Here is a 57,671-nt window from a genome sequence, read left to right on the forward strand (position 1 = left end):
TCTACATCGAAATTGAGACAACGAATAGTTGAGACAAGAAATACAACAAACAATGATGTAATTATTACTGAATCTAACACCGTTTGGGAAAAACATGAAATCATCGGTTCTAATCTCATTATCGAAGATGGAGCTAGCTTAACAATTAAATGTAAAGTTCATTTCTCTCCAGATGCGAAAGTAATTATTAAACAAGGAGGAAAATTAATTATTGATGGTGGAACATTAACGAATGAGTATAACTCCTACTGGCAAGGCATTGAAGTCTGGGGTACATCTACCAAAAACCAATACCCACAAGGATCGCCAACCTATCAAGGCATATTAATTGTTAGAAATGGTGGGACTATCGAAAATGCGCACGCGGGAGCTACTAATTGGAAGCCAAATGATTATGATGCAATTGGCGGTGTTATTCAAGCTACAGATGCTATCTTTAGAAATAACCGAGTGGATGTAGGTTTTGCAACTTACCAAAACTTTGCTCCCTCCAAATCTTATATAAAAGTAGGTAATCATTCCTTTTTTAGAAATACAGAGTTCTTTTCGGATAATGATTATATAGAAGGCTTTCCACAAAGAGATGCTCATGTCACTATGTGGAATGTTGATGGTATTAGTTTTATGAATTGCCATTTTGCAAATAATGTCACCACAGACAAAGACAATAGCACAGCTCCAATGAGAGGGATTTATAGTATTAACGCAGGATATAAAGTAGAAGCAGGATGTGATTACCCTTTTTTGCCAGTGGGGCAGCCTTGCCCAAGTGAGGATTTACTAAAATCCAGTTTTTCGGGATTTAATATGGCAATGGAGGCTTCCGGAGCAAGTACATCTTACACGGTTAGGGTGGAGCAATCTGAGTTTTCCGATAATTTGTGGAATATATTGATAGAGGAAATGGACAATGTGTCTATTAACCGTAATGAAATTGAAGTAGCTGATGCAGGATATACGCTTACTGGCTCAAACACAGGTGCAGGAATTGTTATCGATGCTTCTACCGGGTATATCGTGGAAGAGAATACACTTACCACTAATTTTTCTAATCCTGTGGATTTTGGAATTTTTATTAGCAACAGTGGAGAGGACGATAACCGTGTATATAAAAACAGCATAAACGGCTATGAATATGGAAATTTAGCTACAGGCGTAAACCATAATACAGGTTATAGTAAAGGACTTCAATTTCTGTGTAACAATTTTGAAGAGAACGGAAAAGCAATATATATCGGATTTACCACACAAAATGATGACGGCATACGTTACAATCAGGGAGATTTCGTTAGTCTTTACTATCCTTTGTACATTACGAGTTCAGCGGGTAACACTTTTATCAATAACACGATGGATATTGAGAATTATACAAGTGCAATTCGGTATTTTTATAAAGGAGCAAATGCAGAACCTATTAATAATTCAGGGCCAATTACAGTGGAAGAAGCTACGTTTGCACACACTTGCCTCACCAGTTTTGGAGGAAGTGTGGGTATGAAATCTTCCGGTAATGGTTTAGACAGTTTAGCAAGTGCCTTGGAGAACTACACCTTAGCATACAATAACTTGAATTATACGTTACATACGCTTATTGACGATGGTAACACAGAAGAATTAAAAGAGTATATCGAAAATTATTGGTCTTCGGATGCTTGGACATTGCGAGGAAATTTACTGGAATAATCGCCTTATCTTTCTAGGGAAGCGTTATTGGATGCAGCTTCACTCGGAGTTCTTCCCAATGGCATGCTACTGGAAATATTACTTGCCAATCCAGATGCTACAAAAGGCGAACGATTCTTACAAGAACTTGATGAATCTACACATAATACATTTCCTGCTTATATGAAAGATTATGTAAGGAATAACTATGATGCACTCACTCTACGCACCCAACTAGAAGGCCAAATAGCCTCCATTTATACTCAATTGGTAAGTACGAGAAATTTTGTAAAAAACATTCGAAACTTAGCAGAAACATACAGTTATCAGGAACGTTTGGAAACAGCTTCAATGGGAAACAATTTATCACAAAAGACAGCACTTATGGACTTCTTTATTGAAAATCTGGAATTCGAAAAGGCAGACTCTGTCTTACAAACTGTAAAAACAGATAAAAGATGGAAAGATAATACTTCATTTATCAATCAGATGGATAATTACATCACCTTTAGAGCAAGCCTTGGCAGCAGAAATCTAGCACAACTCACCGTTTCCGAAATTGATTATCTACAAATTCTAGCAGGCGAGGAAGGAAGAGTGGCAGGTTATGCTCAAAACATTCTCTGTTTCTTCTACGGCATCTGCTATGAGAAGAATCTCTTACCAAACACGTCACAACAAAAACCTACATCATTTACGTCAAACACAGCAGAATTAAACAACATCTTGTATAATGTAAAAGTTTATCCTAATCCAGCAAGTTCCTACACAAGTATATCGTGGGATATCTACGACAACTTAAAAGATGCTGGATATAGCGTAGTGGATTTAAGTGGTAGGGAGCAACTACAAGGTAAACTTTCATCCAATCAAGGTGAAGAGGTGATAGACACTAGAGGATTCAAACAGGGGGTGTATATTATTGCCATTTATAACAACGGAGAGTTGAAGGTGAGCAGAAAGTTGGTGGTTGAAAGAGAATGATGTGTTTAAAGATTAACCGCAAAGGTCACGAAGTTAACTCGAAGGTCGCTAGGCTCTGAACACTTTGTGTAAAAAATCTTAGCGTATTTTGCGGTTATATATTTAATGATTTGTAACTAAAGTCACTGTCAGTAAACATATTTATATTAATATTTGAAATATAAATAATAGAATTATGGCAGAACCACATTTTTATGAAGTGAATGTAGAATGGAAGAGAGATCGAATAGGAGAGATATCTTCCCCTGATTTAAATGATACGTTTGAAGTAGCTACTCCACCAGAATTTCCTAAAGGAGTTGCAGGTATTTGGTCTCCTGAGCACTTATATGCAGGAGCTATCAATAGTTGTTATATGACAACCTTTTTAGCAATAGCGGAGAATTCAAATTTAGAATTTACGAGTTTTTCTTGTAAAACAATCTGTAAGCTTGAAGTAGTAGAAGGGAAATTTATGATTTCAGAAGCAGTGGTTGAGCCCAAAGTTGATTTAGTTCATCCAGAAAAAGATAATGATCGAGCCATTCGTATTTTAGAGAAATCAGAGAAAGCGTGTTTGATTAGTAATTCTATTCAAACAGTTGTTACTCTGAAACACAGATTAACTCCGACAGTATAGAGATCTATTGCGTATATAAGTAGTCAAAGTCTATCTTAAAACTTTCTCAAAAGCTTTTCGAGAACTATTACGCATCATTACTTCTCCACAATAAGAATATCCCATCTTTTCAAAAAGATGAAGCATACTTAGGTTGTCGAAATTAGTATCAGCCTTAATGCTATAGATTTGTTTAGATAGAGCTAATTGCTCAATGTTATCTAATATGATTTTGGCAAATCCTTTCCCTACATATTTTTCAGCGATTGCGACACGATGAAATACAACAAAATCATCTTCTGTTAGCCATTGTCCTTGTATGTGTTGATAGGCGGGCTCCTCATTAATTAGAATGGCGGTATATCCAATAATATCGTTTTCGTAAACTAATACATATCCAAGTTCTCTCTGTATATCGTTTTCTACAGTATCTAGATTTGGGTAGCCATCTTGCCATTGATTACTCCCTTCTTCTTTTCTTCTTAAGATAGCATCTTGAAGTATTTTCCAGATAGTAGGGATATCTTGAATTGCAGCCTGTCTAAATGATGTTTCAACTAATTCCATATTAAAGCCATAGTTTTCGAATGAAGACAAAAATAGGAATAAAGATAGAGTAGAAAATAAAAAAAGGTATAATATAGAAATGTAGATTAAGACTTAAAAGAAGGGCCATTATGAGTAGTTGAAATCCTAATCCATAAAAGGAAAGAATACTCATGAACCAATTTGGGAATGGTTTTCCTTCTATAGCTTTAATGTCAATGGAATATATCATTCTATCAAAAGTCCCATAACTTAATTTATAAATAAAAAACAGCACATTTACAGTTTTTTGATTTTCATACGAAAATGATTTAGGAGGTGACTTCTCTATCAGTTGACTTGTCTCATCTCCATTTGTTTTATGTCGTTGAATCACATAATAAAAATTATATAAGGTTCCTTGTAGCTCCATGCAGAAGAATGCAATTAACATGATCCAAATGGGTGATTCAGTTTTTATGCATATAGCTAATAAGAATAGGAAATTGAGTATAAAATCAGCAATAGAATCGTAATACCTTCCGACATAAGAAGGGTTATTCCGTATTCGAGCCAAGGCTCCATCTGAAGCATCTATAATTGATTTAAGAATAAGTAATAAACCCGCTAAAATAGAGTAATCTAAAAGAAGGAAGATAATAGCAAGAGTCCCTACAATGATAAACGAACTAGTGAGGTGGATAGGGGATACAAAGGTATTTTTAAAGAGGAAAGCTATTTTTCTACCAGGAATTCGACCGTAATCTGAAAAATCTAAAAAGCAGTATTCCGAATTTAATTTTGCCATGAGAGATTAAAAGTATTTAAAATCATTTAATCAACATGTTTTTGTTCTGATATTTTAGATATATGTATAAATAGAGATAAAAAAAAGGCAGTCGTGAGACTGCCTTTAAGATGATTTTCATCAATATATTAATGATTCACAACTACTGACATAGTGTGTTTCATTCCGTTAGTTAAGCTAACGCGAACGATATACATTCCATTATCAAGTCCTGAAACATTAAGTGCAGTACTATTTGCATTATTTTTAACAGATTGAGTTAATACTGTTTGACCAACAGTGTTAATCAATTCTACACTATTTACATCATAGTTGTTAAAGTTAATGTTAAGTTCTTCACTTGCAGGAGAAGGATATGCTTTCATTGTGATATTCATTTCTTCTTTTGCAAGACTTACTTGTTCAGCAGGGATAAAAGTAACAGATATTCCTGGTACAGTCTCTGGTCCAAATCCATTTGGATTGAAAGAACCTTGACCAGCTTCTACAGGGAACATAGGTTGTAAATATAATCCAAGGTTTCCGTTGTAATCTTTATCAGGATCAGTTCCGAAATAAACTTCTGTATTAAATGTAGTAACACAGAATAAATAACGTTGATTATCATCTAAAGCAAATATCTCACTTGGATTAAAATTAGCAGTCATAGTAACTGAAGATGTATCTTCTAATACATCGAAACTTGTATTTAATAATTCATAGAATGAAGAAATTGGATTAGCAAATCCTGCATCCTCAATTGTGGTGAATTGATCATCGTAACTGTACATGGAAATCATTAATGGTTCTCCTTCCATAGATGTATTTGTAGCTGCACTTCCCTTCATTGCAGTGAAAGTAAGAGAAACAGGAGCTAACTTGCTTGCCTTTGGACTCATGAAGTTTACACATTGAGAATAATATGGAATTGGATTTCCGCTACCATCGATAGGTCTTGAACCTCCAGATGATTTAGGTGCAAATGTAGTCTCATCAATTGAAGCATATGAGAAATCAGAAGGGCTGATTACAAAATCAGAAGTGATTGTATTATCTTGTGGATCGTCATCTGTATTAGGAGTAGAAGCAGTATATTCTAAATGGTAATATCCTTCAGCCCAAGATGTAGGTGCAAAATCAGGAAGGAATATATCAACGCTATCACCAGCTTCTAGTAAATCAGAGGAAGTAACAGTTTCATTATATACTTCAGTTCCATTGAATGTAATAACAGCATTTAAAGAAATATCAGATTGGTCATTACTACCAAAGTTATATACTGTACCACCAAATTTAATAGTGTAATCAGAACCATCCTCTGCTATTGCAGAAGGAATAGAAGAGAATTGGGGACGGTAAATAGCATTAGGATTGATAGTTAAGTCATTAGGGAAAAGACCTAATTTATTACCAATAAACATGACAACGGGTCCGTTTTGCATCTCAGCTAATAGAGAAGCTCCATCTATATCAGAAATCATTACAACAGGAATTGTAACGGTAGCGCCAGAAGCACCTCCATTCATCCCTACGGGTGCCCCAGGAACATTGTTAATGATGATACATCCAATTGCTCCGGCGTTTTGTGCTTCAAGGGCTTTTTTCCCAAATTCACAATTACCTCTAAAAAGAATTGCAATATGACCAGCGATATCTCCACCATTTGCAGCAGCTGTACAACCTAAGTTTCCACCGTCTGCTTCTACAAATAAAACTAATTCATCTTGAATAGCATAAGCTGGATCATCTATATGTGAATTTCCCCAAGCCTGATTTGTAGCGCCATATTCAAAAGCGTAATTCCCAGCGATACTTGCCGGGCTGATCCCTGATACAATTATCTGGGAAAAACTCATACTAGAAGTGAGTAGTATGACTCCTAAAAAAAGTAATAATCTTTTCATATTTATATATTTTATAATAGTTTACATAGCAAATATAGAAAATATTTTAATATAATGTTATGTAGTAATAAATCCAAAATTTGAAGGAATTGATGAATCTTCCCCATTATATGTTAAAACAGGAATTCCTAAATTATTTTCTGCTAATTCCTGAACAATGTTAGAGGAAAACATTTGAAATGTTTCTTTGTAATAAGTGGCAGCTAATAAATTGGCATTTACTTCTTTACAGAAATCAACAAGTGCTTTTTCATAATCTTTATCATCTAGAAGTTTAATCTCCATTTCAAGATTGTTCTTTTGTAAGTAATCGTTTACAATAATTAGATTAACATTGATATTTTTCCGTAAAAGTTCATCTGTATAATTTCGAGCAACTAAATATAATTTAGAGTGAAATATCTTTGCAAATCTAGCTGCATGGCGTACTACTTGAGTTGTTTCTGCAGCCATATCCAATGTCATAACAATGGTATTTATTTTTGAAAAATCTGTTTTTTTCTGAATTAAAACGAATGGAACGCTACTATTAGAAACAACTGACATAGCGGGGCTTCCAAAGATCTTCTGCCAGATAGAAGTACTGTGAGTTCCCATAATGATAAGGTCAACTCCAATAGAATCAGCAATAATTCCAATATCAGTTAGGACCTTGCCTATAACGACACGAAAATCTACTTCAACTTCATTGTCTTTGACATGTTTGCTTATTAGATTTTTTAACTTCTGTTCAGCTTCTAATCTATCAGTAGGATAGGATACAATATGTAATAAAATGATAGAAGTGTGATGATCTTTTGCAATGTCTAATGCAAAAGTAAATGCATTTTCTGTGACTTCAGTAAAGTCTATAGGTACAAGTAAATTGGTTTTGTTTGACATAACTATTTTTTTAATACTATAAAGATATGCATAAATTTATAATTAGTTATAGCTAAAAAATAAATTATAATTTTAACTCGTCGTACATTTAAAATAAAATGTAGATTATGATGTTGGACCTCGATACCCTTCGGTATCTTCAGAACATGCACTCCTTGTTTTTCTCAGAGCATTCTGTCAGACAAATTATATTATTATAGAGTTAAAAAAAGGCGTTAGATTCCAGAGCAAAGCGAACGGAAGCTATTCACTAGCCATTCCCGTTGTTTGAGGTCTACTTGTAAATTATTTTCCATTTTTTTAACCCTTGTAAAGCCAAATGCATAGACAATCAATGAATTTGTTAGCCTTTTAAATACATAATAGACTAATCCTTATATCTAAACCATTCTGTAGAAGAATTTATTAGTTATATATCTTAAAATCAAAAAGGTCTCTTAATTTTCCTTTTGGGTTAAAAATCCAATTTATCTGCAGATGATACATCTTATTAAATCTGAAGATAAGATAAGAAAACATGATGAGATAAGCAATACTAGTAGCAATTCCTCCAGCATATATTCCATAACTCTGAATAGTTAATAACCCTATAGAAATCGTAACAATATTTCCAATGAAAGAAGATTTTACATTAATAAGATTTTTTTCTACTGCCGAAAAATGATGGTTAAGAATAGCAAAGGTAGCTAATAGAAGTACCCCTAAACTCATGGAGGCAAAAATAGGGCGTAAACCTTCAAATTCACTTCCTAGAAGCCAATTATAGAAGCTATCCGGCAATAAAATTATGATAAGGATTGCAGGTAAAGTTAAAAGAAAACTAAGTTTGGTAAGATGTTGGGTCAATTTAACTTGAAGTTGTATGTTTTTTAGATTAACTGATTTGCTATAATGAACTAAACTAATTCCATTGAAAATTACCCACACTCCCTCTATCAAGGAGGTAGCAACAGAGAAAACGCCCAGACTAGCTAATCCTAGAAATTTTTCTACTAGATAATAGCAAAAACGGTAATTAATCATTTGAGAAATATTGTTTAACTGCATCTGAAAACCGATTTTAAGAAATTTATAAAAAAGACCTCTCTCATTAGTGGTGTTGAATTTCTTTTTTCTTAGCACCCAAACAGCAAATATGATAGCAAATATGAAAGAAATTATATAGGCTGCATAAAGACTTTCTATAACGGCTTGGATAGTAGCATTTCCTTGATGAACAATAAACCAATATAGGAAAAATGCAGTAGTACTTGCTTTAATGATTTCTATCAAATTATATGGGTGGATTTTTTCTGTTCCAATAAATATATACTGAAATATAGAAATAGAACTCAATAAAATGGTAAGAAGTAACAAATCGTATAGATACTCTATTGGAAAAAGTCCAGAATAAGCTAGAATAAAAGGTAGGGTTAAAGATATCAGTATATTCCATAATAGAGCCGATAGAATTAATCTAAAGAATGAATAGCGCGGAATTAAATAAGATAATGAAGGTCCCGAAAAAATACTTTGGAAGATACCAACAATTGAAATGCCTAATACAACAATAGCCATTTCTCCTCTTCCATAAGCGCCTAAATATTTTGCTGAGATGAGAAGTATCAAAAGATTACTTATCGCAGTGATTCCTTTGCTAAAAATAGAGGCTATTATTTTTTTCAGCATAAATTGTTTAAATTGATCTCTTCTTATTTGAAAGAGAACGTAAATTAAAGCATTTTACTATAAATATCGCCAAATTATTGCTTTAAACTTTCTTTAGAGAATTGTTCTGTAAATTGGTAGATTTCTTCTTTTGAATAATTCTTTGTGTCAAAACACACTAAAGCATTATTAAGAATTTTATCACCTTTCGATTGAATTTGGATACCTAAATGACTATTATTTATTTTAGTTAATCTTCCGATTGACTATAAGTGCCAGACATTCTAAAAGTAAAGCTCTCTCCTATAACGACATAAAATTTATTGGGTATGAATAATAGATTTATAGCAATATAGATAAATCATCTATTCCTACAGTTCTTTCAGTTGTAAATCCTTCTCCATACTTCACATTGATATCTCGCCCAAATTGTATCATACGAGCTTCTAGTGAGTCTAAAAATCCTTTTCCTGAAATGGGAGTTTTAGGGCCACTCATTCCCTCTTGATAAAATTGAGTCTTATAAGCCAATATTGCTTGAAATTTTTGCTCTTTAAAATCAGAAACATCTACGATGAAATCAGGTTTTATATATCTATCTTGGATAAAGTGGTAAACTACTCTTGGGCGCCAATGAAGTTGTTCAGCCCCATTACATTTACTGACGATTTTAAGAAGTCCTGATAGAAAGCAGGCTCTGGATATAAAATCACTACCCCTCGCATGGTCAGGATGACGATCACTGATTGCATTTGCCAATACAATATCAGGTTGATAATAACGAATAGCTTGCACTAATTGAAGGAGACTTTCTTTGTTTTGTTCAAAAAACCCATCGGCAAGTTTCAAATTCATTCTGTCGATTATCCCCATGATTGCTGAAGCATTAGCAGCTTCTTCATAACGAGTTTCAATAGTACCTCGAGAACCTAATTCTCCTTGAGTTAAATCTACGATGGCAACACGTTTACCTTGTGCTACACTTTTGATTATCGTTGCTCCTGCACTTAGTTCTACATCATCTGGATGCGCTCCAATAGCAAGAATATCTACTTTATTCGTCATTTTCTTTTACTTTATCTTTCTTGTTGTCAACCATATATTTGGTTATGACTACCAAGGTAAATATAGTAAAAAATAGTATGGTTAGCCAACCGGATAATGGTAATTTTGCTACTCCATCTCCTTGCGCATACGAATGAAGTCCGACTAAAATAAAGTTAACTCCGAAGAAAGTGAAGAGAATAGCAGAATATCCCCATAAACTTAACACGTTAAATAGAAAACGACTACTAAGTTTTGGAATCCATCTCAAATGGATAATAGTAGCAAATACCAACATGGAAACTAAAGCCCAAGTTTCTTTTGGATCCCAGCCCCAGTATCTCCCCCAAGATTCATTTGCCCAAACTCCTCCTAAGAAAGTACCCATGGTAAGCATGAATAATCCTACAATCATTACCATTTCAGATACAGCGGTTAATTCTATAATATTCATCTGTAAACGCTTTCTGTTTTTCTTGGTGACAGCTAAATAAAGAATCATATTCACAAAACCGAGTACTGCAGAAATCCCAAGGAAACCGTAAGAAGAGGTAATTACAGCTACGTGTATCATCAACCAATAGGATTTTAAAACAGGCTCTAGAGGCGTGATTTCTGGGTCTAACATGTTTAGTTGAGTGACAAATAACATCACAGCTGCAAACAATGTAGTAGCTGCAATAACTGCTGGGTTTTTCTTCACAAAGAAGAGTCCCGCCAAAATTGTAGCCCAAGAAATAAAAATAACAGCCTCGTATCCATCAGACCATGGAGCATGGCCTGTAATATACCAGCGCATACCTAACCCTACGGCATGAAAAAGAAACGTTAAAATAACACCTGTTAAAAAGACATACGAAATTCTACTTAAAATCTTTTCACTCTTTAGTGTTGGAGTCATTAAGGTGCGGATAAAGAAAATAATCATCAAAATAAAACCAAAGAAGAAGTAAGAACTTTGAATTTTGTCAAATGCTTTTAGTTTATTATACATGATCTCCACATTTACATGTTTGTGTGTAAGCACGCCAATAGAAGGATGTGTAGCTTCGTATGCTTTTAATTCTTTCCATTGATTATCTTTTAATAACTGAAGATTCTTTTTTACATCATCCATGCTTACCGACTTATCTCCTTGCGATACTAAGAAAGCGGAACGTAAAAGATTTAGCGAAATAGCATTATTAGTCTGGTCTTTATCTTGCATTTCTCTTGCAAAAGGCCAAGTCCATGTTCCATTATCATCACCTGGAATAGGAATGATGCGTAAATATTGGAATTGGAAAATTTCCTTCAAGATGCGATAGCGTTCACCTAATTTAATTAATTCTTTATCATATTCACTCTTTGAAGCATCTGTCTTTCCGTGAGCTTCTTCATATTCCTTATACCATTTGAAATTACCGTCTTTGGCTTCCAAATCATTAATGGATACGTATTTTTCGAGATTTAGTGCATCTCTAATTTTATATGAAACATAAAGTATTTTCTCTGAATTCCATCCATCTGGGCCATACAAGTGCATAGCTAGTAGTGTTTGAACCGCTGTTTTATCATCATAGTGATCCTCTCGGCGCAATTTCCTAAGTATTTTATCAGCAAGCGTATGGAAGGGGATAATTCTTCCATCATAATCCTGTACCAATAAATCATCAAAATTGGCTGCATCTTTTTCTGATAAATAATGAACTTCGATAGTATGGTTCTCTTGAGAGTCTTCATTTGCATGGTCATGGTTATGGTCATGATCATGATCATGATGCTCTTCTATAACTTCTTCATTTAAAGCTGTGCTATCTACTTGGGCATGAATTCCACTAGTTAATCCTATACTAATTAATAACACGAATACTTTCAGCATTTTAGCTCTATTCTCTCGAGATTTCTTAACCAGCGTGTTAAGTTCTTTGATTCTTCCTTTTGGATTAAATATAGAAAGGAAGAATCCTAATCCCATTAAGAAATATGCAATATAGGTAACAGTAGTACCCCACCAGTCATAATTCACACTTAAGATAGTACCTGATTGATCTGCAAAATAACTAGACTGGAAAAAACGATATCCTCTATAATCCATCACTCTGTTCATAAAGATACGTTGATCTCTAAAAACATTATGTGCAGAGTCAATAACAGTTACTTCAGAAGCAAAAGAACTGGCCATGTTAGAGCCTGGATATTTATCTAACTCGAATTTTCTGTTTTTAATATAAAATGGAATCTTAATAGGCTTTGCGCCATATCCAATTTGAAAATTTAATCCTGCAAATTGCACAAATTCATCCTTAATGATGTGTTTAGCGCTTCCTTGGATATCTACAAGTTTTGATTCTGTGTCAGTAGATAATTTTATAGTTAAGTAATTATTTCCGCCATCTTTTTCAGGGGATTTTACTTTCTGTAATGCAGCAGATTTGTGAAAACTTTTAAAAACAGTACTTTCTCTTCCGAAGTTATATAAATTTCCGGAGATGAAAGGAATAAGGGTGTCCTCTGCTATTTGAGAAATGGCTTCTGCGGGAATATTATTATTCATTCTATCTTCTACAGAAAGTGACGCCATGTTAACCCGTTGATATGGGAAAGCGGAAGAAATTAAAAGTTGCCCATCTTTTTCATAGATATGTACACCAGGGAAAGTTTCTTCATTAGTTTCAAACATTACATTTGTTCCTCCTATTATTTTTTCTTCTCCTTTAAATATATATTGACTTTCTCCCTGAACTACAAATTCGATAGCATCTCGCCCTTCTGAAGCATCATCTACCAGAGTTTCGACCATGTTTTCTTTGTAGGATACATAGTCCACCTTTACTTTCTTTTGATTGGGTAATTGGATTTTGAGGTGAATAGGGTTAGCAACCCCTTCTGACAGCCAGTGTGGATCTTGGTAGGTGTATTGATTTACTCCATCGTTCGCTTTTAATGTGAAATAAGGAGTATTACTATAAATGATGTCAGTTGTCTCGCCATTTCCTATCATCATTTGCCCTTCATAGCCTACATATCTTGTTAATCCGGCACCGATAATACACAATAAGAAAGAGAAGTGAAAAATAAATGTTGGAATTTTACTTTTTTGCCACATGCGATATGCAACTATATTGACAATTAGATTGATAGATAGATAAATCAATAAGATTTCAAACCATTTAGCATCATAAATAGCAATTTTAGAGGCAGGTGTTCCATAATCTGATTCTATAAATGTGGCAACGGCGATTGAAATGGCAAAGATTATCATCCCTATGGCCATTAATTTCATAGAGAAGAGCTCTTTTAATATTTTATCTGTCATCTTTCTTTTGAATTTGTAGCAAAACTACAAAAGCTTTGTTAATTTAGAATGATTTTAGTGTTAATTTTACCCAAGTTTTATAATCTACCTTTTTGTGATGTTGACTGATAAAAAAGAAATAGTTATTTGTGGAACTGGTAAAGTCGCCTATCATTTAGGTAGTTATCTTAATCAGATTGGACATGATTTATTAGGTGTATGGGGGAGAGATGTAGAGAAATGTGCAGAATTGTCAAAAAAATTACATACTTCGGTAATATCTGATTTGTTCAATTTATCTAATACTTCTATTGTAATTGTTTGTGTGAGTGATATTGCGATAAGCAAAGTTTTATCGTCTATACCTAACCATGTAAAAATTGCATATACTTCTGGAAGTATAAAATTAGAAGATTTACCAGCTAGAGAGAATTTGGGGGTATTCTATCCCTTACAAACTTTTAGTGAGGAAAAAGAAGTTGATATTTCTAAAGTTCCTTTCTTGATTGAAGCTACTAATCCAATTTTTGAACAAGAATTGATAGGGCTAGCCCAAACTTTGAGCGATAATGTTCAAAAGACAAATTCGCGTGAGCGCTTTCTTATTCATGTGGGAGCAGTGATGGTAAATAATTTCACTAATTTTCTTTATTATTTAGCAGAAAAACATCTGAAAGAGCATGAACTTGATTTTAAAGTGTTAAAACCGTTGATAATGGAGACTGCCGAAAAATTACAAACATTAACACCTAGAGAAGCTCAAACAGGTCCTGCAGTGCGAGGAGACAATAAAATTATTGAGCAGCATATACAATCTATTTCAGATGCTGATACTAGAGAACTATATAAATTAATGAGTGAGCTAATTATCAAAGAATTTAATAAAGATGAATTATAAAGAAAAGTTGAACCAAGTAAGTACCTTTATCTTTGATATTGATGGGGTTCTTACGGATGGAAGCATATTTTTATTAGCAGATCAAGTGGTTCGCGTACTTAATTCTCGTGATGGTTTCGCACTTCAATATGCCAAGAAGCAAGGATATACTATTTTCGTAATTAGCGGAGGAAGTTCAGAATCTGTAAGAAATAGATTGTTGAAAACAGGAGTGACAGAGGTGTTTTTGCGTACGCACAATAAACTTAAGAAATACGAAGAAATCAAATCTGAATATAAATTATCTGATCAGGAAATTTTGTATATGGGAGATGATATTCCGGACTATGAAGTGATGAAACAAGTGGGTGTATCTTCATGCCCTTCTGATGCAGCGGTGGAAATAAAACGATTGGTTGATTATGTGTCTCCTTTCCAAGGAGGCCGTCATGCAGTACGAGATGTAATTGAACAAACCTTACGTGTGCAGAGTAAATGGTTTAAAGGAGAGTGATAATTTCTAGCGTTTACTGATTTTAGCAGTCCAAACACTTTCCTTACCCATTATTTTTAAGAAATAAACACCTTGAGTCAATCCCTCTAAAGATAGGATGTTTTTACTTTCTCCTTTAAGAACAATCTCCCCTTGAATGGAGTGAATTTCATAAGTTAAACCAATAACTTCTGAAGGAAGATGAATGATGTCTGAGGTAGGGTTAGGGTATATCTTTAATGATTTTTTTGGAGATTCGCTATACACAGAAAGAATACTAAACTCTTCAATATCATTATCATCTACGTATGGGTCAACTAGATTACGTCCTATCTTTCCAAGCATACCTCGTGTTCCTGCAGTTAAATCTTTACCATTATCACTTGAAGTGCCAATAAAAGCAATACCTCCATCATTGGTTGGTATCATCTGATTAATAAAATCATCGTTGTAAGCAGAGTAATTATATGAAGGACCCCAATAAAACATCAAACGACTAAATCGTATGATTTGAACATCCAATCCACCAGGATAGGGTTCAGGACTTGCTTCTGGACCATCAAATTCAACAGCAATGAATAAACTATAATCCCAATCGTCTATTGTTGCCATGGCAGGAATCCATGTGTTGGTAGAATAGACGAAATCTCCTTGAACATGATCCAAATAATTTCCATTTAAGTCATATTGCCCATACCAGATATCATAAATTGTGGTATCAGAATTATAATATGCGCCACAAGCATATATTTCATTCTCATATACTATCACATCTTTAATGAATGGAATGAGGCGTGTGTTGTCAAATTTGCTCCAATTTATTGAACCTGTAAGCGAACAAGAAATCAAAACACCTTTCTCAAAATTATTATCTCCCTTTTGTCCGCCAATCAGTAGTTCCGAACTTGAAATAGTATCTACTGCATAAGCAATGTCATTTACTGGAGAAGCAATCGTTTTAGTCCATAGGGTATCTCCGTTTAAGTCGGTGAAGACCATGTACATATCTTTTTGTTGGGTCGTTAACCCATCTGTTTCTCCAACGAGTATAATCTGATTATCAAGAAGCATAGCATCATGTAAAATTTCCCAATTTGCTGTCCCATAGTTCTTCTGCCAGAGAAGATTTCCCAACTCATCAGTTTTTAAAAGCATGAAATTGAAGTTGCCATCGTCAGTTTCACTTGAATATCCTGCGATATAGAAACCTTCTCCTTCTTTATGCATTACTCTAACTCCTACTTCGTCTGTAGTGTCAGAGCCATAATTTTGAGACCATAAATAATTTCCTAAACTGTCAACAATCATTAAGTAAGCCTGACCCGAAGCGCCATCAAAGTCGCCCCCTACACCTGTAATGGCATAGGAAGAATCGGGAAGTTGTGTAATACCATTTCCTTTAACAAAAGAACCCGCAGTATATTTCTTATAAAAACCATTTTGCGTCATTCCGTAAAATGATGGTAATACAAGCAGGATAACTAATATTTTCTTTAGAATCTCCATGTTACTTTTAATAAAATAGAATGACCCAATTGACTTCTTAGAACAGCGCCTAAAATATCTTCGGTTCCTATACTAATTAGAAGATTCTCCAAATGATAGGAAGCGTACAAGCCTACACGGAAATTTCCATATCCACCAAAAGTACCTTGAGCGCCCAATGAAAATTGTTCAAATGGTTGATAATGAATGCCTGCATATAACATAGGTTTGTAGGAGCGGTTCAAATACATTCGAATGCCAAAAATGGATTGTAATTTTTTGGAAGAATGTACAGTTGCTACTTTGCCAATTTGTATAAAACCAGGTAAAAGTTTGGTTTGTCCTTTCTGTACCGTTTCTATTTGAAATGTGTCTTTTAGATTTTCTAAGACATTTTCTTTAAATAAATCATCTAGTGCAAATCCTGAGAACACGTCTTTGGTGCGTATCGTTGTTTTTTGAGCGTCATTCAGATAGTAAAAACCAATGTTCCTTCCAGTGATATTCAAAACGCCATTAAATTTAGCATCAGGCTTTCCAAAGTTAAAATTAAACCCAAAATTTACTGCTGCCCCCATGCCTTTGAAAAATGGGTATGGATTACTTTGATTAACTTCAGCATCTATATTCCATTTAATTTCGTCACCTTGTTGGTTAAAGGATAAATCTCCTTTTTCCACATCTATATCAAAGAAACTAATTGGTAAAACAGCATGCAGTGTAATATAAGATTTTGTTTTAAGGTTATGGAATCCTCCTCCAACTGTTAAAAAACGTTCATAGCGTCCATACGTATTAGATAAATCTAATTTCTTTCCTAAAAAAGGTTCGTTGCCTAAGAAAGCTAAACCAAAAAGGTCACTAGAATAATCTCCCCAAATATAAAAGTTGTCAGCAGCACCAATCATCCAACTCCAGTTCTCATTTTTTTTAAAAATACTTTTGCCTGAACGATACTCTAGTGAAACATATTCTCCTACGCCAAATCGGTTGTAATCTTTCTGCTTTTCGTATGTTTTTTTGCTTAAATCTTTACTGATTTCTCCGCCAAACATAAATTTCCGTGCAAATTCATTGTTAAGTGAAGTGCTGTGTTCAAAGATGTTTCCGTGTAATGAAATTTCATTATTAAATGGGAGCGTGTCATAGAGCGTTGGTAAGAGTTCTTGCGCGTATCCTGTAATTGTTTGAAAAAACAACAGCAAAACAGATATTATGTAAATAATTCTCTTTCTCATAAACTAGATTTCAATTCTAGGTGTGCAGAAAGTAAAAACTTTAATGCTGCATTTGAATATACAATGTTATTATTGATATGTGTACTGTTGAAAGTAGCTCTTAGCATGATATACTTGGTTGTTGCTAATTTCTCTGCATTGTCTTTGCTAATATAAAATTCAACCGTATTGTCAGTTGCAATATGTTTTTCTAGCACATTATCCGTAGAAGCAGATAAAATCTGACCTTGTGATTTAATTTGTCCTAATGATTTATTATCCTCATCCAATAAAGTTAGTTCCACATTTACCCCATACGGAAAAGTATTTAACGCTTTTAAGATAAATTTCCCTTGATTAACCTTCAGTAATTTGCTGTCATTCTTAAAATCGATAGCAAATGTATCTTGTAAGATTAAATCATCTATCCCAACACGAAGTGGAAAATTAGCATCGATATCTATTCCTATACGGCTTTTTGGATAAAGAATATCATTACCACTTGATGCGTTTCCATCAGGGTTAATCTCTAGGGCATATTGAAGTTGATATGTGCTACCTAGGTTTTCTAGAAATTGTTTTAAGTTTCCGGTAGAGTTATCAAAATGAAATGTAAGTTCAGACGGAATTAAGTTATCCCACGCTCCTTGAGTTTGATTCACATATAAAGAGTTAGAAAAATAGGGATGAGTTAGCGTCACGGTTTGAGAAGTTTTCTGATTTATACTTTCAATCCCATGAATCAATCCTTTTGCCCTAACTTTAATCCCATTTCGGATAGTTAAATTCAAATCAATATCATCAATGTTTACAGCTCCTCCCATAATCTTGTTGAAGAATGTTAAATCTACTTTGGTAGTATCTGAAAAGGTTGTGTGACCAAAGTAGCCTTTTGCATAATCCACCTCAACATCTTCAAATGAGATAGTATAATTTATAATATCTTGAGGAGTTAGAGTAATGGTATTTCCTTGTGGATCTGTTTTTACTTTCATTTTAGATTGTAAAAGATTATAAGAATTACCAAGTTCTCCTCGTAAATCTATGTCATAACCCGTTAAGTCAAGGGTGAGTTTTGCTATACTTGGTTTTGCTTGAGTACCAGCGGCAACTTCTTCTGTGTGAGAATATTCAACACCATTTTTAGAAGCTCCAGGGATAGAAATAGTAAAAATACCTTTTGTTGGAAGCGGATTTTCTAGTTTTACGATTGCCTTACCCTTTTTAACTCGGATTTCTTTTAGGGCGATATCCTTTAGATCAAAATTATGTTCCTGAATCTGATCTATGAATGTAAATCCAGGAGTGACGTTAATGGCATTTAAAGAACTTATAAAGGATTGCTTGATAGTAGTATCTGGAATCTTTACAAGTTTACTTAGATTTAAATCAACTAGTCTTCGTTTTAAAATTACTTGAATAGAATGATCGGTATTTATAGCAAAAGTTGAATCATTAACATAATCACTAATAACTAATGAGTCGTTTACAAGCGGTATAACCCAATCAGAAGTCCAATTTGCTTTCTCTTTTCGACAACTTATACTGATTGTTAGTAAAAACAGCAAGACACTTATGTAAAATAAAATTCTTTTGAGTTTCATATAAATTGTATAAGTCTTAACATTGGACAGTACGAAAATAATGAAATATAAGATATATTTTATAACAAGTTTGAATTTGTTTTGATTTTAAAATGTAAGATAAATAGATTTTAGATATTATCCTATCCAGTTTCCTTTGAGATATCCCTGAAAGAGATAGAGTTGAAGAATAATATTGGTGGCTAGAATCAGTAAATATAGTATCGTGTATTTTCTTTTGAGTAGAGGAATTGTTTGCAATAGTATGAACCCAATAAAACCTGCAAAGAAAAACATAGATTGAATATAATTGAGTTCGACTACATTGCTATATGGAAATCCGAATACGATTAAGGTTATTACAAGTATAGCAGATAGAATGCGTATGTTTTTTTGGTTTACTTCTACGTTGAAAAGATGTTTAAATAATATGTAATGCAAAAAAGGATTGCAGAATAGATAGCGATTCATACTTAAAATGGAAGTGCTATTATCCTCCTTTAAATGGAAGAAGAGTACATATAACAGTATCATGGATATATATATGAAACTTATAAAAAGAATTTCATCATTTATGTGTTTAATCTTTTTTTGGAAATATGAAATGCCCCATATAAGGCTATAGAAAGCAATAATTAATGCGCTATAGAAAGCCCAAGCATCTAGCCAAAGAATCCGATATCCGCGCCAAGTGGTTAAAGGAAAAGAGGGGAGTGAGAATAGGTGATTCCAATTGTTTGATTGGGATTCGGAATAGGCAAAAATATTTCCTGTAGCATTTCCAATAATGTAAAAACCTAATAATGTTCCTAAGATAAGTGCAGATAATAATAGCAAGATTTGTAAAAAATGATGCTTTTTGTGATTGAACAAAAGAAGAGCAGATATCGCAGGAATCAGAAAAAATACGGAAGGTCTAACGAGAGAAAGCAATACAAATGATATAAAAACCCATTTCCATTTTTCTTTCTTCCAATTGATAATAGCCCATATCGTTAATCCATAAAACAAAGACTCTGAATAAGGAACATAGAAGAAAAATATGCTGGGAAGTGTGAGTATAAGGAGCGCTTTCAGATTAGAAGCTTTTAGGTATGAAGCGAGCCAAGAGAAGGAGACTAAGAAGATTAAAAAATTAATTATGCTTATACCTAAGGGATTAAGGTGGAGTATTTTCCATAAATAGGGGAATCCTGGAAAAAAACCCGAGTTGCTTTGTACTTTTTCCTGAAATGAATAACCTTCAGTAACAATGGAGTGATACCAATTAGCATCCCATTGTAACAAAGATGAGGTGAAGTTGGTTAAAGAAATTTTACCAATAAATGTAAAAAGGATAAATAACAACGTAAATGAAAGAAGATAAACAAAAGCAGTTGTAAAACTATACTCCTTGTTTAACCATTTTTCGAATTTACTACTCATGATGTTTTATTGAAGTGTAAATCTACTATTATTTTTTTTAAATATGCATGTATAAGAAAGAGACAAACGATGTCTTGTTATAAAATTTCCTTTTCTTTTTCACGTTAATTTTTGTTACCAGACTCATTTATTTGGTAAAGGATGTTATTTTTGAAGAAAACTTAAGAAGATGGAGTATTTAGCATATATTGTTGTTGGATTGGTGCCTGCTTTGGCAGTTATCATTGCTGTTTATATTGTTCAAAGAGAAAATAAAGACAAGGAATTAAGTCATCTTTCGTTACAATTGAAAGGAGATAGACAAAAATTATTTGTTGAGCCTAGAATGGAAGCATATCAACGCATTATTCTATTGCTAGAGCGTATCACTCCTCATAACTTAATTATGCGTTTGCATCATTCGAATAAAGCAGCGTCCTTGTTTCAGCAGGATTTGTTGAATAATATTCGTACTGAATTTGATCACAATGTAGCGCAACAGTTATTTATTCCTATCAATATTTGGGATTATGTAAAAAAAAGTAAAGAAGAAACGATTAAAATTATCAATACTGCTGCAGGACAATTGGATGAACATGCTACTTCTATTGATTTAGCAAATAAGATATTTGAAATAGCAGGGGAGTTAGAAGAATTACCAACTGAGATTGCTATTAAGATTTTAAAAGATGATTTCCAACGCATGTTTTAATATGAACTAAAACTGGAATCTTTTTTGTATATTCATTGAAAACAATAATTATGAGATATTTTTTACTAGCACTTTCTTTATTTATTTTCGGCTTTAGCTATTCACAGAATAAGAAATCTGAAAAATTAATTCAATTATCCGGAGTATTAGTTTCTGCAGATAGTTTGGACCAAGTCTCCTATGCCTCTATCATGAATAAAACCACCCATAATGGGACAATTTCAGACTATTACGGTTATTTTAGTTTTGTTACTCGTCCTGGAGACACCATTATTTTCAATGCTTTTGGATTTAAAACTGGGTCATACATTGTTCCAGACACCTTGTCTGAATATCGTTATTCTATCATCCATATCATGATACCTGATACGTTGATTTTACCTCAGGTAGATATTTATCCTTGGCCTTCTAAGGAAGCTTTTGCTAAAGCTTTTATTGAAATGGATCCGTATGATGATGCTATTCGTCGAGCACACCGACAGTTGTCGGGAGAGAATTTAGCCGCCATAGCCGCACGACTTCCCACAGATGGCAAACTGGCATATAATTGGCAAGCTCAACAAACGCGGACAATGTTATATACCAAAGGACAAACCCCTATTAACAATCTGTTGAATCCAGTTGCTTGGAGCAAATTTATTCAATCATGGAAAAATGGAGATTTCCAGAGAGAATCGGGGAAATAGTAAAGAAATTCTGAATAATCTCATATTTACCACATACCGTAAATATATTGTGTTTATCTAGGATGGCTTTGTAAGATAAAGTCGCTACTTCCGAGACAACCATAGCGAGACAAAGCTAACTGAACAACGAAAATATAATCGAATAAAAACCTTCGATTCAACGAGGCGTGAGATATAAAGGATTGTTCGATAAATATTGTTTGACAAATACCCATAGGGACGTACGGCCGTATGTCCCTACGGGTATTTGTCAAACAATCCTATAAATTGGATTTAAATGAATGTTAGATATAAAATTTTCCAACTAAATATTTTGTAAACCCCCTTCTACTAATAAACTTTATATCGTTTAAAGAAAGCATCCCAGTTCCATAAAAAGTTTTTCATAATTTCATCCATCCTTTTTATGAATAGTGGGTTGGGAGTGTTGAGGCTTTTAAAATAATTTTCTTGGTATTCGTTGAGACCATATTTGTGAAACATACCTTTTGACATGCTGTATAGCGTGACTTTAGAAGGATAGTTTACACGTTTCATAAAGGCAGCGTAATCATTGTATAATTCTTTGAAATCTTTTTCTTCCATTCCAAGTGAATCTGCTAACATATTAAAGATTACAGGCATTAATGATTTTTGTTGTGAAGGAGAAAAAGTATTAGAAAGTTCTCCTATGTTGCCTGCAATTACAATCATAGCAAAATGGCCATTGCGTGCATCTTTTAAATCAGGTGGTGTAACAAAGGCAGGGTCTTCTTCTAAAAATGATTTAATTTCATTGAATCCTTGTTCTATCGTATTAAGGATTCCATTAACAAAATATTTTGCTAATACTTCGTCTGAAAGTCGTTTCTTAAATAATGTATCCAACATGGAGCAGTAATTAAATCGTTCGCAACAAAGTTAGAAAGGAATTAAAGCATAAAAACTCATGTAAAATCAGTTTATCAACACGCTTATTAACAGATAGATTGAAAAGAGAGAATCTACTATCCGAGATGAGTAGGGTTCTTGTATCTACCTTCCCAATTTTAACTTTAGATCTGAATAGATTTTACTGATAATAAAAATGCGGAGTATTTTTTATATACTCCGCATTATCTCTATTTAATGTCTTCTAAAATTTATAACTCACACCGAAACTAGGAAGAATCGGTAACTGATAAATCTTTTCATTGGAAACACGGTTTACATAGAAGATATTATCTCTATTGTACATGTTGGTTACCCCGGCTTTAAGTTCAAGTTCTGTTTTGTTTTTGAAAGGGAATCGTTTTTTAATTGTTATATCTAAACGATGGTAAGAAGGAAGTCTAGCAGAGTTCATGTCCCCTAATAAAATACTTAAATCTTGTGTATTGGAGGTAGTATAGTCTGTTGTTAGACCGTTGTTAAATTCCTCTCCTTGATAATATCCTGAAGTTGGAGTGAATGGAAGTCCAGAACCAAAATTCCATCGCACACTCACTTCTAAGGTTTTATTCTTTAGGAAGGCATAAGTTGCAACAAGATTTACATTGTGCTTTCTGTCAAATACAGGAACATAATGGTCAAACCCATTCCACCTATCTGAATTTCCATAAGAATATCCTCCCCATAAGAAAATTCGGTCTTTCTTAAATTGTAGAAGCACATCAACTCCGTATGAATAACCAGATTCCAGAATGAAATCTTTTTTAAATACATCTGGCTTGTCATTAAACTCTGGGGTATCATCGTATAACTTGGTTGTATTGATATTGGATAATTTAGGGAAATATTTATAATATCCTTCTACATTGAGTGATAATGATTTCGTTAAATCATATTCTACACCAAAGATTCCATGCCAAGAAGTTTGAATACCATTTTTTGTAAGCTTTTCTTTACCTGTTGGCGTAGTGAATTTTGTTTGAACGTTATTTGGTGCTGCTAAGAATCCATAGAAAAGAGTTACAACATCTTGATCTGAGGAAGCCGAAGTATAGTTCTGAGAATAATATCCTCCTGATAATTTGAATCTTAATTTCTCCGTAGCATTAACTTTTACTCCTAAACGTGGCTCTGGTATAACAGCAGAAAGTCCTGGATAAACTTGTAAACGAACTCCAGGATTTACAACCCATCTACCAATTATCAAGCGGTAATTTAGGTAAGCGCTTAATTCGGTATTAAAATTTTCAATTTTTATTTCTCTATCTAATTGATTGTATGTTAGGAATTTCGTTGTGAATCCTCCTACATTGATACCGTAGGTTAATTCAGATTGATTTTTTAAGAAATAGGTAAAGTCAAAACCTAAATCAAAACCAATGATTTTACTATATCTAGGTGCTTGTCCATTTTGTTCTTGGAATAGAATATCATATCCTGAAGAGCTTAGGTGACCTTTGATAATAACAGGATTGTTTTGAGGTACTACCGTGAAATTTAATCCTCCGCCATAAGCATTCCAATGTAAATCTGCAAGTGTGGCATAATTTACTTTATCTGTATTGTAGAAACCAAATGCGTTGAATTTACTTCCATCAGGTGTTTTGATAGTAAATTTCCCAAAAATATCTGTAAAAGAGAATGGAAGCCCATCTCCATTGTTGGTATAAGGATAGATAGATTTAGAAACGTAGTTTAGTAAAGAATGTTTTGCAGCCAAAATATAGGAACCACCACTACCTACAGCATCTTTTGTTTTATATAAAGGCCCTTCAACAACTGCTTTCGCCATAAAAGGAGATAAAGAAACCATCCCTCCGTGTCTATTCAAGTCACCATCTCTGTATGTAATATCCATGATAGAAGAAATTCGTCCACCATAGTTAGAAGCAAAGCCTCCAGTATAAATGTCCGTATTTTTAATTAATTCTGTTTCAAACACTGAGAAGAACCCGATAGAGTGGAATGGGTTGTATATAGTCATTCCATCTAGGATAATCTTATTTTGAATTGGCGTACCACCTCGCACATACATTTGACCTCCTTGGTCACCCGTAGTGATTACTCCAGGAGTGATTGAAAATGCGGCAATAATATCATTTTCAGCACCAAAACTCGGCAATCTTTCTAAATCTTCTTGTTTCAACTTGTTTACAGAAATGTCGATTTTTGTTTGCTTGGATTGATCTTGTCCATAGACAGATACCCCTTCTATTTCTTTCACATCATCTGCTTTTTCAAGGGTATATCTTAGGGTTAATACTTTTGAAGCACCAACTTTTATAACTTCATTTATTTCGTTATGTTCCATACTACGGATGTTAATCTCGTAACTTCCTTCGTTCAATTTAGAAAACTGAAAGATACCGTCTAGGTCTGTGGTGGCACCGATTTGTGCTCCTGTTTCAACTGATTTGAGTAGTACTTTAACATAACTTGCAGCTTCTCCACTTACATTGTCATATACAAAACCTCGAATAGTGAAATTCCCTTGTCCAAGCGCAAATGTAGTAAAGCAGGAGATTAGTAAGATGTAAATTAAAGTTTTCAAAATATGCCGTTTTTAGAATTGAAGTTGCATAATTACTAATTTTTTAACTTTTTTGTTGTATTTAAAAAGTTAAAATTTAAAAATACCTATGAATAAGCAGGCTAGCCTTTAATTTTTTTAGCTTGTACCCAATATTTATCCATTTCTTCTAAAGACATTTCTTTTAGATTCTTATTGTCTCCCTGTATGGAGTGTTCCATGTGTTGAAACCGTGTGATAAATTTTTTGTTTGTTTTCTCTAATGCCGTATCGGGATTTATACCAATGAATCGTGCATAGTTTACGATAGAAAATAGTACATCACCTAATTCTTGTTCTATATCAGAAGTATTGTTGTTTACTTCAGCTACTAATTCATCTACCTCTTCATGAATTTTAGCAATAACATCTTTTGGATTATCCCAATCGAAGCCTATGCCACTTGCTTTTTCTTGAATACGAATGGCTTTAACGAGAGAGGGGAGAGAGCTTGGAACTCCTTCTAAAACTGATTTTCTTCCTTTATCTAATTTGAGTTTTTCCCAATTTTTTTTCACTGTTTCTTCATCTTCAGCTATTGTGTCTCCATAGATGTGTGGATGACGATAGATTAATTTGTCACAAATAGCGTTGAGCACGTCTGCTATATTAAAAGCATTTTGTTCGTCGGCTATTTTACTGTAAAAAACCATGTGCATCATAAGGTCGCCAATTTCACCTTTAAGTTCGTTCATATCCTTGTTGAGGATAGCATCAGTCAACTCGTATGTTTCCTCTATTGTGAGTGGACGAAGGGTTTCCAATGTTTGCTTTTTATCCCAGGGGCATTTTTCCCTTAAATCATCCATAATTTTGAGCAAACGCTCAAATGCCAATAAACTTTCAACCATAATACTCGTTTTTCATGCTAAAATAACAGTAAAATCAACTCGGTGTGCATTTAGAATAAAATATAAATAATATTAGACCCCGACATTCCTTCGTCCGTCGGGGTGACAATCCTTAGAGAAGGTTAGGCGGTCGGCTTTGCCGACCGATTGTCTCCCCTCACAATTGTCACCCCGAGAACCTTGGTGCTCGGGGTCTATCTTTTTAAATAATTCCTATTTCTTATAACTTTACAAATTAAATATAATTCATATACAGTAGAAATTATTGATCTTATTTATTTTTGCAAATGCACAACGGGTTAAAATCATTCTATTACAATTAAATTTTGAAGAGAAAATAAAAAATACGATATTTGGACGCGTTTTTCACACTATAGCTTGATCTTCAAAAAAACTCTCATATTAATCCAATTTAGTCTCGTTCTGTGTTTGACTGGCCAGATACATGTATTTAGTCAGAGCAAAAATTATGGGATAGGTGTACAGCCTCGAATGGGATATTTAATAGCTCATCGAGCAACCATGAAACACTTGCTTTCACAATATGCTTATGGAGTAGAATTACAAGGAAGCATTTTAACAAACGGTACTAAACAATGGCATCACGATTATAATTTCCCGAAGATTACCTTAGGCATAGTCTATAGTAATTTAGGTAATAATAAAATCTTAGGAGAAGTTATTGGTGTTCTTGGTGGACTTAATTTACCCTTTTTCCAGGAGAAAGGTTTTCGTTTTGGAGCTAATTTTAATGGAGGAATAGGGTTTATAACTAAAAAATATGATGTTAAACGAAATCCAAAGAACAATGCTATCGGTTCAAATTTGAATTGCATGGTAAGTGCAGGACTCTTAGTGGAAAAAATATGGAAACAACATGCCATTGGTTTTGAAATAAATATGACACATCTATCTAATGGTGCTATTGTTTTGCCAAATCTTGGAGTAAATCTTCCTACAGTGAAACTTAGTTATTCATATTATTTCAAGCCTATTGATATGACAGGTGAAGCAAATGGTGAAATTGAAGGTCCTTCGATTAAAAAATGGAATTTTTATACACAATTAATCTTGTCGGCTAAACAAATTTATCCTACAGGAGGGCATTTATATGGTATTTTTGGGTTGACCAATTTTGCACAATATAGATTTTCTAAAAAATCAATTGTAGAGACAGGAGTTGATTTTATTTATAATCAATCTATTGTTCCCTATAATGATGTAACATATTCTTTCCATAAGAATATGCGTTTGGGTATATATGGAGCTTATGTACTACCAATTCATAGATTTCATATTCTCTTGGGAATGGGAGGGTATGTGTATAAACCATTACCTCCAAATGGATGGGTGTATTTAAAGTTTGGCGCTCGTTTTCGAATTATTGATCGTTTGTGGGGTAATGTCACCATTAAATCGCATTGGGCAAAGGCTGATTATTTTGAATATGGTTTAACTTTTAGATGGTAATGAATAGAGTATATTGGATTATAATATTGATATTTTTCTTTTTTTCTTGTAAAAAGCCTTTTGAGCGAAGATGTTTCAAATCAACCGGGGAAGGAGTTGCAAAGGAAGTTGTCCTGACATCAAAAATTGATTCCTTATTCTTATTTGGAAATATAGAATATACCATTATTCCATCATCTTATTCAAAAGTTGTATTGGTTGGTGGAAAGAATTTAGTTTCTTTAATTGATGTTGATGAGGATAATCATGGCATTACTATTCGGGATGATAATAAGTGTGAATTTCTCCGTTCTTATAAAGATAAAGTAAAGGCTAATATTTATATAGACTCTATCCGATATATAGAATTTGGAGGTTCTCAATATCTGAAGAGTCAGGATACAATCAGATCGTATGAGCTAAGAGTTATTGTAAAAGATTGTTCAGGAAGTTTAGATTTGAAAGTAAAAAATGGTTATATGAGTATGGTAATTGCTAATGAGTATGCTGATTTTAAGTTGGCAGGATCAACTCTTATTGGTTTTCTTAATTGTAGGAGCAATTCATATGGAGATGCACGAAATTTTACAGCCAAAAACAAATTGATAGTGAATTCTAATTCTGTTGGGGATATGTATATTAATGCAAACACTGATTTCTTAGACGTTTCGATTAACTCGAAGGGAAATATAAACTACATTGGTCACCCTGTCAACAAATCTGTATCAAAGTCAGGAAAGGGAAACTTAATTTATATAGGAAACTAAAACATTTATTGTAATTTTGTGTTTAATCTAAAGATTAAAACATAAAAGTATGGCAGTAGTATTAATTGCAATCGCATTATTGGCAGTCGCATTCGCTGGAATAGCAGTAAAAATATTAATTAAAAAGGATGGTAAATTTTCTGGAACATGTGCCAGTAACAATCCTGTTTTACAAGAGAAAGGAGCTGTATGTGGTTTGTGTGGAGCAAAACCAGAAGAGAAATGTAAAGCTGATGAATAGATAATGATAGTATTTATCCTTTAAATTGTTAGGAAATATGTTCAAAAGCCAATGGGATTACCTATTGGCTTTTTCATTTTAAACTATACATTTACTTTCTATAAGATTTCAATAAAATGAAAAAAGTCACAGAACAATCCAGCAATTACAATCATCTTGAATTGATGTCTATGAAGGAAATTCTGACGGCAATGAATCAAGAAGATCAAAGTGTTCCCTTGGCTGTAGAAAAGATAATTCCTCAAATTACAGCCTTTGTGGAGAAGGCACTTGTTAACATGAAAAACGGCGGAAGATTGTTTTACTTGGGGGCAGGAACGAGTGGGAGATTAGGAATCTTAGATGCATCTGAATGCCCACCAACTTTTGGTGTAGAACAGGGCGTGGTTGTAGGGCTCATTGCAGGTGGAGATGCAGCTATTAGAGTGGCTGTTGAGAATGCAGAAGACGATACGGAATTGGGTTGGCAAGAAATCCAAAAATTAGATGTTAAGCCAGAAGATGTTGTGATAGGTATTGCCGCTTCAGGGACAACTCCATACGTATTAGGGGCTATAGAAAAAGCAAATGAATATGGCTTATTAACTGCGGGGATAACATGCAATCCCGAGAGCCCTTTGAGTAAAATAGCACAGCATCCGTTGGTTGTGGTTGTAGGACCTGAATTTGTTACAGGAAGTACACGACTAAAATCAGGAACGGCGCAAAAACTTATACTCAATATGATTTCTACCTCTTTGATGATAGGTTTAGGTCATGTTGAAGGAAATCGCATGGTTGATATGCAATTAAGTAATAACAAATTAGTAGATAGAGGCGCCAAAATGGTTGCTGAAGCTTGTCATGTGAGTTATGAAGAAGGAAAAGCACTTCTTTTAAAATATGGCTCTGTACGAAAAGCTACTCTCGGTTTTAAAGAAGGAAAATGCTAACTAAAGAGATTCTATAAATTGTGAAATCAAAATACATGTTTCATATAATTTACTAGGCATATCTTCTTTTTCGTATGGATGATAGCTATTAAAAGTATGATTTGCATTAGAGATAATAATTAATTTACCTTGTGTCCACGTACTTAATTTTTCAGATTCTGTTATATAGACACTTTCATCTATATCTCCATGGATATGCAAAGCAGGTAAATTTAATTTTTTTGCTGTCTCTTCTATGTTTAACAAATCTTTATTGGATTCCCAATCTTCATAGATGGAATAGCGTATAGGCATTTCCTGCTGGGTACGACTATTTTGTACCGTAAAATAACCATCCTCCTTCCATTTGTCCAAAGCCTCTCCTTTTGGGAATTGACTCTCAATACTTGCGATAGAGGCAAGCGTAATCACTGATTTAACACGAGGGTCAGATGCAGCAAGAATGGATAATCCTCCACCACGACTATGCCCAACTAAATGTATAGCTTTCTTTGAAATATCTATTTTGCTTTGAATCCAATCTATAATTGCTTTAATGTCAGTTAAACAAAAACTATATCTATTGTCTGAAAAAGCTTTTAAATCTGGAAAATCAATGGCTTGCTCAGTTGTTCCGCCGTTGTGACTCAAATTAAATTTACAAAAAGCGATGTTACATGATAAAAAATAACGTTTCATAAGATTCCACGCTCCCCAATCTTTGAATCCTTTGTATCCATGAATAAATACAATGATATCATTGTAATTCTCGTCAAAAGGTTCATCGAAATCGACTAAAGACTCTCTTCCTTCTGCCCCTATGTAAATTTCATTATGCAAGTTCATATAGTCATTTATTTGATAAGTAAAACTACTAACTTTTTGAATGATTCAAAATAGAATGAAATATTATTTAGGTATGAAACTTATAAATACTTTTCCTTGTGCTTGTATAATTGATAAGTATTAGGAAAAATGTTGTAAGCAGTAATGCTATAACGCTTGTTAATGTTAATCCATTATCAATGAATAAGCCGTTTTTGAAGAGTAACTGATCAATAAAGTATTTTAAAGCAGCAAAAATGAGAAAGCTTATTAGCATAAGAAGTAGATTAATTTTTATAAAGAATAGAATAAAAACATTTAAAATTTGTCTTGGAGAATATCCTATGCGTAAAAGAGTTTGTATTTCGTATTGATTTCCAAAGATGATAATCTGAATATATTGGAGAATAACAAGCCCTGATAAAAGAACGGTAAGAATACCTACACCTATAAGGATAGAAAACAAAACACCTGCAACACTTTTGAATTTTCCGATAGTCATAGCATTTTCACTAGCTTCCATTTGGTGTTTAGTTAGATAACTCTCAAAGGTTCCAAATTCTCCATCTACTACGGACACCATTATTTGGGTAGTTTTATCGCTTATTTCTGAACTAAAATGTTTGCTTCCATATTCCATAAAAGAGGGAGGAACTAGGATGGATGAAATTTTGGATGTAAATCCTATAATTTGAACTTTAAACTGTTCCTTATGCTCTCGGTCATATAATGTAAACTTAAAACCAATAGATTTCGCAAGATTTTCAGAAACCTGTGGAAGACCTTTTGCACTAGCAAAAGTATTGAGCATTACTAAAAACTCTCTCGGTAAAACAACAGGTACATATTCACTGTTGACATTCCAATCCCAAAATAGGGAATTAGATTGTATAAATTCATAATCGACAGATTGTATAAATATATCGGAACGGAAGTAAGGTACAATTTCACTATCTGTTTGGATAGTAATATCAAAATTATTGCTTTTTACAGGTTTAATTTCTTGGGTAAAAGTTTGTTTTTTAATATCCTCAATGTCTTCCTGATTATAGATATTTTGAGAAAGCTGCAGCATACTCAAATCCGTCACCTTTTTTTGAATAATATAGGTGTTATCTCCAACCATTTCAGAAGATTCTCCATAATGTTGGATTTGGATGAAGTAATGGATGGATGTTACTAAAAAGATAAATCCAAGTAGCGTTCCGAGTATAGCAATGTATAACTGGCTTTGATTCTTATGTTGGAATAATATCTTTTTAAGCATACTTATAAATAGATTGTTTTATCGGAATGAAAATCATGGAGATCTCCTAAAGAAGTCAAAATAATTCCAGCTTGTTGCGCCTCTACTACTTTTTTAATAAGAGAACTAGCTTTTAGAATGTTTTCTGTATCTAAATGACTAAAGGGTTCGTCTAGAATTAACCATTCAAAAGGTTGGCATAAAGCACGTATAATGGCTACTCGTTGTTGTTGACCGAATGAGAGTTGCTCACATATTGAATCCCACTTATTTTCAATTCCCAATTCGGAAACCATCTGTTTAATTTCATCCATTGAGAAGGTATGTGTGAGTTCGTTTTTTAGAAGTAGATTTTCTGCAACTGTTAGCTTGGGAAATAGCTGTAAATCTTGAAATATACAACTGATTTGATTTTTCCGAAGATTTATCCAATCTGAATATGTAAAATCACGTATATCTTTCCCCCCTATACTTACTTTTCCTGTATAATCTTTTCTAATACCTAGCAGTATATGTACAAAACTTGTTTTTCCTTTACCACTTTGGGCACTGAGACATATATTTTCACCGTGTTTTAATGTAAAATCCTTTCCCCATAAGCTAGCATCCTGTCTTGGTTGATCGACTAGAGGAGAGGGTATAACTTGGGAGAAATGAATGTCCATATACGCGTATTCTATCTGTAAATATAAAAAACTTATTCTTCAATTTTCCATGCAACAGAACTTACACGTTTAGTTACATGACCATCTATATTCTCCTCTCGAATTAAATTTTGTGCTAATTCATTTGTAAAAACTGATTGTAAATCTTTGATTTCACCACACGGAACATAATGAGTATGCATAAATTGAAAGAGGTCTTTACTAGTATATTTTTTAATTTCATTTTGTAATATTATGTATAAAGATTCTCTGTTTTTGACTCTGTCTTGTACATTTTTAAAACGCTCATCATTTACTAATTCATCTTTTTTAAGGTAATCACATAGCAGATGGAAATGTTTATTGGTTCCAATGGCAAAGGTGATAGTTTTCTTATCCGCTGTTTTAAATAGTTCTCCATACGGTGCAATATTAGGATGCAGTGAACCTATGTGTTGTGGAACAAAGTCAGTCATTAAATAATTTGATGCTTGATTGATGAGCGAACTAACGGCTGCTTCATAAAGTGATACAGTTACTGTTTTTCCTACATAATTTGCGACCTTTTCACGTTGCCATAACTCAATCAAAATAGCTTCTTTTAAGTGATGAGCTGTTAGTACATCAATGAGTGCTACCGGCATTTTAATAGGCCCACTATCCGGAGTTCCGTTCATAGACATAAATCCAGTTTCTGCTTGTAGAATTAGATCATAAGCAACACGATCATTATCAACTCCAAAACCAGTTATTTTTCCTATTATAAGTTTGGAGTTTTTTGTACGTAGTATCTTATCAGTTATGCCTAATTTTTCTTGATCTCCCTTTTTAAAATTCATTAAAAGAATATCCGTATGAGGAATTAATTCAAACAAACTCTGAAGATCAACCGGATTAGTTAAGTCAAGCAAGCGATATTCTTTTTTATAATTGATACTAGCAAAGTAGGCAGATACAGGGCTATTTTTGTTCTCTGTAGGTAATTTCCAAGAGCGTGTAATGTCAGGTTGATTAGGATTCTCGATTTTTAAAACATGAGCCCCTAATTCGGCAAGAAAGGTTCCCACGGAAGGTCCAGCAAGTACCGTTGTTAAATCGATGACATTGAGTTCTTTAAAAATTTCTATGTGAGAGGTCATATTTTTATTCTATTTATCTTTGAAGATATCCATTTACCAAACATCTAAATTATTAATTTTACCTGAGAATTGAAGAATTAAAAATGTCAAAATTAAGTTATATACATAATCTAACAGGAATAGTTGAAGTTAGTGTTGATGCGGTTGTGAAATTATTAGCAGAAGGAGCTACTATTCCGTTTATTGCTAGATATAGAAAAGAAAGGACGAGAGGTTTAGATGAGGTGGAAATCGCTAGGGTTAGAGATGCATCTGAAAGATATGAGCAGATTATTGCACGTCATGATACCATTATTAAGGCTATTGAAGAACAGAACAAGTTAACGGCAGAATTGAAAAAGCAGATAGTAACATGTTTTGATTTGGATGTATTAGAAGATTTGTATTTACCTTATAAGAAAAAGCGTAAAACTCGTGCTGATATGGCGCGAGAATTAGGACTTGAAGGTCTAGCTCGCCAAATTATGTTACAGGGCAGAACTTCACCTGAGGAGCTAGCAGAGAAATTTCTAAGCGATAAGGTGGATGATATTGATGCAGCATTAGCTGGAGCACGTGATATTATTGCGGAATGGGTAAATGAAAATAGTATTATTCGCAATCGTCTTCGTAATTCTTATAGAAATTATAGTCAGATTGTATCCAAGGTGATTAAGGCAAAAGCGGTAGAGGCAGAAAATTATCGAGATTATTTCGATTATTCTTCCAATCTGAAAGATTGTCCTTCCTATCGTTTTTTAGCTATGCATCGAGCTGCTAATGAAGGACTTTTAACCGTAAAGATTCAAGTGAACACGGATAATATATTAGATTTTCTTCATAGATTTTATGTTAAAGGTTTATCTCCATGTAATGAACAAATAGAAGAGGCTTATACAGATGCGTATAAACGTTTATTGCATCCTGCTTTAGAAAATGAGGTGTTGCGTGAAATGAAACAAGAAGCTGATGTGGATGCGATAAAAGTATTTTCTAAAAATTTGCGTCAACTTCTACTATCGCCTCCTTTAGGAAAGAAAAGAATATTAGCTATAGACCCTGGATACCGCACAGGTTGTAAAGTAGTGTGTCTAAATGAAAATGGAGATTTATTAGAAAATACAACAATTTTTCCTCATCCTCCACAAAATGAATCTTCTCAAGCGATGAATAAGTTGGCACAGTTGGTTGAGATTTATAAGATTGAAGCTATTGCCATCGGAGATGGTACTGCGAGTAGAGAAACAACCTCTTTAGTAAAACGAATTCACTTCAAAACAGATATTACTGTGTTTGTTGTTTCTGAGGATGGTGCTTCTGTATATAGTGCAAGTGACATTGCTCGTAAAGAATTTCCAACTTATGATGTTACAGTGAGAGGTTCAGTTTCAATTGGTAGAAGGTTAGTTGACCCATTATCAGAGTTAGTAAAAATAGACCCAAAGTCTATTGGGGTAGGACAATATCAGCATGAAGTAGATCAGAAACTCTTAAAAGAAAGCTTAGATGATGTAGTTGTCTCCTGTGTAAATGAAGTGGGAGTAGATTTGAATACAGCTTCACCTTATTTGTTGAGCTATGTTTCAGGTTTAGGCCCTCAATTAGCCGAGAATATTATTGAATATCGTAGAAAAAATGGTGGGTTTACTTCACGAGATGAGTTGAAGAAAGTACCTCGTTTAGGTGATAAGGCTTTTGAACAATGTGCAGGATTCTTACGTATCCGAGATGGCAAAAACCCTCTAGATAACTCGGCCGTCCATCCTGAATCGTATGCTTCAATTCAAAAGATGGCAAAGCAATTAAATATTTCATTAGGTGATCTAATTGGAAATGAGGCTGTATTAAATGAACTTAAGCCACAACAATTTGCTTATATTGATGCATATACTTTTAAGGATATTATTAAGGAGTTAAAGAAACCAGGGAGGGACCCTAGAAGTAAGATTCAGGTTCTTGAATTTGATAGTTCTATTCGAACAATTGATGATTTAAAGATAGGAATGGAATTGAATGGTATCGTAACAAATATCACTAATTTTGGTGCTTTTGTTAATATTGGTATAAAAGAGAATGGGTTAATACATAAATCTAATTTAGCGGCAGGAGTGTTCGTTGAGAATCCAACTGATTATATTAAATTGCATGAACATGTTAGAGTTGCTGTTTCTGAAATAGATGTAGCTCGCAAAAGAATAGGGTTACGGAGATTAAAGCAGAAACCTGTTTAAAACATGAATATTAGGAATAAAAAAGCTCTCATGCGTCCATGAGAGCTTTTTGATATATCTCTAATTAGTTTTTATCTTCCTAATAATTCAACAAAACCATGTACTTCTACTTCTTTTCCGTTTTTACCTTTTCCGTATAACATCGCTTTGTAGAAGTAAGTTCCTTCTGAGCAAGCAGTACCAGTGTTATTTACTTTTCCATTCCATTTGAAGTTAACATCATCGCTTTCAAAGACTACATTCCCCCATCTATTAAGAATAACTACCTCAACTCGCTCTACATTTTCAAGATTTAATGTAAAATAATCATTATTTCCATCTCCATTCGGAGTAAATACGTTTGGAGTGTCATAAATAAGTGGAAGGAATACGATTACTTCCTGAGAAGCTGTGTTAGAGCAAGCTCCATCACTAACTACTAATGTAACTGTATAAGTGCCTTCATCAATATAAGTTGAGTATTGACTACTTAAATCATTTACGTTATTGGTTTGTCCATTTCCAAAATCCCAATTATATGTATAGCCTGTACCGTAATCAGATGTGTTGGTGAAAGTTGTGTTCAATGGAGAACCACCCATATTTGGATCTGCAGTAAAGGATGCATTTGGTGGTGGAGTTTGGTCTAAGAAGATACTATCATTAACCTCACATACATTATCTTTAATAGTAAAATAATACCATCCTGAAGGGATATTTTGATATACAGAAGCGCTAATCGAGTTAGCTAAGCTATCATTTCCTGGTCCGGTCCATGTATATTTAGGAGTTCCCGTAAATCCAGAGCCTATTCCGCTCACTGCGCCATCGCTTTTGCCACAAGTGGCAATATATGTAAGCATTGTATCAATAGCAAGTGTTTGATTCATGACAACTGTTGATGTATCTGTATATTGGAATCCACAAGCATCAGTAGAGGTTACAATAAAATCGTATGTACCATTTTGAAGGATGGAAACATAACCTGTATCTCCTACACTTCCATTATCCCAAGTATAGGTGTAAGGTTCAAATCCTCCCGTTGTATATGCCCACAGTGGAACACTATCGTTGGCACAGAGTATTAAAGTGTCTAAAGAATGGACGGTTGAATAGGGTTCGTCAATAATCCATATTGTTCCTTCCGCATATATTGTATCGCCGCAGGCATTGAGAGTGTATGTTGAGATAATTATGCTTTCAGCACCCTCAGTTAAACCATCTTGTGTAGGAGCTATTACGAGTGTAACTGTATCTTGACCAGGTAAGAAAATAATACTATCACCAGGTGCTAGTGGAGGATAATCTACACCTTGCGTAGAAGTTCCACCAGTAGTGAAATGTACTACTAAACTATCACCTGTTTGATTAGAAGGTCTTGTGAAATAAATAGTACCTTGAGAACATCCTTCAACTAACATTGTGTCTGCAATATTTCCAGCAGATGTTGCAACGTCAGCTTCAATAGAAATCTCTACACCTGCAGAAGAGAATGAACCAGCTTCTAGAAATACACCTGAGTCTAAAGCTATATCTGTATTGTTACAAATAGCCATCTTAATATGGTATGTTTGACCACATACTAAATTTGAATTAGCGGATAATTTAACAGTTGCACCATTAAACCCGTCTGTTCCAGAAGATGTAAAGAGAGAATTGTATGATGTTGTAAAATAAATGGCATCAGCTACAAAATTAGGGTTTGCTGCTAAACAAGAAGCTGGTGAATTAAATCCGGAAGGAACTCCAGAGTTCACTGAATTAATACCAACTGGAGTATTGGAATTAGGTATAGTCGCCAAATTCACAGCACCATTTTGGAAAGGACCACTGATACCAGGGCCTGAAAGGAAAAAACCAAATGCATCATTAAAGCTGGAACATGTGTAGCCAGAATATTCTGAAGAAGCGAAGATGTAGCTAAAAGATAAGGTGTCTCCATCAGGAATGAAATCAAATTCTATGATAGTACCATTAGTTGGACTTCCAGCAATTGCTGTTAGATCTGGGTCACTAATGCTAGGTGCTGTTTGAGTTCTTAAGAATACCCCAGAGTTTAATGGAAATACTGATCCAGTGTAAGAGAATTCTTTAACTGACTGTTGAACGACATTTGCGTTTGCTGTTGATCCATTATATTTAATGTTAGAAACAGTAACACCTTGTCCTAATAATACATTTTGAACAGCCTGTGCAGGCGTCATTGTGGGATTAATTAATTGGATATTTTGTCCAAAAGAATTAGAGTTTATGAAATTAAGGATCAATAATCCAACTAACAGTTTAAGCCAATTTTTCATTTTTGTTATTTATTAATATAGAATGAGGACGAAATTTTGATTTAAAAAGTTGCGTCAGAAGCAAATTTATTAAAATATCTTATTAAGGCAAGAATTTATAATGCAGATTAATAATTTTAATTTGAATCCCATGGCAAGCATATATATTTATTATATAAATTTGCCGCTATGAATACAAAGAGTGATGATTTTCTAAAAGAAGTGATAGCACATGCCAAAGAATATGGTTATGTATTTCCTTCGTCTGATATTTATGATGGACTATCTGCTATCTATGATTATGGCCCACTGGGGGTTGAATTAAAAAACAATATCAAAAAATATTGGTGGGCAGCGATGGTGCAGATGCATGAAGAAATTGTTGGTATTGATGCGGCTATTTTTATGCATCCAAGAACATGGGATGCTTCCGGACATACGCAAGCTTTCAATGACCCAATGATTGATAACAAGGATTCTAAGAAACGCTATCGTGCCGATGTTTTAGTGGAAGATTATATTGAAAAATATCGTGAAAAAATAGCTAAAGAAGTAGAAAAAGGAAAAGCTAGATTTGGAGAAAACTTTGATGAAACTCAATTTCTGGCTACGAATCCTAATGTTTTACGCAATCAAGAAAAAATCGATGAATTAGAGAGTCGCCTAGAAAAAATATTTGCAGATGACGATTTAACCGCCCTTAAAAACTTAATAGATGAATTAGGAATTGTTTGTCCAATATCAGGTTCTAAAAATTGGACAGAAGTTAGACAGTTTAACTTAATGTTTTCGACTGAATTGGGTTCTGTTGCTGGAGACGCTTCTAAGATATTTTTGAGACCTGAAACAGCACAAGGTATTTTTGTGAATTTTTTAAATGTGCAGAAATCCTCTCGGATGAAAATACCATTTGGTATTGCTCAGATTGGTAAAGCCTTTAGAAATGAGATAGTAGCACGTCAGTTTATCTTCAGAATGCGTGAGTTTGAACAGATGGAAATGCAATACTTTGTTCGCCCTGGCGAGGAAATAAAATGGTATGAGGAGTGGAAGGAGAAACGATTTAAATGGCACAAAGCGCTTGGTTTAGGTGAAGAACATTATAGATTTCATGATCATATCAAATTAGCACACTATGCAAATGCTGCTACAGATATTGAATTTGAATTCCCAATGGGATTCAAAGAATTAGAGGGAATTCACTCAAGAACTGATTTTGATTTGAAGAGACATGAGGAATATTCCGGAAAGAAATTACAATTCTTTGACCCAGAATTGAATAAAAGCTATGTTCCTTATGTTGTAGAAACATCAGTTGGATTAGACCGTTTGTTTCTAGCAGTTATAAGCTCTTCTTTAAAAACAGAAACTTTGGAAGATGGTTCTGAAAGAACAGTGTTATCATTACCTCCTGCTATTGCTCCATATAAAGTTGCGATAATGCCTTTAACTAAAAAAGATGGTCTTCCTGAAAAGGCACGAGAAATAATAGATGAACTTAAATTTGACTTTACATGTCAATACGATGAAAAAGATTCCATTGGAAAACGTTATCGTCGTCAAGATGCTATTGGTACACCATTCCATGTAACAGTAGATCATCAGACATTGGAAGATAATACGGTTACTATTCGCGATAGGGATGCAATGACTCAAGAACGTGTTGCAATCAGTGATTTACACAATATCATTGATGCGAAAGTTAATTTGAAAACCTTATTAATCAAAGGATAGGTTCTTTCTGATTTTAAAATGTAAGCATTAAACCATTTGGTTTAATGCTTTTTTTATTTCTTAACATACATCAATGCACAAGGCTTTTTGTCTCTCTATATTTGCACTATAGTTATGAATTAATATATAAAAACATAAAAATATGAGTACAAAAACATGGAATGCGGACACATCGCACACGACAATTGGATTTAATGTAAAACACATGATGTTTTCTAAGGTAAATGGAAAATTTGATGCCTATGTAGCAACTATTGATATGGCAAACGGAGATTTTGAAACGGCACAATTGAATTTTGAAGCTAAGTCTGATTCAATCAATACAAATAATGCTGATAGAGATGGACATTTAAAGAGTCAAGATTTCTTCAATGCAGAGAAAAATCCAACGGTGAATTTTAAATCAACTAAAATTACGGCTAAAGGAGGTAATGATTTCATAGTAGAAGGTGATTTAACAATGAATGGTATTACAAATCCTGTTTCATTAAATGCAGAATACAGCGGAGTAATGAAAGATCCATGGGGAAATGATAGAATTGCATTGGTTATGACAGGGAAGGTAGATCGTCACGATTGGGATATGAAATGGAACTCTGCATTAGAGGCGGGAGGAGTTTTGGTATCTAAGGATGTGAATTTTGATATAGAAACACAATTTATTTAATAGGTTAGTAGTTATATACAAAAAGAAGAAGGCTATCGATTGGGATAGCCTTCTTTGTTTAGTTACTCTTTAGGATAGAAATAGCTTTATCTCCAAAAACATTATTTGTTCCGTATGGTGAACCTTGACCATCCCATTTTTCCCATTTCTTTAATTCAATATACTGGGGATTTCTGGCAATTTGTTCAGCCTCTAATCTGATAGCTTCTGCTTTGTATTTGGCAGAAACAATTAGGGCGGAGTCACCTCTTGCTTTTGCGATTTTAGCATTAGCGAGGTATTCCTCTTCTTTTTGTTTTTCTTTAGCAGTTAGGTTTCTTTGTTTTTGTGTTTCTTTTTCTTCAATTTGGAGTGCGATATTATCAGGAAGATTTACATCAGAAATTTCAACATAATTTAAGCGTAAGAAGTTATTCTCAAAATCTTTATTTAAGATAGCTTCAATTTCACTCTCTAAGATTTCTCTCTTAGAAGAATAAACTTGCTCATAAGTATATCGTCCAATAACATCTTTTATGGCTCCTCTGGATTTGTCATCAATAAATGTTTTGTAATTTTCACGGTGTCTTAGATGTATTCGAGCTACCTCTGTTGGTATTATATTATAGTTTACTGAAACAAGAACGTTTACATCAGTACCATTGATATCCATTACCTCTTGATTGTATTGGTTTGTTTTATTAACCACTTCATACGTAATCATATCATTCCATGGAAGAATGAAGTAAGTTCCTTCTCCATAAATCTCATCTGTATTAATACTTGCTCCGCTAAAGGGACGGAAAACAAATCCACGTTCTCCAGGTTTAATAGTTACCCATGAATTGAGTATGATAATTAATACAATTAATCCAATTGCTCCTATAGCAACGTATCTTATAATCTTGTGCGTTTCCATAATTCTATTTTTAAAGTATTATTTATTACCGTACCAGTCCTTTTTTCTCTTTTTAAGAATCATATTAATAGTAAGATAAGTAATAGAAGCTAATGCTATTAGTACTAACACTTTAATAAATGGTGGAGATTTAAATAAATATTTAAATGAGAGATAATATGATCCTCCAATTATGATGGCTCCTAAAATTATTCGAAAAATTAATTTGCTTTTATCATTCATATATATGTACTTTATCTGGTAAAGGTATAATTTGATTCAAAAATACATTTAATTATGGATATAATTTACTTTTTAAGAATGTAAGGTGATTTTTATATTGAGAAACTATTTACCAAGTATCTTTTTTATAAATGACTTCACATATTCCTTCCAACTAAAATTGTACAAGTATTCTTTTCGTTGAATACAATGTTTAACCTCTGTATAGGCATCTTGCGCTAAAACTGTATCTATGAATATGCCTCGATAGGTATAACGAGTCATCCTTTTATTTTGTATAAGTCGTTCATTTAATAGATCAAAATTATTTAGAACTCCCCATTTTTTAGTGTGAAATAGAACGTGTTGAATACTTGAATCTTGCCCTTCCACAACATTTATTTTTAGATTTCTATATTTTCGATAAGGTACTTTTAATTGTTCTTCGACAAAGTGAATGAAGGTAAAACTATTGATAATATGAACATCTATAAAGATAAAAATACAATTCTTCTGATGTAAGTACCCATAAATAGAATTCTCTCCAAATGTACTATTGTCATGTAAAGCCATAATTTCATCTCTATCTCTTCCCCAAATAAGTACGGAGTGTAGTGGGTCTTTAGTTCGAGTAAAATCTTTATTTTTAATTACTCTATTAGAGATTGCTCCTGTGGAAGGTTTAGATTTTGTATAATCGAAGGTGTCACCATCCTTTAAATAATCTGTATATGCTGGGATAACGATAGTACCATCTTTAACAGTGAGTTGTAAATTTTTGATAAATAAATTAATATCAATATTTCTTTTCTCTTGTTTTGCTTGGTAGGCAATCTCTTTTAAATCAGAACTAATAAAAACAACACTGTCAGATAATAAGCCTAAATGGAAGGGAAGTTCCTCAAAGGTAATATGTTCATCTATTGTTAGCATGATTTATGATTCTTTAAACATTGAAAAAGAAATAAAATTGCACCAGGATTTATTTCTTTGAATGAGTTTGTCTAATTGGTGGAGAGAATAATGTGTCGCCGCTTTAGGATGTCCTAATAATACGGTGTGTTTATCATTTTGTTTTTGGTTACGTTTTAGTATTTCCTCCGCTTTTGAAATAAAATATCCATCAACAGATGCCGACATGAAGTGTGTTTGTGTAAGCATCTTCTTACGAGTTATACTTGAAGGCATAGGTTTTCCATCTCCAATTGGTTTGTGAGATTTTGGTAGGGTATTTCCTAGAATAAATAATCTCCAAAAGAATAGTGGGGAATAGTGATAAGAAGAAATTGGAACTTCGATGAAACTACCTTTTTCTTCAGCTTTACATACGTCATTTTCAAATTTCCAGAAATCTTTTGATGGAGCAGTGGTGTAATCATAATAATATGGTGAAATAATATTTTTTCCTCCACTAAAAACAGATGAATCTAATTTGATACCCAATTCTAAAAAGGCAGGTTTGATTTGATCAAAGGGCTGTATGCACCACCCTCCGGCACGAAATGCAGTGGGGCTTTCATTGGTGATGTTTTTCAATTCTTCTGTATATCTTCTAAAGATATCTATGATTTCTTCTTGATTGAAATCGGATAATTTGTAATAATCATAATTAAACTCCCAACGTTCGCCATTATAAATAGTTTTTTCCCAATGTGGATGTATATGTAATTGGCAATCGTGTCCTTGATTTTTTATCTTTTTAATTTGTTCTGTAACTAATTGATATTGTCTTTCTAATTCTTGAAATTGGTCTTTGTACTCCCTTAGTTTAATAATGAATCCACAGTCAATAAAAAAGGTAAATTTTGCCTGATGTTTTTCAGCAATTGCTAGAATTTGTTCAGTAGGGTATAGTAAGGATTTTTCAATGGTTCCGTGATTGTGGCCAAAGAAAATTTCATAATCGTATGTTATATATGTATTCATCTACCTTTTATCTTTTGATACATCCCATAAAATATTTTAAACCACCAAGGTGAATTATCCCAAGAATAATGGAAATAATAAACATCTTCTGCTCCAAATCTTGTATTGAAATAACGTACTCCCTCTGCATTAGATCCACCAAAATCAATCAGGCAATTATGCTCAAAACCATGTGATATAAGATGGTTCATGAGCGCATACATGGATCCATTTTTTTGTGATTCTTCTGTTGCTGTTCCTTTAATGTAGAGAAGTTGATTTTTGTATTGCGTTCCAATTAATCCTCCAATTAATTCTCCCTTTTCATACAATCCTACTTTATAAAGTAGTCCTAATTTCTCTGCTTCATTAAATAAGGTGTATAATGTTTGAGATTCTTTTGGATTAAAAACATTTAATTTCTTAGAAAGCTCAGTTATAATAACCCTCAATAGCTTATCAAGCTTAACGTCTTTGTCATTTATTTCTAATTGGGATTGCTCAAATTTTTTGAGCATCCTTTTCGCTTGTGTTTTGAGATTGTATTGTTCTTTTGTGAGAATTTGTGTGAGTAATTGTTCTTTTTTAATCCGGAGTGGAACCGTGTTGTTGACGATTAGTTCTCCCTTTTTAAATCGTTCAAGCAAGGAATTTTCAAAATCTATCCAATCTATATCTCCTTTATTTCCAAGAGGTTCATGAAACTTTTGAAACAATGGATAATAAAGCCGCCTAATCCCTCCTTTAGTTGTTACTCCGACAGGTATCCCGTATGAATAATCTTCTGCGAGATAAGCATCCCAGTCTTGTGCAGTGGCATCCCAATAGAAAGAAAGAGAACTAACGAGTGCACAGGGTGTATTTTCTACCATAGCATCCCATTTTTTTCGGTCAATATTTTTTTGATTTATCCAAATAGCCTTCACGAAACGAAGATAAAGAAATCTTTTTATTTGTATTGTTTTCTGCTTCTAGAATGCAAAATATACAAAGTGTTTGGACGTATCTGCCATCAGTTGATAAATAAGAATTACGAATACGCAACTGATGATGGCTTGTACTATAAAATGTTGTTTTGAGAAAACGCGTATGGTTTTATCCTCCACTGAATCAGGTAGCCAATGTAAAAATAGCCCGAAACCTGTGAGCAGTAATGGAATGGTGAAACTCGTACACATTAACCAGAACGCATCCCAACTGAAGTTAAATTGATTAATAATATGCATAAAATATGCATTGGGTTCATTTTCTCCTTCTACACGGAACCAAATTCGTGTGGTGGTAAAGAAAAAGAAAGTGGATAATATCTTCCATATTCTTACTATTACATGATTAGAATTCTCATAAGGTGAGATTTTTTTCCAATGATTATAGAATACAAGTCCAATTCCATTTAATGCTCCCCAAATTACAAAATTTTGATTGGGATTATGCCACAAACCACCTATGACCATTGTAATCAATAAGTTCATATCACGATATATCGTGTTTTTATAATTAGGAAAGGCTAGTTGAATAATAAAATATAAGCTCAAAAGAGCAGAGTAAACAAAAAAAAGTGCATACCATCGGGTAATAAAAAATAAGAAAATAAATATAATGGTAAAAGTGAATACAGTAGCAAAACCTCCAGATCTATTTCCACCTAATGGAATATATAAATAATCTTTCCACCATGAACCTAACGAGACATGCCATCTCCGCCAGAATTCTGCGTTATTGAGTGATTTGTACGGCCTGTTAAAATTCATTTTTAAATCAAACCCCATTAATTTTGCGATACCCGTTGCCATATCAGTATATCCTGCAAAATCTCCATATATCTGTACGGAATATCCTATCATGGCAAAATATCCGACAAATCCAGGGTAGGCATCTGGAGAATCAATAATCTTATCGATAAAATGAACCGCCACATAGTCTGCTAGAATCAATTTCTTGAACATCCCTTTAAGAATCTGAAAAATAGCCCAGCCAAAACCATCTTTATCAAGATAATAAGGTCTGTCTATTTGTGGGATAAAATCTTTTGCACGAACAATTGGTCCTAAAATGAGATGGGGAAAGAAGGAAATAAAAAAGGAATAGGTAAATAAGTTTTTAACCGGAGGTACTGTTTTTCGATATACATCTATCAGATATGCTGTTGAACTAAAAGTAAAAAAAGACACACCTGCTGGCAACAAAATACGTTCAAATATGCTATGACTTCCTGTTGTGCTAAATCCATTTTGGAAATATGCGAACAAATTAAACACTTCATATTTAGTATGAAATAATTCGTTAAATGAATTTGTAAAGAAATAGGCATATTTAAAATAAGAAAGAACTAATATATTTAAGACTACTCCAATAGTTAGAAATATTTTTTTTACCTTGACTCTTTCTGCGTTTGCAATATATAATCCTATCTTATAATTCGATAGTAAAGTAAAAATCAGGATGAATACAGATAATCCAGATGATTTGTAATAAAAGAATAAACTTATCAGAATGAGATAAATACTCCTTACCACCTTGTTTTTATGCAAAATGGAAAAAAATATCATGACCACTAGAAAGAATAGCCAGAAGTCTAACTTTGAAAAAGTTAAGTCTATTCGTGCAAATGAAAATACATCTAGTAGTCGTTGCATTCTTAGTTTTGTTTTAATATTGAATTATCCTGATATTCTTCCATTTGGTGTATCCATTTTAAGAAAGATTCTATCAGCATATTTCCTTTTAAATGATACCCTTCACTCGTAAAATGAATATAATCAGATTTCATTAGACCATTTAGTCTCCATGTTTTAGAAGCACCAAGTTCACCCATAATTCCATATAAATCCCACACAGGAATTTGATATTCCTTTGCCAATTCAATAATTACAGTTCGTTCCCTAGCTACATTTTTATTTGGATATTTTCTATAATAATAAGCATCATTGGGAACTGTCAAAAGAATAGCGCAATTTGGATTGGCAGCGAGCACCTTTTGCATCATTTTTTTTAGGTTTGATTTGTAAGTCTCAGGTTTAAATTGATCGTAGGTTACGTTGGCATCATTGGTTCCTACAGAGAAAACAAATAAATCAGGGGGGCTTTGTTTGAGTTGTTCATCTAAATAAACATTGTCCAAATAATTGTATAAACCAGCTCCATTTACTCCAATTGTATTATATGAAATACCAGGTCTATTGTTAAGTAATTGAAATCCATATAGGTAAAGAGGGTTTGGAATTAGTTCACAAACAAAAGTTGTATCTTCAGCAGTTCGGATAGTATCTGTTTTATAGGATGTTGAATCGATGATTCGAGAAAATTCTAAATGGAAGGTGTTAGTTTCTCCTGATAAGTATAAATCTGTTGTTCCCAAAGACTCGTCTCTGATTTGATTGAGTATGGATATTCCTTCACTCTCTAGTTTTATATTATATGGTAGCACTCCTTTATTGTGATAAATCCGAACATGTTGAATAGGAGGTTGGCTCTCTGTTTTACGATATCTAAAGTCCATTTTTATAAGCGTGTCGTTACTGTGAATTGCCATCCCCATAAGACCGTATTTAGTGGTGTCTTTTCGGATAACACTTCGATGCCCTTCCCAGTTATTGTCAGAGGTGAATGTATAGCTAGATGGATTGTTTGTCTTAGCTAAATTATATGGGAATACCCAATTTCTTTCGCCTGGTAATTTTGCCCAATATGTTTGTAGATAATTCCGAACATCATTTGTGTATATATCTGCTTGAACATGTGAGCCTCCAATATGGTAAAAATTGAGTTTTCGGTCATTATTTTTAACCATTTGGCGTAATTCGAAGAAGAGTCGTTCAAAACTGGGGCTATTTGGTGTGTAGAACTGAAAATGATTATTCCCAAATTGAATAAAATTGAGCTTACTGTATTTGGAAGAATCTAATATGCCAAAAAAAGTATCATTTATGTATTTGTCTAAAGCTTGGTAATTCTGAATATGGTAATAGGTGATAGAATCTGTCTTATCTACCCGAATTGTATCTTGACTCCAAGTGGAAGTGGTATGAATCAGTATGCATAATATGTATAGTATAAAGTATTTCATTGGCTTATTTGTCATTCATTATTTTAGTATAGGCAGCCATAAAGGCATCGTAAAACTTTTGCGCTGCGATTTTAGCTCCTTTTACAGAGAAGTGGATATAATCATTTGCAGCTAAGTCATTTTCTACCCAAGCAACCATAGCATCCTTTCCTCCCATAGCTTCATATAAATCAAAATACGCGCCACCTACCTCTTTAGTCCTTTTTTTCATACATTCAATGTAATAAGGAAGTATAGGATAAGTAGTGTATTCACCTTCGACGAGAGTTGACATATCGCTAGGGCCAATTACAATAATAGCGGCATTGGGTCTTAAACGTTTAATAACTTGCAATTGACCTTTAAAGAAACTGGCCATGTTGGCGGCATCTGTAGAGTCTTTAATGTATGGAACTGAATTCCCGCCAAATTGCATAATAAACAAATCTACATTCTGCTCATCATATATTCGTTTGGCTAATCCTTGATTAATTTTTCCAAAGAAAGTACCGCTAGAACCCCGCATCGCAATATTATCCACTAGGATTCCATTTCCTCCCTCTAGGGAATATCCTAAGAAAGTTGGGCTAGTAACTGCTTCAAATTCAAAGCGAACATTTTCAGGTGTTGTAGCTAAGTTTAAGGTATAAATATGGTATTTGCCATCGCTAATGAGTGAATCATTTCGTATATTTTCTCCATTTACAAATACCTTAACTAGGCACTTTGTATAGGCATCTGTATAGTGCATGTAAATATTTGTAAATACCTTAGATCTTCCAAAAGCTACTTTTCCAGGAATGATTTCGACCCATGCTTTTGATGGAGGTAATGATTTTATAGAATCATTTTTAACAACAGATTTAATGGTATCTTCTGGAGTGAATCTTCCGACTGTATTTAAAATTCCATAGTTGCTCGATTGTTTTAGAGCTCCTCCTCCATAGTTTGTATAGCGAATAAAATTAGGAGAATAAGTTTGCGTAAAACTCATAGAATTGATAGTGTTGACTGCAGGAATAAACCCAGGACCATAACCTCCAAATTGTTCTTGTAAGCGTTGCCGAAGAAATGAAGTAAATCTGTCTCCTTCAATTTGTGAATCTCCGTAATGGAGAATCCTTACTTTTTTGCTATTAGCTAAATGAAGTTGTGTAAAAAAGGTTTTAAAAGTTTCTTTAGCCGTATTGTTGTATTCCAAATGTTGAGAAACATTTATATTAAAGTTGAGAACTTTAATAGTTGTATCGATGGAATCAGTATTGTCTATGATGGTAGTATCAATATCTACTACAATATCTTTCAGATCAACTTTTTTCCTAGTATCTATCTTATGTAATTTGTTTTGAGAGATAAAGCGAAAATCATATCCTGCTATTTTCAGTTTTCCAGAAGGCACGAGCAGAGAGATTCCTCCTAAGATACTCAGACAGATTGTGATAAATAAGATAATATGAAAGGGACTATAGTTTTTACGCACGAAAACAAAAATACCTATTTAGATAGTATCTAAGTTTAGATATATGAAAAATGTTATTGACAGAGTAATTCACAGGTTAGAAAGATGATAAACGGTCTAGTAGATAAGTTAATGAAAAAAATTACTTTTGTATTATGGAATATCAAAAGGATATAGATAGAGCTAAATCTAATAAAAATGCATATAAAAAATTGGGTAACCAATTAAAACGTATGAAGGAAAAGGACTTGGATAATCTTTTCCATGAACAGCATGAATCGGTATTTCAAGAAATAGATTGCTTAGCATGCGCAAATTGTTGTAAAACAACTAGCCCTATCTTTCGAGACATAGATATTCAACGTTTATCTAAGAGATTACATACAAAACCTGCAGCCTTTATTGAGAAATACTTGAGAATTGATGAGGATAATGATTATGTACTTCAATCATCTCCATGTCCCTTTCTACAAGCAGATAATAAGTGCAGTGTTTATGAAGATAGACCATTGGCTTGTAGGGAATATCCACATACAAATCGTAAAAAGATGTATCAGATTATGGATTTAACTGTACGAAATACCCGTGTCTGTCCTGCAGTTAGTCGCATCTTTGAGAATATTTCAAAAACTACTAAGAAATAGTTTATTTCCCATTTATTGTACTAAAGGTAACGGTTTCTACTCCTAGTTTTTGTAAATAGTAAGCAAGGTGATGTAATGCACTCTTATTATTTCCAGTTTCTAGGGCAAAGAAATTAATGGCTATCTGATTTTGAGAAATAGTAATACTCTTATAGAATGGCGCATTAATTATGGTTTCAATGATGTCTGAGTTTAAATTCTCTGATGGGATTTGAATATTTAGTAGTAAACCATTTTTATCTGATGATGAGATAGCATCCTTTGGAAGAATACCATTCTTATTAGTTACGGTATATATATTTTTATAGAGTTCAATCGGTTCAAATTCTTCTTTATAAAGAGGCGCTTTCATTTCTGCTGTTCGTATTAGACTATACACATGTTTTGTGATTGAATCATAATAAAATAGTTCTTCATCTGCATTATAACGATTCAAAATTTGAGTAGGAAAGGAGCTATATTCTTGTATAGATTTCCAGATGATTTGTGTATTCTTATTGGCTAAGAATGGAGTTTTCTCTTCCTGAATAGTAGGATCTGGAGTAGGTTTATTAACAATCTCATTACGTTCCATTATGGTTGGATTATTAAGTTCTAAGATGCTTTCTCCTTTTTCTTTCAATAACTCTCTAGCCTGTTGAACAGAGATACGTTTTCCTTGATAATAGGCAGTAATGAAGGCATCGTCAATACCTTTTTGAATTACTTCCTGCTGATGAGGTCTGGCTTCTTCGAACGAATTGTATATACCTGAAGAATAGCGGATTTGGCCATTTTCTAGTCTCATAGTTATAAGTGGTGTTATATTAAATAATTGTGCAGCAGGTACGGGTCGGTTGTAAACACCTACTTGGACAGTAAAATAAAGTCCCATTTTTGATTCGGCGACATCGGCAGGAGCTGCACCAGGAGCCTTGTTGTATGCCATTTCATCTAGTTCTTTTGTGAAAGACACAGCATTTCCTGTAGTTTGTTGATTATTCGTTTCTACTATTATATTCTCTGGGGCAGAAATTGAAGGAACACATGCTCCAGCCTGTAATAATTCCATAGCACGCCAAACAGGGATGCGTTCTCCATCACAATAGGCAACTATAAATGCATCTGAATAACCCATTACTCTAATTTTATCTCTGGCTTGCTCAGCACTACTTTTTGAATTAAAGTAACCTGCCATATAGCGTAATAACCCCGGACGTGCTGTTTCTGCTGAAATAGGGGAGAATTCTTTAAAAGTTTCGTTTGCTACAGGTTTATTAAATGCACCTATCTGCACCCTGAAAATAAGTCCTTTAGGCTTTTCTAAATCAATTGGAATAGGGTTTGTGTCAGTGTAGCTGCTATTCCCTTTTTCATTTAAGATGAGTCCCATTGCAATTGTTGGTAAGCTTGGAGCTTCTGCAATAGGCAAAACATCTCGGGCAATCATATTTTCGTATTTATTTTTGTTTTCTTCTTCTGTAATCTGTTCATTTAGGATATCAGCGACTCTTTGTTGTTGTAAGCCTATCTCTTTGCGTAGTTGTTCTATATCTTCTTCTAAATCTCCAATGGTAATTAAGTACTTGCGTATCGATTCTTTGGTTTCTTTTGTTGGAAGAGCTTGATTATCTAATATTTCGGTTACTTGTTTTAATTCTTCCTGTGTATTACTTAATTCTTCTTTTTTTATTTTTAACTCATATTGGAGTTGAGTAAGCTTATTGTTTTCCTTTAGAAGCTGCTTATACGTTTCAGTTAGAGCAATTCCTACTTCTTCTTTATATGTAATTGGATTTTGAATTGCTTCTTCAGCTATTCCTTTGTTTTTGTCTTTAGCTTCCTTTTCTTCAATGACTAAGAGTTGTTCAGTTTTTGAGTCATATTGTTGTTTGAGATCTTTCTTTATTTCAATTAATTTATTCTTTTGCTGTTCTAATGCAGTTTTATCTTTTTTGTTTGCTTGCGCAATAAGAGCATCTGTTTCATCAATCTGATCGTTAATTTCAAGTAGATGAATTCCTATATTTTTTTGCTCTTCGCGTATCGAATTCTTATTGTCGAGTACTGTTTCCGGATCTAGTTGTGTAAGGTGATTTTCATGAATAGATTCAGTTAGAATTTCTTCAATATAATTTTGTTGTTGAGCTTCCTTAGCACGGATGATTGCTTTTTCTTGTTCTTGTTGAATTTCCTTTAGAATATCTCGCTTTTTAATGGGGTCTTTTTCTTTTTCCGCCTTATATTCTAATTGATTAATAGCGATATCTGATTGTTGGATGAAAGGTTGGACAGAAGAATTACTTGGTATCTCTTCTTTAAGCTCTCTCAATTCTTTCTCCTTATCTGCAATATTAGGTAGTATTTCTTTTACTTCCTCTACAGCAATTTTTTGCTCAATTTTCTGAATTTCTTTCTCTGCTTTTGGAGTTGGATTTGTCTGTTGTTGCTTCTCTATTGCTTCTTTCTCGGCAGTTAATTGATTGATTTTATCATTTGAAGAAGTGATAGACTCTTTGGTGTCATGACTATTATTTTGCTTGTTGACTTCTTTTTCATCCTGATTGTCAGCAATTTCTTGAAGTTGTTGTATTTGTATTTCAAGTTGGATAATTTCCTGCTGGATTTTATTTTCAAGAGCGTCGAATGCATCAATCTTACTTTGAGAAGCATTCTCCTGTATAGCTTCTGTTTTAGCATCCCCAATTTCAATAAGTGCCTTTCTTTTCCTTTCAATCAAATTATTTATAGACGAGATGTCATTTTTAGTCTCTTCTTCTAACTGCTTAATATCTGAAGTATATGCTGGATCTACCTCTTTTAAGATAGATTCAGGAGTAAAATTATCTTGTATGATTTGCTGTCTATTATCTTGATTGTCAGCAATTTCTTGAAGTTTTTGTATTTGAATTTCGAGTTGGATAATTTCCTGCTGGATTTTATTTTCAAGAGCGTCGAATGCATCGATTTTATTTTGAGAAGCATTCTCCTGTATAGCTTCTGTTTTAGCATCTCCAATTTCAATAAGTGCCTTTCTTTTTCGCTCAATCAATTTGTTTTTGGATGTGATATCATTTTTAGCTTCTTTTTCTAATTTCTTAATATCTGAAGTATATGCAGGATCTACCTCTTTTAAGATTGATTCAGGAGTAAAATTATCTTGTATGATTTGCTGTTTATTATCTTGATTGGCAGCAGTTTCTTGAAGTTGTTGTATTTGTGTTTCGAGTTGGACAATTTCCTGTTCTATATTTTGTTTTAATTCATTAAGTGCATTTAATTTATTTTGTGATTCATTTTTCTGTTTTGCAATGATGATAGCATCTTCAATTTTTATAATTGTTTTACGTTTTCGAGCAATAAGTTCCTGAGTAGTTTTAATATTACCTTCTCCATTCTTGTCTAATTTATCAATATCATTATAATAATTTGGATCAATAAATTCTAGGATATCTTCTGGAGTAATGATGTCCTCGGAAACATCTGTCTTTGAAGTATTGTCAGTTATGTCTGTTGGAACTTCCGTAGTTAAATCAACACCCAAAGCTTTGGCAGTATTTTCATTTCGAGATGTAACTTGTTCTTTTTCTTGCGTGAGTTGATTTAATTCCGTGAGTAGCTTTGATGGAGTAGTGGTATTTTGACTCATGCTTTGGGAAGATTGTATATCATCTAGAAATTCTTTTTGCTCACTGTATGATGTCGTTGGATTGTTTCTCTCTTGATATGCTAGTTCATCTTTCACATTTTCAAGTTGACTTGAATGCTTACTTAATTCTATTTCTAAGTTCTTTTTATTTTTTCCCGAAGCTCGTGCTAATTCTTTTTCTAGCTGAGCTATTTTTTCTTCTAATGCTTTTTGTTGAGCAACTAATTTTTTAATCTCAGTATCCTTTTGCCTATTTTCAGCTATATTCTTATCAATTTTGCTTGCTAATTCAGTAGAGACATCTAAACGAGTTTCTTGTAGCAGTTCTTTGGTGAAAAAATTTATATTATTCTCCACTAATTGCATAAGTGATTGATTATTTTTTGGGTCTATATTCTTTGCTTGTTCATTGATGGGAGTAATTGTGTTCAATAACTTTGTGTCATCTTCCTGAATTTGGATTAAGTATGTTAGAATTTCTTTTCCTGCATTGATTTTTGTTTCAATTTCGTTTGCTTCTTTTATACTTTGTTGCGCAAGAAGTGTATAATATTCTTTTTTAGAAAAATCAGTTTCCTTGTCTGCTAGTTTTTGTAAAGAATCAGCTTTAGTAATTGCTTTTTGGAGTAGCGTCTTGTTTTTATCGAGTTCAATCATTGTAAGATTAAGTAACTTCTCGGTATTTTCGATACGTAGCTTAATATCATTATATTTTGTGTCAATGAGGTCAAGAATTTCTACGTTTGAAAATGCGGATAGATTTGTTTTTTCAAGTGCTTTACGTTGTTCTTGCAATCTATCCAACGAATCTAAGTCAAATTGTGCTTTATTCACATCCATTTTCGACATTTGATCCATAGCTTCTGCTATGATTTCAGCAGCATTTTCAAGCACAACATCAAATTCATTTTTGATAATTATGATTTCTTTTCCATCTTTCTTTGTTTCAATGATGCTCTGCTTCAGAGGTCTGAATTCGCTTAAGAATGGAAGATCAATGAATTGTGTATAGATTTGTTCCTTGTTTCCCACTTTTATAATGAATTCATACTTTCCTCCTTTTGGAATATTAATTAAATAATCACCTTTATCAGAGGTCGTAAATTCACCCATTACTTTACCGCCATTATCTTTTACAGTTATAGATAATTTCTTTTCTTCGGGATTGATTTCAGAGATAAATTGTCCTTTTAAAATTACGATCTGGATAGGGAAACGTTCAACACGTACATTGTAAACATTGACCTTGTTATATTCTGTTTCTCGTTGAGAAGCGAAATATGCATATTTATAGAGTGAATCAACGATATAAAAAAAATCATTATCAGTTGAGGAAATTGGAAAATCAAGATTTTCTGGCTCCCCAAAAAGATTGGTTTCAGCATTGTATGGACTGCGAAAAATATCGTAACCTCCCATGCTAGTATGTCCTTCTGAGGAAAAATATAAATAACGTTGATTAGGATCCATATATGGGAAATCTTCATTGAATTCTGAGTTTACATTTCCCATTATCTTTTGAGGTTGAGACCAAGTACCACCAGGAAGTCTTCTTCGTTCATAGATATCCTTTTGATCCCCATTTTCCCCATAACTTGAATAATAAACAACATTTGATTTAGCAGGAAAATGAATGAGAGGGATATGATTATATTTTACATCTTGTTTGGTTTGAAAGTCTTTGGTGACTATTAATTCTCCTCCAATATTTTTGAGATCATAAATTCTAAAAAAATTATCTTTATCTATTTTAGATTTTGAGAGGATAACCATATTATTGACTTTATCCATCAATGCTTTTCCATTTCGACACATTTGTATTTGGTGGTCAACCTGTAATTTTTTTAAAGCTTTACTTCCAGCATTCTTTTTGTAGATTTCATAATTTTTAATGGCTTTATCAAATTGATAGGTTAAATGGTATGCTTTACCTAGGAAGTAATATGCTTCATTTTCTACATCATTTCCTTTTTGAACAGCAAAATTCAAATACTTAAATGCATCTTTCTTTTTATTAGAATTAAATAGCAAACAAGTACCATACTTGTAATTGTAATTAGGACTCCTTGGTTCAAGCGATAATAATCTTAAAAAGAGTGGAGTAGCCTCTAAATATTGTTCTTTTAAAAAATAATCCTGTGCTTTCTTTTCAATATCATCCTTAGTTTCTTGCGTATATCCTATTGAGATTCCAATTAGAATCGTAATTAGGATGATATGTCGTATAAGTTGCATTGCTATGCAGGTAGCATTTTATTTAATTTGTTTACGATTTTTTCTTAAAAAGGTTCATCTTACTCTCATTTCCTTGTAAAAGTCTTTTAATATTTTGATGGTGTAAAGAAACCACGGTTAAAGCAATTACAATACTAAAAATAGCTAGGATCATATTTTCATTGTGAAAAAGAAGATTTACAGCAATAGGAAAGGTAGTTGCAGCGCATATCGAACTGAGAGAAACATAGTTTGAAGTAATGAAAACAATCAAAAAAACCATTGCAATTACTATAGCGGCTAATGGATGTATTCCAATAATTATTCCTAATGAAGTAGCCACCCCTTTTCCACCTTTAAAGCCAACATAAATTGGGAATATATGGCCCACAACGGCCATGATTCCTGCCACAATTTTTAGATGAATAAGATGATCATTATTCCAAGCGTACGAATTGAAAATGAAAGGAAGCAAAACAGCAACTAATCCTTTAAGAATATCAATACTTAGCACAAAAATCCCAGCTTTTTTCCCTAATACACGGAAGGTATTGGTGGCCCCAGCATTTTTGCTGCCTTGTTCACGTATATCCACACCATATTTTAGACGTCCTATCCAAACAGCTGTAGGGATAGAGCCAATTAAATAAGCCAGTATTCCAAATAATATAAAATCCATATCAAATTTTAATTAAAAACGCGTAGAAAATGAATCTTTCCTGCTGAACTTGTTGTTATGTCATAAATAAATCTATTAGTCTTCTTGAGAGAAGGTTTTAAATTAATTACAACTTCGTTAAATTCAGAATCGTCTGTAAAGATACTCATAATGCCGTCTTTTCTATAATCATAATCATAGAAATAGGAATGTAAGCCAGGTACATCCCATAACATGCCAAATCTATCCCCAAAATTAGAACGTTGTTCTGTAAATATTTTCATAGGGATATATTTCATGACAGGTTCTCCAAAGATATTTACAATAGCAATTTCAGAATCAGTAGAAATCAATCCCCGAGTTTGTTCGCCGGATTTCGTAAATGAACGGAGTTTTACTCCTGTGAAAATAATCTCATCTTTAAATTCTTTAGGAACTGTTTTAAATTCTTTTTTCAGTGTGTAATCTGATTTGATTTTATCTGCTGTTTTCTGGTCAATCCAGGTCGCAATTGCTTGCTCCAACGTAGTAGAAGCAAAATCAGCATCCTTCAAGCCATCTACATTCTTAATTTTTACAGCTAAATCTTTAAATGTTTTATCGTCTAGTGGAGCTTTGATAGCTAGGGTAATATTCATATCAGTTTGATCTGTTGAATGGTTGTAATTAATTACACCGACAGCTTCAGTTTGAAATTGATCTAGATCCATACCTAGGCTAATTTTACCATCTCCATTCATAGAACAGGTAGGTGTGTGTAAAGCAATAAAATTACCTTTTTCAGCACGGTTTATTAATTTTTCTTTACTACCAATTTGATATTCCTCTGCAGATTCATTGTATTGCAAAAAGCCACTTGCAGTAATAACAACAGGATCTTTGATCCCGTTTACAGAACTCAAGAATGTTGGATATAAGCTTACACTATCTGTATTTCTAGATTCTCTCCAAAGAATACCAACTGAGATAGGATTCCCTTCTAAATCTGATAATTTTTCTGCCACAGGTATTTGAATATTATTTGGATCTATTTCTGTTTTGAATGACATCCAGTTTCGTTCAAACTTATCACATTCATGATTGACTTTAGTGGCTCCATTAAATACTAAGAATGGGTTTGCCGCTTTCAGTGAAATCTTGCCATAAAAGTCGAAATGTTTACTTAATTTAAAGTTTTCATCTTTCTCTATCGTTCCTTTAGCAACTGTTTGGTAAGAAGAATCTGGTCGAATTTCTGTTAGATGAATGAGCTGTTTCTCGCTGTCTTCTGTTCCATAGAGATAATCACCAGAAGCTTTGTATGCTCTTCGTGCGGTTATTGTGGCATTTACGTTTGTGATTGAGTGGTATTTAGTGATGAAATTAGCAACAATGTTTGCATTACTAAAAGATTCCATCTGGGCATTTTTATGGATAACTACCTTTTGACTATCAGGATAAATCCGCGCATCTGCTACTTCAATAAATTCTACCTGATTACAATAGATAGTTTTTTCTTTTAAAGAATAGTTGGCTTTGGCAGATCTGAATTGAAGTGAATCTTGTTTTGGGTGAATAGAAAAGAAGTTAGGTCCAACTAAATCTAAATCCCCTTCTATATTTATATCTTGTGCATGTTTCTTGCTCTCTAAAGTAAGTTCATCCCTATCCATTAGCCAAGTAAATTGATCAATTTTACAGATATACTTGTTTACAGGAAATTCTACCGTTGATTCACCTGCGTTTGATTTGAACACACCTTTTCTTTCTTTAAAATCTATATTACCGTTGAGATTTGTAGATTTGAAGGCCAGTGGATCTTCTTTCTCCTCTTCATTTATATACGAATTTCT

44 protein-coding genes (2 of these 44 running past the window's edge) are annotated in these 57,671 nt (G+C 33.3%); 15 read left to right on the forward strand and 29 right to left on the reverse strand.

The window, feature by feature from the left end; genetic code table 11:
• The 3 genes from M9897_13860 to M9897_13870 all read left to right on the forward strand — a co-directional run.
• Nucleotides 1–1,683, forward strand: the 3' portion of a protein-coding gene (locus M9897_13860) for a hypothetical protein (GenBank protein MCO5269968.1). It extends 1,137 nt beyond the left edge of the window; only the last 1,683 of its 2,820 coding nucleotides appear in the window; its start codon lies off the left edge, out of view; the stop codon is at nt 1,681–1,683.
• A gap of 27 nt (nt 1,684–1,710) precedes the next feature.
• The gene (locus tag M9897_13865; GenBank protein MCO5269969.1) at nt 1,711–2,646 is read left to right on the forward strand and encodes a T9SS type A sorting domain-containing protein; all 936 of its coding nucleotides are present in this window, start codon (nt 1,711–1,713) and stop codon (nt 2,644–2,646) included.
• Nucleotides 2,647–2,821: 175 nt separating this feature from the next.
• Nucleotides 2,822–3,265: an OsmC family protein gene (locus tag M9897_13870; protein ID MCO5269970.1), complete on the forward strand. Its 444-nt coding sequence runs from the start codon at nt 2,822–2,824 to the stop codon at nt 3,263–3,265.
• A gap of 30 nt (nt 3,266–3,295) precedes the next feature.
• Here the strand turns inward: M9897_13870 and M9897_13875 are convergent, their stop codons facing one another.
• From M9897_13875 to ccsA, 7 genes are all read right to left on the reverse strand, one after another.
• On the reverse strand, nt 3,296–3,811 hold the full coding sequence (locus tag M9897_13875; protein MCO5269971.1) for a GNAT family N-acetyltransferase: 516 nt from the start codon (nt 3,809–3,811) through the stop codon (nt 3,296–3,298).
• A gap of 1 nt (nt 3,812) precedes the next feature.
• Entirely contained in the window at nt 3,813–4,577 is a 765-nt protein-coding gene (locus tag M9897_13880; protein MCO5269972.1) for a CDP-alcohol phosphatidyltransferase family protein, read from the reverse strand.
• A gap of 128 nt (nt 4,578–4,705) precedes the next feature.
• Nucleotides 4,706–6,460 (reverse strand): T9SS type A sorting domain-containing protein, encoded by a 1,755-nt coding sequence (locus M9897_13885; GenBank protein MCO5269973.1) that lies wholly within the window; start codon nt 6,458–6,460, stop codon nt 4,706–4,708.
• 57 nt (nt 6,461–6,517) lie between these two features.
• Nucleotides 6,518–7,342, reverse strand: coding sequence for a universal stress protein (locus M9897_13890; GenBank protein ID MCO5269974.1), 825 nt, complete (start codon nt 7,340–7,342; stop codon nt 6,518–6,520).
• Between the two features lie 405 nt (nt 7,343–7,747).
• Nucleotides 7,748–9,010 carry a polysaccharide biosynthesis C-terminal domain-containing protein gene (locus M9897_13895; GenBank protein MCO5269975.1) on the reverse strand — a complete coding sequence of 421 codons (1,263 nt, stop codon included), beginning with the start codon at nt 9,008–9,010 and terminating at the stop codon, nt 7,748–7,750.
• Nucleotides 9,011–9,331: 321 nt separating this feature from the next.
• Nucleotides 9,332–10,054 carry a bacillithiol biosynthesis deacetylase BshB1 gene (bshB1, locus tag M9897_13900; GenBank protein MCO5269976.1) on the reverse strand — a complete coding sequence of 241 codons (723 nt, stop codon included), beginning with the start codon at nt 10,052–10,054 and terminating at the stop codon, nt 9,332–9,334.
• Nucleotides 10,044–13,331: a cytochrome c biogenesis protein CcsA gene (gene ccsA / locus M9897_13905; protein ID MCO5269977.1), complete on the reverse strand. Its 3,288-nt coding sequence runs from the start codon at nt 13,329–13,331 to the stop codon at nt 10,044–10,046. The genes bshB1 and ccsA overlap by 11 nt, the downstream gene beginning before the upstream one ends.
• Nucleotides 13,332–13,428: 97 nt before the next feature.
• Here ccsA and M9897_13910 point away from each other — a divergent pair, with 97 nt between their 5' ends.
• The gene (locus tag M9897_13910) at nt 13,429–14,208 is read left to right on the forward strand and encodes a DUF2520 domain-containing protein (protein ID MCO5269978.1); all 780 of its coding nucleotides are present in this window, start codon (nt 13,429–13,431) and stop codon (nt 14,206–14,208) included.
• Nucleotides 14,198–14,701, forward strand: coding sequence for an HAD-IIIA family hydrolase (locus M9897_13915; protein MCO5269979.1), 504 nt, complete (start codon nt 14,198–14,200; stop codon nt 14,699–14,701). The genes M9897_13910 and M9897_13915 overlap by 11 nt, the downstream gene beginning before the upstream one ends.
• 6 nt (nt 14,702–14,707) lie before the next feature.
• Here the strand turns inward: M9897_13915 and M9897_13920 are convergent, their stop codons facing one another.
• The 4 genes from M9897_13920 to M9897_13935 all read right to left on the reverse strand — a co-directional run bounded on the left by M9897_13920 (nt 14,708) and on the right by M9897_13935 (nt 20,390).
• On the reverse strand, nt 14,708–16,186 hold the full coding sequence (locus M9897_13920; protein MCO5269980.1) for a T9SS type A sorting domain-containing protein: 1,479 nt from the start codon (nt 16,184–16,186) through the stop codon (nt 14,708–14,710).
• Complete coding sequence (locus M9897_13925; GenBank protein MCO5269981.1) at nt 16,174–17,403, reverse strand: hypothetical protein; 1,230 nt, start codon at nt 17,401–17,403, stop codon at nt 16,174–16,176. The genes M9897_13920 and M9897_13925 overlap by 13 nt, the downstream gene beginning before the upstream one ends.
• Nucleotides 17,400–18,986, reverse strand: a complete 1,587-nt coding sequence (locus tag M9897_13930; GenBank protein ID MCO5269982.1) for a hypothetical protein — start codon at nt 18,984–18,986, stop codon at nt 17,400–17,402. The genes M9897_13925 and M9897_13930 overlap by 4 nt, the downstream gene beginning before the upstream one ends.
• Nucleotides 18,987–19,103: 117 nt before the next feature.
• Nucleotides 19,104–20,390 (reverse strand): hypothetical protein, encoded by a 1,287-nt coding sequence (locus tag M9897_13935; protein ID MCO5269983.1) that lies wholly within the window; start codon nt 20,388–20,390, stop codon nt 19,104–19,106.
• A 169-nt stretch (nt 20,391–20,559) separates the two neighbouring features.
• On the opposite strand from M9897_13935, the gene M9897_13940 reads away from it, so the two are divergent.
• Complete coding sequence (locus M9897_13940) at nt 20,560–21,081, forward strand: hypothetical protein (GenBank protein MCO5269984.1); 522 nt, start codon at nt 20,560–20,562, stop codon at nt 21,079–21,081.
• A 50-nt stretch (nt 21,082–21,131) separates the two neighbouring features.
• On the forward strand, nt 21,132–21,767 hold the full coding sequence (locus M9897_13945; GenBank protein MCO5269985.1) for a carboxypeptidase-like regulatory domain-containing protein: 636 nt from the start codon (nt 21,132–21,134) through the stop codon (nt 21,765–21,767).
• Nucleotides 21,768–22,097: 330 nt separating this feature from the next.
• Here the strand turns inward: M9897_13945 and M9897_13950 are convergent, their stop codons facing one another.
• From M9897_13950 to mazG, 3 genes are all read right to left on the reverse strand, one after another.
• Nucleotides 22,098–22,637 (reverse strand): hypothetical protein, encoded by a 540-nt coding sequence (locus M9897_13950; protein ID MCO5269986.1) that lies wholly within the window; start codon nt 22,635–22,637, stop codon nt 22,098–22,100.
• Nucleotides 22,638–22,881: 244 nt separating this feature from the next.
• Entirely contained in the window at nt 22,882–25,227 is a 2,346-nt protein-coding gene (locus M9897_13955) for a TonB-dependent receptor (GenBank protein ID MCO5269987.1), read from the reverse strand.
• A gap of 101 nt (nt 25,228–25,328) precedes the next feature.
• Nucleotides 25,329–26,096, reverse strand: coding sequence for a nucleoside triphosphate pyrophosphohydrolase (gene mazG / locus M9897_13960; GenBank protein ID MCO5269988.1), 768 nt, complete (start codon nt 26,094–26,096; stop codon nt 25,329–25,331).
• Between the two features lie 492 nt (nt 26,097–26,588).
• Here mazG and M9897_13965 point away from each other — a divergent pair, with 492 nt between their 5' ends.
• The 4 genes from M9897_13965 to murQ all read left to right on the forward strand — a co-directional run bounded on the left by M9897_13965 (nt 26,589) and on the right by murQ (nt 29,485).
• Entirely contained in the window at nt 26,589–27,566 is a 978-nt protein-coding gene (locus tag M9897_13965) for an acyloxyacyl hydrolase (GenBank protein MCO5269989.1), read from the forward strand.
• Entirely contained in the window at nt 27,566–28,312 is a 747-nt protein-coding gene (locus M9897_13970) for a DUF2807 domain-containing protein (protein MCO5269990.1), read from the forward strand. Before M9897_13965 ends, M9897_13970 begins: the two co-directional genes overlap by 1 nt.
• 49 nt (nt 28,313–28,361) lie before the next feature.
• The gene (locus M9897_13975) at nt 28,362–28,553 is read left to right on the forward strand and encodes a membrane or secreted protein (protein ID MCO5269991.1); all 192 of its coding nucleotides are present in this window, start codon (nt 28,362–28,364) and stop codon (nt 28,551–28,553) included.
• Between the two features lie 116 nt (nt 28,554–28,669).
• Complete coding sequence (murQ, locus tag M9897_13980; GenBank protein ID MCO5269992.1) at nt 28,670–29,485, forward strand: N-acetylmuramic acid 6-phosphate etherase; 816 nt, start codon at nt 28,670–28,672, stop codon at nt 29,483–29,485.
• On the opposite strand, the gene M9897_13985 is transcribed toward murQ, so the two are convergent.
• From M9897_13985 to M9897_14000, 4 genes are all read right to left on the reverse strand, one after another.
• The gene (locus M9897_13985) at nt 29,486–30,310 is read right to left on the reverse strand and encodes a prolyl oligopeptidase family serine peptidase (protein ID MCO5269993.1); all 825 of its coding nucleotides are present in this window, start codon (nt 30,308–30,310) and stop codon (nt 29,486–29,488) included.
• 67 nt (nt 30,311–30,377) lie between these two features.
• Nucleotides 30,378–31,556, reverse strand: a complete 1,179-nt coding sequence (locus M9897_13990; GenBank protein ID MCO5269994.1) for a hypothetical protein — start codon at nt 31,554–31,556, stop codon at nt 30,378–30,380.
• A 2-nt stretch (nt 31,557–31,558) separates the two neighbouring features.
• The gene (locus M9897_13995) at nt 31,559–32,200 is read right to left on the reverse strand and encodes an ATP-binding cassette domain-containing protein (protein MCO5269995.1); all 642 of its coding nucleotides are present in this window, start codon (nt 32,198–32,200) and stop codon (nt 31,559–31,561) included.
• Nucleotides 32,201–32,232: 32 nt separating this feature from the next.
• Nucleotides 32,233–33,318, reverse strand: a complete 1,086-nt coding sequence (locus M9897_14000; GenBank protein MCO5269996.1) for a CoA transferase — start codon at nt 33,316–33,318, stop codon at nt 32,233–32,235.
• 83 nt (nt 33,319–33,401) lie between these two features.
• On the opposite strand from M9897_14000, the gene M9897_14005 reads away from it, so the two are divergent.
• Complete coding sequence (locus M9897_14005; protein MCO5269997.1) at nt 33,402–35,528, forward strand: RNA-binding transcriptional accessory protein; 2,127 nt, start codon at nt 33,402–33,404, stop codon at nt 35,526–35,528.
• 71 nt (nt 35,529–35,599) lie between these two features.
• Here the strand turns inward: M9897_14005 and M9897_14010 are convergent, their stop codons facing one another.
• Entirely contained in the window at nt 35,600–37,807 is a 2,208-nt protein-coding gene (locus tag M9897_14010; GenBank protein ID MCO5269998.1) for a choice-of-anchor L domain-containing protein, read from the reverse strand.
• A gap of 168 nt (nt 37,808–37,975) precedes the next feature.
• Here M9897_14010 and M9897_14015 point away from each other — a divergent pair, with 168 nt between their 5' ends.
• Complete coding sequence (locus tag M9897_14015) at nt 37,976–39,520, forward strand: glycine--tRNA ligase (protein MCO5269999.1); 1,545 nt, start codon at nt 37,976–37,978, stop codon at nt 39,518–39,520.
• 142 nt (nt 39,521–39,662) lie between these two features.
• Nucleotides 39,663–40,187, forward strand: a complete 525-nt coding sequence (locus tag M9897_14020; protein MCO5270000.1) for a YceI family protein — start codon at nt 39,663–39,665, stop codon at nt 40,185–40,187.
• Between the two features lie 58 nt (nt 40,188–40,245).
• Here the strand turns inward: M9897_14020 and M9897_14025 are convergent, their stop codons facing one another.
• From M9897_14025 to M9897_14055, 7 genes are all read right to left on the reverse strand, one after another.
• Nucleotides 40,246–41,085 (reverse strand): prohibitin family protein, encoded by an 840-nt coding sequence (locus M9897_14025; GenBank protein MCO5270001.1) that lies wholly within the window; start codon nt 41,083–41,085, stop codon nt 40,246–40,248.
• Nucleotides 41,086–41,412: 327 nt separating this feature from the next.
• Nucleotides 41,413–42,219 carry an AAC(3) family N-acetyltransferase gene (locus tag M9897_14030; GenBank protein ID MCO5270002.1) on the reverse strand — a complete coding sequence of 269 codons (807 nt, stop codon included), beginning with the start codon at nt 42,217–42,219 and terminating at the stop codon, nt 41,413–41,415.
• Nucleotides 42,220–42,222: 3 nt separating this feature from the next.
• Nucleotides 42,223–43,212: a polysaccharide deacetylase family protein gene (locus M9897_14035; protein ID MCO5270003.1), complete on the reverse strand. Its 990-nt coding sequence runs from the start codon at nt 43,210–43,212 to the stop codon at nt 42,223–42,225.
• Entirely contained in the window at nt 43,209–44,063 is an 855-nt protein-coding gene (locus M9897_14040) for a GNAT family N-acetyltransferase (protein MCO5270004.1), read from the reverse strand. The genes M9897_14035 and M9897_14040 overlap by 4 nt, the downstream gene beginning before the upstream one ends.
• A 99-nt stretch (nt 44,064–44,162) precedes the next feature.
• Nucleotides 44,163–45,827 carry an MBOAT family protein gene (locus tag M9897_14045; protein ID MCO5270005.1) on the reverse strand — a complete coding sequence of 555 codons (1,665 nt, stop codon included), beginning with the start codon at nt 45,825–45,827 and terminating at the stop codon, nt 44,163–44,165.
• Between the two features lie 2 nt (nt 45,828–45,829).
• On the reverse strand, nt 45,830–47,272 hold the full coding sequence (locus M9897_14050) for a GDSL-type esterase/lipase family protein (GenBank protein MCO5270006.1): 1,443 nt from the start codon (nt 47,270–47,272) through the stop codon (nt 45,830–45,832).
• A complete protein-coding gene (locus M9897_14055) occupies nt 47,262–48,716 on the reverse strand; it encodes a hypothetical protein (GenBank protein MCO5270007.1) in 1,455 nt (484 codons plus the stop codon). The genes M9897_14050 and M9897_14055 overlap by 11 nt, the downstream gene beginning before the upstream one ends.
• 134 nt (nt 48,717–48,850) lie before the next feature.
• On the opposite strand from M9897_14055, the gene M9897_14060 reads away from it, so the two are divergent.
• Nucleotides 48,851–49,339, forward strand: a complete 489-nt coding sequence (locus M9897_14060) for a YkgJ family cysteine cluster protein (protein ID MCO5270008.1) — start codon at nt 48,851–48,853, stop codon at nt 49,337–49,339.
• A gap of 1 nt (nt 49,340) precedes the next feature.
• Here M9897_14060 and M9897_14065 read toward each other — a convergent pair whose 3' ends face one another.
• The 3 genes in view from M9897_14065 to M9897_14075 are tightly spaced (at most 31 nt apart) and all read right to left on the reverse strand, a layout consistent with a single transcriptional unit that may run on beyond the window.
• Entirely contained in the window at nt 49,341–55,202 is a 5,862-nt protein-coding gene (locus M9897_14065) for a hypothetical protein (GenBank protein ID MCO5270009.1), read from the reverse strand.
• 31 nt (nt 55,203–55,233) lie between these two features.
• Nucleotides 55,234–55,860: a glycerol-3-phosphate 1-O-acyltransferase PlsY gene (gene plsY / locus M9897_14070; protein MCO5270010.1), complete on the reverse strand. Its 627-nt coding sequence runs from the start codon at nt 55,858–55,860 to the stop codon at nt 55,234–55,236.
• An 8-nt stretch (nt 55,861–55,868) separates the two neighbouring features.
• Nucleotides 55,869–57,671: the 3' portion of a hypothetical protein gene (locus M9897_14075; GenBank protein MCO5270011.1), read on the reverse strand. The gene runs 2,796 nt beyond the window's last position; the window shows 1,803 of its 4,599 coding nt (coding positions 2,797–4,599); the start codon falls outside the window, past its right edge; the stop codon is at nt 55,869–55,871.

Source organism: Brumimicrobium sp., assembly GCA_023957385.1.
GTDB lineage: Bacteria > Bacteroidota > Bacteroidia > Flavobacteriales_D > Crocinitomicaceae > Brumimicrobium.

Bases quoted from the DNA above. Each gene is read 5' to 3' on its own strand.
- M9897_13870 (MCO5269970.1), top strand. From the start codon at position 2,822: ATGGCAGAACCACATTTTTATGAAGTGAATGTAGAATGGAAGAGAGAT.
- M9897_13875 (MCO5269971.1), bottom strand. From the start codon at position 3,811: ATGGAATTAGTTGAAACATCATTTAGACAGGCTGCAATTCAAGATATC.
- M9897_13880 (MCO5269972.1), bottom strand. From the start codon at position 4,577: ATGGCAAAATTAAATTCGGAATACTGCTTTTTAGATTTTTCAGATTAC.
- M9897_13885 (MCO5269973.1), bottom strand. From the start codon at position 6,460: ATGAAAAGATTATTACTTTTTTTAGGAGTCATACTACTCACTTCTAGT.
- M9897_13890 (MCO5269974.1), bottom strand. From the start codon at position 7,342: ATGTCAAACAAAACCAATTTACTTGTACCTATAGACTTTACTGAAGTC.
- M9897_13895 (MCO5269975.1), bottom strand. From the start codon at position 9,010: ATGCTGAAAAAAATAATAGCCTCTATTTTTAGCAAAGGAATCACTGCG.
- bshB1 (MCO5269976.1), bottom strand. From the start codon at position 10,054: ATGACGAATAAAGTAGATATTCTTGCTATTGGAGCGCATCCAGATGAT.
- ccsA (MCO5269977.1), bottom strand. From the start codon at position 13,331: ATGACAGATAAAATATTAAAAGAGCTCTTCTCTATGAAATTAATGGCC.
- M9897_13910 (MCO5269978.1), top strand. From the start codon at position 13,429: ATGTTGACTGATAAAAAAGAAATAGTTATTTGTGGAACTGGTAAAGTC.
- M9897_13915 (MCO5269979.1), top strand. From the start codon at position 14,198: ATGAATTATAAAGAAAAGTTGAACCAAGTAAGTACCTTTATCTTTGAT.
- M9897_13920 (MCO5269980.1), bottom strand. From the start codon at position 16,186: ATGGAGATTCTAAAGAAAATATTAGTTATCCTGCTTGTATTACCATCA.
- M9897_13925 (MCO5269981.1), bottom strand. From the start codon at position 17,403: ATGAGAAAGAGAATTATTTACATAATATCTGTTTTGCTGTTGTTTTTT.
- M9897_13930 (MCO5269982.1), bottom strand. From the start codon at position 18,986: ATGAAACTCAAAAGAATTTTATTTTACATAAGTGTCTTGCTGTTTTTA.
- M9897_13935 (MCO5269983.1), bottom strand. From the start codon at position 20,390: ATGAGTAGTAAATTCGAAAAATGGTTAAACAAGGAGTATAGTTTTACA.
- M9897_13940 (MCO5269984.1), top strand. From the start codon at position 20,560: ATGGAGTATTTAGCATATATTGTTGTTGGATTGGTGCCTGCTTTGGCA.
- M9897_13945 (MCO5269985.1), top strand. From the start codon at position 21,132: ATGAGATATTTTTTACTAGCACTTTCTTTATTTATTTTCGGCTTTAGC.
- M9897_13950 (MCO5269986.1), bottom strand. From the start codon at position 22,637: ATGTTGGATACATTATTTAAGAAACGACTTTCAGACGAAGTATTAGCA.
- mazG (MCO5269988.1), bottom strand. From the start codon at position 26,096: ATGGTTGAAAGTTTATTGGCATTTGAGCGTTTGCTCAAAATTATGGAT.
- M9897_13965 (MCO5269989.1), top strand. From the start codon at position 26,589: ATGGGATATTTAATAGCTCATCGAGCAACCATGAAACACTTGCTTTCA.
- M9897_13970 (MCO5269990.1), top strand. From the start codon at position 27,566: ATGAATAGAGTATATTGGATTATAATATTGATATTTTTCTTTTTTTCT.
- M9897_13975 (MCO5269991.1), top strand. From the start codon at position 28,362: ATGGCAGTAGTATTAATTGCAATCGCATTATTGGCAGTCGCATTCGCT.
- murQ (MCO5269992.1), top strand. From the start codon at position 28,670: ATGAAAAAAGTCACAGAACAATCCAGCAATTACAATCATCTTGAATTG.
- M9897_13985 (MCO5269993.1), bottom strand. From the start codon at position 30,310: ATGAACTTGCATAATGAAATTTACATAGGGGCAGAAGGAAGAGAGTCT.
- M9897_13990 (MCO5269994.1), bottom strand. From the start codon at position 31,556: ATGCTTAAAAAGATATTATTCCAACATAAGAATCAAAGCCAGTTATAC.
- M9897_13995 (MCO5269995.1), bottom strand. From the start codon at position 32,200: ATGGACATTCATTTCTCCCAAGTTATACCCTCTCCTCTAGTCGATCAA.
- M9897_14000 (MCO5269996.1), bottom strand. From the start codon at position 33,318: ATGACCTCTCACATAGAAATTTTTAAAGAACTCAATGTCATCGATTTA.
- M9897_14005 (MCO5269997.1), top strand. From the start codon at position 33,402: ATGTCAAAATTAAGTTATATACATAATCTAACAGGAATAGTTGAAGTT.
- M9897_14010 (MCO5269998.1), bottom strand. From the start codon at position 37,807: ATGAAAAATTGGCTTAAACTGTTAGTTGGATTATTGATCCTTAATTTC.
- M9897_14015 (MCO5269999.1), top strand. From the start codon at position 37,976: ATGAATACAAAGAGTGATGATTTTCTAAAAGAAGTGATAGCACATGCC.
- M9897_14020 (MCO5270000.1), top strand. From the start codon at position 39,663: ATGAGTACAAAAACATGGAATGCGGACACATCGCACACGACAATTGGA.
- M9897_14025 (MCO5270001.1), bottom strand. From the start codon at position 41,085: ATGGAAACGCACAAGATTATAAGATACGTTGCTATAGGAGCAATTGGA.
- M9897_14030 (MCO5270002.1), bottom strand. From the start codon at position 42,219: ATGCTAACAATAGATGAACATATTACCTTTGAGGAACTTCCCTTCCAT.
- M9897_14035 (MCO5270003.1), bottom strand. From the start codon at position 43,212: ATGAATACATATATAACATACGATTATGAAATTTTCTTTGGCCACAAT.
- M9897_14040 (MCO5270004.1), bottom strand. From the start codon at position 44,063: ATGGTAGAAAATACACCCTGTGCACTCGTTAGTTCTCTTTCTTTCTAT.
- M9897_14045 (MCO5270005.1), bottom strand. From the start codon at position 45,827: ATGCAACGACTACTAGATGTATTTTCATTTGCACGAATAGACTTAACT.
- M9897_14050 (MCO5270006.1), bottom strand. From the start codon at position 47,272: ATGACAAATAAGCCAATGAAATACTTTATACTATACATATTATGCATA.
- M9897_14060 (MCO5270008.1), top strand. From the start codon at position 48,851: ATGGAATATCAAAAGGATATAGATAGAGCTAAATCTAATAAAAATGCA.
- M9897_14065 (MCO5270009.1), bottom strand. From the start codon at position 55,202: ATGCAACTTATACGACATATCATCCTAATTACGATTCTAATTGGAATC.
- plsY (MCO5270010.1), bottom strand. From the start codon at position 55,860: ATGGATTTTATATTATTTGGAATACTGGCTTATTTAATTGGCTCTATC.